General features: G+C 52.7%; 45 protein-coding genes, 1 tRNA gene and 1 riboswitch. Of the genes, 33 read left to right on the top strand and 13 right to left on the bottom strand.

Annotation, left to right across the window (positions count from 1 at the left end; translation table 11 throughout):
* The 11 genes from HMPREF1141_RS01440 to HMPREF1141_RS01390 form a co-directional block, all read left to right on the top strand.
* A partial coding sequence (locus HMPREF1141_RS01440; RefSeq protein WP_035316370.1) for a branched-chain amino acid ABC transporter permease occupies positions 1-663 on the top strand: 663 nt, incomplete at its 5' end.
* A 13-nt stretch (positions 664-676) separates the two neighbouring features.
* Positions 677-1,567, top strand: a complete 891-nt coding sequence (locus HMPREF1141_RS01435) for a branched-chain amino acid ABC transporter permease (RefSeq protein ID WP_009060215.1) — start codon at positions 677-679, stop codon at positions 1,565-1,567.
* A complete protein-coding gene (locus tag HMPREF1141_RS01430; RefSeq protein ID WP_009060196.1) occupies positions 1,554-2,318 on the top strand; it encodes an ABC transporter ATP-binding protein in 765 nt (254 codons plus the stop codon). The genes HMPREF1141_RS01435 and HMPREF1141_RS01430 overlap by 14 nt, the downstream gene beginning before the upstream one ends.
* Positions 2,319-2,327: 9 nt before the next feature.
* A complete protein-coding gene (locus HMPREF1141_RS01425; RefSeq protein ID WP_347475656.1) occupies positions 2,328-3,026 on the top strand; it encodes an ABC transporter ATP-binding protein in 699 nt (232 codons plus the stop codon).
* A gap of 40 nt (positions 3,027-3,066) precedes the next feature.
* Positions 3,067-4,728 carry a dihydroxy-acid dehydratase gene (ilvD, locus tag HMPREF1141_RS01420; protein ID WP_009060164.1) on the top strand — a complete coding sequence of 554 codons (1,662 nt, stop codon included), beginning with the start codon at positions 3,067-3,069 and terminating at the stop codon, positions 4,726-4,728.
* A gap of 68 nt (positions 4,729-4,796) precedes the next feature.
* Positions 4,797-5,804 (top strand): LacI family DNA-binding transcriptional regulator, encoded by a 1,008-nt coding sequence (locus HMPREF1141_RS01415; protein WP_009060166.1) that lies wholly within the window; start codon positions 4,797-4,799, stop codon positions 5,802-5,804.
* A gap of 13 nt (positions 5,805-5,817) precedes the next feature.
* Positions 5,818-6,666 (top strand): sugar phosphate isomerase/epimerase family protein, encoded by an 849-nt coding sequence (locus tag HMPREF1141_RS01410; RefSeq protein ID WP_009060190.1) that lies wholly within the window; start codon positions 5,818-5,820, stop codon positions 6,664-6,666.
* A gap of 102 nt (positions 6,667-6,768) precedes the next feature.
* The gene (locus HMPREF1141_RS01405; RefSeq protein ID WP_009060179.1) at positions 6,769-8,145 is read left to right on the top strand and encodes an NADH:flavin oxidoreductase; all 1,377 of its coding nucleotides are present in this window, start codon (positions 6,769-6,771) and stop codon (positions 8,143-8,145) included.
* Between the two features lie 15 nt (positions 8,146-8,160).
* Positions 8,161-9,189, top strand: a complete 1,029-nt coding sequence (locus HMPREF1141_RS01400) for an alcohol dehydrogenase catalytic domain-containing protein (RefSeq protein WP_009060133.1) — start codon at positions 8,161-8,163, stop codon at positions 9,187-9,189.
* 36 nt (positions 9,190-9,225) lie between these two features.
* Entirely contained in the window at positions 9,226-9,993 is a 768-nt protein-coding gene (locus HMPREF1141_RS01395) for a 3-ketoacyl-ACP reductase (protein ID WP_009060139.1), read from the top strand.
* Between the two features lie 20 nt (positions 9,994-10,013).
* Positions 10,014-11,981, top strand: coding sequence for an FAD-binding protein (locus HMPREF1141_RS01390; protein ID WP_009060172.1), 1,968 nt, complete (start codon positions 10,014-10,016; stop codon positions 11,979-11,981).
* A gap of 334 nt (positions 11,982-12,315) precedes the next feature.
* On the opposite strand, the gene HMPREF1141_RS01385 is transcribed toward HMPREF1141_RS01390, so the two are convergent.
* Positions 12,316-13,059, bottom strand: a complete 744-nt coding sequence (locus HMPREF1141_RS01385; RefSeq protein WP_009060146.1) for a GntR family transcriptional regulator — start codon at positions 13,057-13,059, stop codon at positions 12,316-12,318.
* Positions 13,060-13,392: 333 nt separating this feature from the next.
* Between HMPREF1141_RS01385 and HMPREF1141_RS01380 the strand changes: the two genes are divergently transcribed.
* The 6 genes from HMPREF1141_RS01380 (at position 13,393) to uxuA (ending at position 20,405) form a co-directional block, all read left to right on the top strand.
* The gene (locus HMPREF1141_RS01380; protein WP_009060211.1) at positions 13,393-14,424 is read left to right on the top strand and encodes an alcohol dehydrogenase catalytic domain-containing protein; all 1,032 of its coding nucleotides are present in this window, start codon (positions 13,393-13,395) and stop codon (positions 14,422-14,424) included.
* A gap of 86 nt (positions 14,425-14,510) precedes the next feature.
* Positions 14,511-15,584 (top strand): TRAP transporter substrate-binding protein, encoded by a 1,074-nt coding sequence (locus HMPREF1141_RS01375; protein ID WP_009060157.1) that lies wholly within the window; start codon positions 14,511-14,513, stop codon positions 15,582-15,584.
* Between the two features lie 69 nt (positions 15,585-15,653).
* Positions 15,654-16,232, top strand: a complete 579-nt coding sequence (locus HMPREF1141_RS01370) for a TRAP transporter small permease (RefSeq protein WP_009060174.1) — start codon at positions 15,654-15,656, stop codon at positions 16,230-16,232.
* Entirely contained in the window at positions 16,229-17,527 is a 1,299-nt protein-coding gene (locus HMPREF1141_RS01365; protein WP_009060186.1) for a TRAP transporter large permease, read from the top strand. The genes HMPREF1141_RS01370 and HMPREF1141_RS01365 overlap by 4 nt, the downstream gene beginning before the upstream one ends.
* An 80-nt stretch (positions 17,528-17,607) precedes the next feature.
* Entirely contained in the window at positions 17,608-19,221 is a 1,614-nt protein-coding gene (locus HMPREF1141_RS01360) for a mannitol dehydrogenase family protein (RefSeq protein WP_009060200.1), read from the top strand.
* Positions 19,222-19,331: 110 nt separating this feature from the next.
* The gene (gene uxuA, locus HMPREF1141_RS01355) at positions 19,332-20,405 is read left to right on the top strand and encodes a mannonate dehydratase (protein WP_009060177.1); all 1,074 of its coding nucleotides are present in this window, start codon (positions 19,332-19,334) and stop codon (positions 20,403-20,405) included.
* A 400-nt stretch (positions 20,406-20,805) separates the two neighbouring features.
* Here uxuA and murC read toward each other — a convergent pair whose 3' ends face one another.
* Entirely contained in the window at positions 20,806-22,197 is a 1,392-nt protein-coding gene (gene murC, locus HMPREF1141_RS01350) for a UDP-N-acetylmuramate--L-alanine ligase (protein ID WP_009060198.1), read from the bottom strand.
* A gap of 237 nt (positions 22,198-22,434) precedes the next feature.
* Here murC and HMPREF1141_RS01345 point away from each other — a divergent pair, with 237 nt between their 5' ends.
* Both HMPREF1141_RS01345 and HMPREF1141_RS01340 read left to right on the top strand, forming a co-directional pair.
* Positions 22,435-23,292, top strand: coding sequence for a dipicolinate synthase subunit DpsA (locus tag HMPREF1141_RS01345; RefSeq protein ID WP_009060159.1), 858 nt, complete (start codon positions 22,435-22,437; stop codon positions 23,290-23,292).
* A 5-nt stretch (positions 23,293-23,297) separates the two neighbouring features.
* Positions 23,298-23,876 carry a dipicolinate synthase subunit B gene (locus tag HMPREF1141_RS01340; protein WP_009060153.1) on the top strand — a complete coding sequence of 193 codons (579 nt, stop codon included), beginning with the start codon at positions 23,298-23,300 and terminating at the stop codon, positions 23,874-23,876.
* A 679-nt stretch (positions 23,877-24,555) separates the two neighbouring features.
* Here the strand turns inward: HMPREF1141_RS01340 and HMPREF1141_RS01335 are convergent.
* Complete coding sequence (locus HMPREF1141_RS01335; protein ID WP_009060132.1) at positions 24,556-24,879, bottom strand: hypothetical protein; 324 nt, start codon at positions 24,877-24,879, stop codon at positions 24,556-24,558.
* A gap of 1 nt (position 24,880) precedes the next feature.
* Positions 24,881-25,180 carry a DUF2089 family protein gene (locus tag HMPREF1141_RS01330; RefSeq protein ID WP_009060155.1) on the bottom strand — a complete coding sequence of 100 codons (300 nt, stop codon included), beginning with the start codon at positions 25,178-25,180 and terminating at the stop codon, positions 24,881-24,883.
* 543 nt (positions 25,181-25,723) lie between these two features.
* Between HMPREF1141_RS01330 and HMPREF1141_RS01320 the strand changes: the two genes are divergently transcribed.
* A complete protein-coding gene (locus tag HMPREF1141_RS01320) occupies positions 25,724-26,407 on the top strand; it encodes a TetR/AcrR family transcriptional regulator (RefSeq protein WP_009060130.1) in 684 nt (227 codons plus the stop codon).
* Between the two features lie 82 nt (positions 26,408-26,489).
* Positions 26,490-27,581, top strand: a complete 1,092-nt coding sequence (locus HMPREF1141_RS01315) for a hypothetical protein (protein ID WP_009060217.1) — start codon at positions 26,490-26,492, stop codon at positions 27,579-27,581.
* 278 nt (positions 27,582-27,859) lie between these two features.
* Here the strand turns inward: HMPREF1141_RS01315 and HMPREF1141_RS01310 are convergent, their stop codons facing one another.
* Complete coding sequence (locus HMPREF1141_RS01310; RefSeq protein ID WP_009060214.1) at positions 27,860-29,137, bottom strand: peptidoglycan-binding protein; 1,278 nt, start codon at positions 29,135-29,137, stop codon at positions 27,860-27,862.
* Positions 29,138-29,229: 92 nt separating this feature from the next.
* Positions 29,230-30,471, bottom strand: coding sequence for an ATP-binding protein (locus HMPREF1141_RS01305; protein ID WP_242824540.1), 1,242 nt, complete (start codon positions 30,469-30,471; stop codon positions 29,230-29,232).
* Positions 30,472-30,984: 513 nt separating this feature from the next.
* Here HMPREF1141_RS01305 and HMPREF1141_RS01300 point away from each other — a divergent pair.
* The 7 genes from HMPREF1141_RS01300 to HMPREF1141_RS01270 all read left to right on the top strand — a co-directional run bounded on the left by HMPREF1141_RS01300 (position 30,985) and on the right by HMPREF1141_RS01270 (position 37,314).
* Positions 30,985-31,072 (top strand) — tRNA-Ser (locus HMPREF1141_RS01300).
* A 506-nt stretch (positions 31,073-31,578) separates the two neighbouring features.
* Positions 31,579-31,638, top strand: a riboswitch (Fluoride riboswitch).
* A gap of 245 nt (positions 31,639-31,883) precedes the next feature.
* Complete coding sequence (locus HMPREF1141_RS01295; RefSeq protein ID WP_009060216.1) at positions 31,884-32,498, top strand: cation-transporting P-type ATPase; 615 nt, start codon at positions 31,884-31,886, stop codon at positions 32,496-32,498.
* Positions 32,499-32,509: 11 nt separating this feature from the next.
* Entirely contained in the window at positions 32,510-33,568 is a 1,059-nt protein-coding gene (locus tag HMPREF1141_RS01290; RefSeq protein WP_009060141.1) for an HAD family hydrolase, read from the top strand.
* Positions 33,569-33,631: 63 nt separating this feature from the next.
* Positions 33,632-34,906, top strand: a complete 1,275-nt coding sequence (gene eno / locus HMPREF1141_RS01285; RefSeq protein ID WP_009060126.1) for a phosphopyruvate hydratase — start codon at positions 33,632-33,634, stop codon at positions 34,904-34,906.
* Between the two features lie 268 nt (positions 34,907-35,174).
* Positions 35,175-36,065, top strand: a complete 891-nt coding sequence (locus HMPREF1141_RS01280; protein ID WP_009060194.1) for a YafY family protein — start codon at positions 35,175-35,177, stop codon at positions 36,063-36,065.
* Positions 36,066-36,115: 50 nt separating this feature from the next.
* Positions 36,116-36,550, top strand: coding sequence for a DUF3788 domain-containing protein (locus HMPREF1141_RS01275; protein WP_009060180.1), 435 nt, complete (start codon positions 36,116-36,118; stop codon positions 36,548-36,550).
* Positions 36,551-36,552: 2 nt separating this feature from the next.
* A complete protein-coding gene (locus HMPREF1141_RS01270) occupies positions 36,553-37,314 on the top strand; it encodes an N-acetyltransferase (protein WP_009060128.1) in 762 nt (253 codons plus the stop codon).
* Positions 37,315-37,560: 246 nt separating this feature from the next.
* On the opposite strand, the gene HMPREF1141_RS01265 is transcribed toward HMPREF1141_RS01270, so the two are convergent.
* From HMPREF1141_RS01265 to HMPREF1141_RS01245, 5 genes are all read right to left on the bottom strand, one after another.
* A complete protein-coding gene (locus HMPREF1141_RS01265; RefSeq protein ID WP_009060170.1) occupies positions 37,561-37,749 on the bottom strand; it encodes a hypothetical protein in 189 nt (62 codons plus the stop codon).
* 22 nt (positions 37,750-37,771) lie between these two features.
* Positions 37,772-38,404, bottom strand: a complete 633-nt coding sequence (locus HMPREF1141_RS01260; RefSeq protein WP_009060191.1) for a GyrI-like domain-containing protein — start codon at positions 38,402-38,404, stop codon at positions 37,772-37,774.
* An 85-nt stretch (positions 38,405-38,489) separates the two neighbouring features.
* Positions 38,490-39,326: a prenyltransferase gene (locus tag HMPREF1141_RS01255; RefSeq protein ID WP_009060137.1), complete on the bottom strand. Its 837-nt coding sequence runs from the start codon at positions 39,324-39,326 to the stop codon at positions 38,490-38,492.
* Between the two features lie 414 nt (positions 39,327-39,740).
* A complete protein-coding gene (locus HMPREF1141_RS01250; protein ID WP_009060151.1) occupies positions 39,741-41,204 on the bottom strand; it encodes a M20 family metallopeptidase in 1,464 nt (487 codons plus the stop codon).
* 30 nt (positions 41,205-41,234) lie between these two features.
* The gene (locus HMPREF1141_RS01245; protein WP_009060144.1) at positions 41,235-42,647 is read right to left on the bottom strand and encodes a membrane protein; all 1,413 of its coding nucleotides are present in this window, start codon (positions 42,645-42,647) and stop codon (positions 41,235-41,237) included.
* A 560-nt stretch (positions 42,648-43,207) separates the two neighbouring features.
* On the opposite strand from HMPREF1141_RS01245, the gene HMPREF1141_RS01240 reads away from it, so the two are divergent.
* Positions 43,208-44,530: a hypothetical protein gene (locus HMPREF1141_RS01240; RefSeq protein ID WP_009060188.1), complete on the top strand. Its 1,323-nt coding sequence runs from the start codon at positions 43,208-43,210 to the stop codon at positions 44,528-44,530.
* A 119-nt stretch (positions 44,531-44,649) separates the two neighbouring features.
* Here HMPREF1141_RS01240 and HMPREF1141_RS01235 read toward each other — a convergent pair whose 3' ends face one another.
* Positions 44,650-45,255 (bottom strand): TetR-like C-terminal domain-containing protein, encoded by a 606-nt coding sequence (locus HMPREF1141_RS01235; protein ID WP_009060135.1) that lies wholly within the window; start codon positions 45,253-45,255, stop codon positions 44,650-44,652.
* A gap of 259 nt (positions 45,256-45,514) precedes the next feature.
* On the opposite strand from HMPREF1141_RS01235, the gene HMPREF1141_RS01230 reads away from it, so the two are divergent.
* From HMPREF1141_RS01230 to HMPREF1141_RS01215, 4 genes are all read left to right on the top strand, one after another.
* On the top strand, positions 45,515-46,216 hold the full coding sequence (locus HMPREF1141_RS01230; protein WP_009060168.1) for an ABC transporter ATP-binding protein: 702 nt from the start codon (positions 45,515-45,517) through the stop codon (positions 46,214-46,216).
* Complete coding sequence (locus HMPREF1141_RS01225) at positions 46,210-48,522, top strand: ABC transporter permease (protein WP_009060207.1); 2,313 nt, start codon at positions 46,210-46,212, stop codon at positions 48,520-48,522. The genes HMPREF1141_RS01230 and HMPREF1141_RS01225 overlap by 7 nt, the downstream gene beginning before the upstream one ends.
* Before the next feature lie 22 nt (positions 48,523-48,544).
* On the top strand, positions 48,545-49,732 hold the full coding sequence (locus HMPREF1141_RS01220; RefSeq protein ID WP_009060149.1) for an efflux RND transporter periplasmic adaptor subunit: 1,188 nt from the start codon (positions 48,545-48,547) through the stop codon (positions 49,730-49,732).
* Positions 49,733-49,909: 177 nt separating this feature from the next.
* On the top strand, positions 49,910-51,115 hold the full coding sequence (locus HMPREF1141_RS01215; protein WP_009060162.1) for a TolC family protein: 1,206 nt from the start codon (positions 49,910-49,912) through the stop codon (positions 51,113-51,115).
* A 248-nt stretch (positions 51,116-51,363) separates the two neighbouring features.
* Here the strand turns inward: HMPREF1141_RS01215 and tnpA are convergent, their stop codons facing one another.
* Positions 51,364-51,828, bottom strand: a complete 465-nt coding sequence (gene tnpA / locus HMPREF1141_RS01210) for an IS200/IS605 family transposase (RefSeq protein WP_035316352.1) — start codon at positions 51,826-51,828, stop codon at positions 51,364-51,366.
* Positions 51,829-51,969: the final 141 nt, after the last annotated feature.

The raw sequence follows: 51,969 nt of genomic DNA, 5'->3' as shown, positions 1-51,969 counted from the left end.
GCTTTGGTTGCATTGGCGGGTGAATTCATCGCATTCCGCCGAATCACCCTGAACAATACCTCTCCCGTTTATTTCTTCGTATCCTCTATCACACTGGGAACCATGTTTGAGGGTATCGTAACGGTAAAGGTAGGCGCAAACTTCTACAACTACCCGCAGTTTTTTCAAAATTCGACCATTAAGTTCGGGAGCGTGGTCATCTCCACATCGGACCTGCTGATGTTTTTTTGCAGTGTGGTCACGCTGTTGATACTTGCTTATATTCTTCAAAAGACACGTCAGGGACGCGGCCTTCGCAGCGTCAGCTTTGACCGGGATACCGCAAGCCTGATGGGCATCAACGTAACCCGCACCATTCAGTTCACCTTTATTGTTTCGGGTGCGCTGGCTGGGCTGGCAGGTGTGTTCCTCGGCATCAACTACACGCTGTATCCCACGCTCGGCAGCCTTGTTGTAAAAGGCTTTATCGCATCTGTCATCGGCGGCCTCGGCTCTTTGACCGGCGCAATCATCGGCGCGGTTCTGCTCGGCTTTGTGGAGACTATCCTCATCAGCCTGGTGGGCTCGGGGTATACGCCGGTATTTACATTCCTGCTCATGCTGGTATTCCTGCTGGTACGCCCCAGCGGCATTGCAGGCTCGAACGTTCAGGAAAAGGCATAAGGGGGGGGCCGGCATGACTTTATATCTTTCGATTCTGACTCAGATTTTGATTACGGTCGTTGCGGTCTGCGGTGTTTATGTACTCACCGGCCTGACCGGTATGTTCAGCCTTGGCCAGGCGGCCTTTATGGCGGTTGGCTCCTATGCCTCGGGTATTCTGGTGGTAAAATGCGGCTTTCCGTTCTGGCTGGCCTGTATTCTGGCGGTGCTGATCGCAGTGGTGATCGGCTACCTGGTAGGCTTTCCGACGGTTCGTCTGCGCCGCGACTATATTTCGCTCGTCACGCTCGGCTTTGGTGAAGCGATCACCGCCCTGCTCAACAGAGCGACCAAGCTTACAGGCGGTGCCTCCGGTTTTATCGGAATTCCCAGGAAAACGACCTTCCTGCTCGCTCTGGTTTCGGCCATTGCGGCAATCGCGATTGTCAGCTGGTTCAAGACCAGCAAATACGGCCGCCAGTGTATTGCGGTGCGCGGCGATGAACTGGCCGCAAAGGCCATGGGCATCAACGTGCCGAAAATCAAGATGAGCGCGTTCCTGCTCAGCGTGGCGGTTACGGCGTTCAGCGGCTGTCTGTATGCGTTTTTCATTACTTATGTGGACCCGACCATTTTCGGCTGGAAAAAGAGCGCGGACTGGGTCATCATGGTATTCTTCGGCGGCGTCAACAGCCTGACGGGTTCTGTTGTGGGTGCGTTCATCCTCAGCGGTCTTCCCGAGGTGCTTCGTTCGCTCGACCAGTACCGCAGCATCATTTACGCGATTCTGGTTCTGCTCATCATCAACTTTAAGCCCTCCGGTATTTTTGGAGAGTGGGAGCTTTCGCCCCGCAACCTGAAAGCGCTGGGAGAGAAGCTGGCAAAAAGATCCCGGAAGGAGGAAAAGACGGATGGCGCTGCTTGAGGTAAAAAACATCAGTAAGTCCTTCGGCGGACTCAAAGCGATCCAGGATTTTTCTCTGGAAGCGGAAGCGGGCGAGATTCACGGAATCATTGGCCCGAACGGAGCCGGTAAAACCACCATTTTCAACGTTATCTCCGGTGTGTATACGGCGGACGAGGGTTCGGTTACCCTCAAAGGCAAAGACATCACCAAAATGGAGCAATATCTCATCACCCGCGAGGGCATGGGGCGCACGTTCCAGAATATCCGCCTGTTTAAGGGTCTGACGGTGCTCGAAAACGTGTTGTGCGCGTTCGACCCGCAGTCGAAGTACGGCATTGTGGGAGGGTTGCTCCCTACGCCGAAGCGCCTTTCAGAAGAAAAGCGCGGCCGCGAGATTTGCGAGCAGTATCTCGAGCTGGTCGGCATGGCCGATTATAAAAATGAACGTCCCGAAAACCTGGCTTACGGCAAGCAGCGCCGCGTGGAAATCGCACGCGCACTCACCTGCCACCCCAAGGTGCTTCTGCTCGATGAGCCCGCAGCGGGCCTGAACCCCACAGAGGTTTCGGAGCTGACCGATCTGATCCAGCGCCTGTCGGCAGATATCGGCTTTGCGATTCTGCTGATTGAGCATCGTCTGGAGCTGGTCATGAGCATCTCGCACAAAATCCATGTGCAGAACTTCGGCAAGACCATTGCCGTCGGCACGCCGGATGAGGTGCGCCAGAACCCCGAAGTCATCGAAGCCTATCTGGGAAAGGAGGAGTAAGCAATGGCAATGCTGGAAGTAATGGATCTGAGCGTGGACTACGGCCACGTAAAGGCATTAAAGCATGTCAGCGTCGAAGCCAACGAGGGCGAAATCGTCAGCATCATCGGCTCGAACGGCGCGGGAAAGACAACGCTGCTGCGTACGATCTCCGGTCTGAAAAAACCGCAGGGCGGCAAGGTTCACTTTTTGGGAGAAACCCTGCCGAGCCAGCCGCACAAGATTGTGGCCAAAGGGATCGTGCATGTGCCGGAAGGCCGCAAAACCTTCTCCGGCCTTACCATCCGCGACAACCTGCTGGTTGGCGGGTACCTCTTTAAGGGCAGAGAGCTGGAAAATGATTTGCAGGAGCAGTACTGCCTGTTCCCCATCCTGAGAGAACGTCAGGACCAGTTTGCCGGAACCCTGTCCGGCGGCGAGCAGCAGATGCTTGCGATCAGCCGCGGGCTGATGGCCCGGCCCAAGATCATCCTGCTGGATGAACCCAGCCTTGGTCTGGCTCCCCTGATCGTCAATCAGGTATACGATTTGATTAAAAAAATCCGCGATTCCGGAATTACCGTGCTGCTGGTAGAGCAGAACGCCCGCAAGGCGCTTTCCATCTGCGACAAGGCGTATGTTCTGGAAAACGGTATGATCAATATCAGTGGTACCGGCGACGAGCTGCTGCACAGCGATACCGTGCGCAAGGCGTATCTGGGCGGCTGATGAAGGTACTTTGGAAACATAGATTGAGAGGCGAACAATCATGATCCGTGAATGGAATGAAGAATCTCTGGACCACCGCAACGCACTGCTGTATGCGATGGGGGTTTCAGAGGAGGACGCAAAGCGCCCTGTGATCGGACTGGTCAATTCCTGGAATGAAATGAACCCCGGACATTTTCCGTTTAAGGATGTCGTTGCGGAAATGAAGGAAGAGATCTACAAGGCTGGCGGCCTTGCGCTGGAACTTCCCGTTACCGGCATCTGCGACGGCATCTGTTCCAACACCCCCGGCGACCGCTATACGCTGCCCGCGCGCGACCTGGTTTCGAGCGAGGTGGAAATGGTCGCCGAGCTGAACATGCTCGAGGGCATGGTCATTATGTCCACCTGCGACAAGGTGGTGCCCGGCATGATCATGGGCGCTCTGCGGGTGAATATCCCCACCGTGATGCTCACCGGCGGTTTTATGGCGGCCGGACATACCGAGGAAGGCAAGATGCTGACCCTCACACACACCAAACAGGCTTACGCCGCTTACATTGCGGGTGACATCGACCGCGATCATTACAAGATGGTTGTCCGCAACGCGTGTCCCACCCCGGGCGCCTGCCCGTTTATGGGAACCGCGAACACCATGTGCGCTCTGGCCGAAATTCTGGGCCTGTCGCCGCACGGCAACGCCAGCGTGCGCAGCCAGACGTCCGAGTGGCACGAAATGGCCCGCAGCGCGGCGCGCAGATTGGTGCAGGCTGTCCGCGACAACATCCGTCCGCAGAGCTTTATCACGCAGGAGAGCTTTGAGAACGCGGTTCGCTACATGATGGCGACCGGCGGCTCTACCAACAGCCTGCTGCACATCCCGGCGATCGCGCGCCAGATCGGCTGCGAGATTTCGCCCGAAACCTTTGACCGCATCAGCCGCGAGGTTCCAGTTATCAGCGCGATTTACCCGAATCACCCGACCTATACCATGGAGGAATTCTCTGCGGCAGGCGGCCTGGGCGCCGTTGTGAAGGAGCTGGCGAAAGCCGGTAAGATCAACACGAAATGCGGCGGCATGTTCGGCACCATCGGCGAAAAGGCCGAGCTTGCGCATAACAGCAACACGGATGTGATCCGTCCGGTCGAAGAGCCGATTCACGAGCAGGGCGGCCTTGCGGTGCTGCACGGCAATATCGGCAGCGAGAGCGCCATCGTCAAGTTCAGCGCCGTAGACCCCGAGGCGTGGAAGTTCAGCGGCCCCGCCAAGTGCTACGATTCGCAGGACGACGCGTGGAACGCGATTCTCCGCGATGAGATCGTACCGGGCGACGTGGTGGTCATCCGCTACGAAGGCCCGAAGGGAAGCCCCGGAATGCCCCATATGGAAACCTTCATGGCTGCCGTTTTGGGCAAGGGAATGGGCAAAGAGATCGCGCTTGTTTCCGACGGACGCTTTTCCGGCGCAACGGGCGGTCTGGCCATCGGCCATGTCAGCCCCGAAGCCTATGAGGGCGGCAATCTGGCCCTGATCGAAAACGGGGATGTCATCCATATCGACATTGAGGGACGCACCCTCACCATCGATGTCAGCGACGAAGAGTTCGACCGCCGCCGCGCATCGTGGAAGCCGGTGGAGAAACCCGCGATCGGCTGGCTGGATCTGTACCGCAGAAACTGTACCTCCGCACATAAGGGAGCTACGGTTTACTGGAAGAAATGAGCATATCGATCTGAAAACGGTTGCAGGTGCAGGGAAAGAATGCTATGATTCATTTGAGGTGATTGACTTTGACCAACATCAAGGATGTCGCAGCGGTGGCCGGGGTTTCGGCCAGCACTGTTTCCAGAGTGCTCAGCGGCAAGAGCTATGTGAATGAGCAAACCCGCCAGCGCGTGCTGGAGGCCGTGAAGAAAATGGATTACAGCCCGAACGTGCTTGCAAAAGGGCTGAAAATGGGGCGCAGCAATACCATTGCGCTGATGGTTCCCAGCATTCAGAACCTAATTTTCCCAGACATTACCCGCGGTGTGGAGGACACCGCCCGTAAAAACGGTTTTACGGTGGTTCTCTGCAATACCGACGAGGATGTCGAGGTGGAAAAATCCTATATCAATAAGCTGAAAAAGCGCTGGATCGACGGCTTTATCGTCTGCTCCATGCTGCCCGGCTCCGACCACATCCGCGCTCTGCGCGACGAGGGCTTTCCTCTGGTGCTGGTCAACCGGTGCGCGAAAGAGGAGCATCTGGACGCGGTGATCGTCGACAACTACAAGGCGTCGTACGACGCGGTCAACTATCTGGTGCGCACAGGGCACAGCCGCATTGCGCTGGCGCTCGGGCGCGAAGAGGTGATTCTGTACCGCGACCGTCTGGAGGGCTATCTGGCCGCTCTGCGCGACAATCAGCTTCCCGTGGATGAACGGCTGATCCTGCGGGAAACGAACGGCAGCAACAGCTTTTATTATCTGACGCGGAACATGCTTTCGGTACAGCCCTGGCCCGACTCGATTTTTGCAACGAGTGACCCCAAGGCGATCGTGATCCTGCATGCGCTGCACGATATGGGCGTGCGCATCCCGCAGGATATTTCCGTGCTGGGCTTCGATAACGTCGGCCTGTCCGCGCTGGTGGAGCCTCCGCTTTCCACCGTGTCGCAGCCGCTGTACGAAATGGGCGTCGTTGCGGCCACAAAGCTGATCAACCAGATTCGATATAAGGATAAAACCGGCGGCCTGCCGGAGCCTGCGGTCGATATACTGAATACCGATCTTGTGATCAGAAAATCGACCCGATGAAAGGGTGAACCAAATGAACCCACTGGGCATTAATCTTTGGAACTGGACCAATGCGCTGGGCCCCGATTGTCTGGGCCTGCCGACGAAGATCGCCGAAATGGGCTTCGACGCTGTGGAAATCCCGATGACCCAGCCGGAGCTTTCGGAGCCTCTCGCCGAGGAGATCCGCAAAACCGGCCTTCGCGTTTCGCTCTGTGCGGCGATGTCGCCGGGGCGTGATCTTTCGAACTTTGACCCGCAGGTTCGGGCCAATACGATGGAGTACCTGACGAAATGTCTTGAAACCGGGGCAAAGCTCGGGGCCGATGTGTTCGCCGGCCCGCTGTATGCGGGCGGCGGAAAGAGCCATCTGCTGCCGCCGGACGAAGCCGAGCGCGAGTGGGAGCTCGCGGTGCAGGGACTGCGCGCCCTTAGTGCCCGTGCGCGGGAATACGGGGTGCGCCTTGCGATCGAGCCGCTCAACCGCTACCGCAGCAGTGTGGTCAATACGGCGGAGCAGGCGCTGCGCATGGTAAACGATGTGGACGACGATTTTCTTGGAATCCACTTTGATACCTTCCACGCAGGCATTGAAGAAGAGGATCTGTGCGGCGCGGTCGAGCGCGTGCTGGCCGCCGGGAAAATGTTTCACTTTCACGCCTGCGCCAATCACCGCGGCGCACCCGGGCAGGGATTTTTTCCGTGGGAGCAGATTTTCGGTCTGCTGCGCAGCCACGGCTATCAGGGCCATGTCACGATGGAGACCTTCAAGCCCGGCGGGCTTGACAGCGGCTGGGTGCAGCTCGGGGAGTCCCCCGATGCGCTGGCACTGGCTGGGTTTCGCTGCCTGATCGGCGCGTTCCGTGAAAAACAGGCAATCTAAAAATAGTACGCCGGTTCATTTTTGAATGGGCCAGTGCGGCCTTATATTGCAAACGATTGCATAAAATCATTCGCTTACAGAATGAAAGAAAGGATGGATCAAATGGCTTCGCATGAAAAGTTTCATTTTCAGTCGATCGAAGAGTTGAAAGAGAAAATCGCCGAGCTAGGGGCGAATATTCATCTGAGTGAGGACTTGTCTCCGCTCGCACATCCGGTGAAGGTCGGCAGCAAAACCTCGCCGAACGCAATTGCAGTGCTCCCTATGGAGGGCTGCGATTCTGAGCCGGACGGTTCGCCGAGCGAGCTGGTAGAGCGCCGGTATACCCGTTTTGCCGAGGGTGGAGCCGGGCTGCTGTGGTGGGAGGCCTGCGCTGTTGTGCAGGAGGGCCGTGCAAACCCGCTGCAGATGATGCTCACCAAAGAGAATGTAGGCAAATTTGCCGAGCTGCTGAAAAGAACCAACGCGGCCGCCGCGGCTGCAAACGGAGCGGATCACCGTCCGCTGAACATCGTTCAGCTGACGCATTCCGGCCGTTATTCCAGACCGGAGGGCCACAAGGGCGCTCCGCTCGTGCCGCAGCATGATCCTCTGCTCGACCCCCGCGTGGGCCTTGATCCCGACGCGCCCGTTATCACCGATGAATACCTCGACGCACTCACCGGAAAGTATGTGCAGTCCGCGCTTCTGGCCAAAGAGGCCGGCTTTGACGGCGTAGACATCAAGAGCTGTCATCGGTATCTGCTCAGTGAGCTGCTGGCCTCCCACACCAGAGAGGGAAAATACGGCGGAAGCTTTGAGAACAGAACGCGCTTCCTGCGCCAGACCATCCGCGCCGTGCGCGAGGCCGTGGGCGACGATTTCCTGATCGCCTGTCGGTTCAACGTGTTCGACGCGCATCCCTATCCCTACGGTTTCGGCGTGGATCAGGAAGACGCGTGGAAGTTTGACCCCACCGAGCCGATGATGCTCGTGAAGATGCTGGTGGAAGAGGGCGTAGACCTGCTGAGCAATTCCGCGGGCAACCCGTACTATATTTATCCGCAGGTGACGCGTCCGTTCGATCAGTCGAGCATGGGCATTCCCGTGCCGGATGAGCATCCGCTCGAGAGCGTTTCCCGCCTGTTTGACTTTACCCGCCGCATTCAGGAGGCCGCCGGAGACGTTCCTGTCATCGGCAACGGCTACACCTGGCTGCGCCAGTATGCACCCTACGCAGGCGCCGCGAACATCGCGGATCACAGCTGCAGCTTTATGGGCCTTGGCCGTTCCAGCTTCGCTTACCCCGAGGCTCCGCGCGATATTCTCACCAAAGGTGAGATGGACCCGAAGCAGTGCTGCATTACCTGTTCCAAGTGTACGCAGATCATGCGCGACCACGGCCGCACGGGCTGCGTCATCAAAGACAGCAAGCTGTATGCCCCGCTGTACCGCGAGGCCAGAGAGGAAGCGCAGCAGCGCGAACACAGCTTTCAGTAAAAGGGGGAACCTCACTTGAAAGAATGGAACAGCAGAGTCGGCCGTGTGGCCGAACCGATGAAAACAGATTTTATGCAGAGAACTTTTTCCGAGCCCGCAGAGGGCCAGGTGCTGATCCGCGTGGTATCCAGCGCGATCTGCGGCAGCGATCTGCATATTTTTAAAGGCCGTCACCCGGCAGTTCCGCTGCCGGTGACGATCGGCCATGAATTTTCCGGCGACATCGTCGCGGTAGGCCCCGGAGTTACCGGGCTTTCCGAGGGCGACCGGGTCACGCTCGAGCCCTGCATCGTCTGCGGCACGTGCGAAGCCTGCCGCCACGGCAATTACGGGTACTGCGAGAACATCAGCTTCTCTTACCGCAAGGGCGACGGCGCGATGGCGGATTATGTGATGGCACAGGCCGGGCATGTGTTCCGCCTGCCGGATGATCTGAGCTACCACGCGGGCGCGCTGATCGAGCCGCTTTCCGTTGCGACGCATGCCGTTCGCCGGGCAGACATCAGGCTGGGCGAAACTGTGCTGGTCATCGGCGCGGGCGCGATCGGTCTTCTGATCGCGGCAGTATGCCGCAAGAGCGGCGCTTCGCAGGTCATCATTGCCGACCATTCCGATGCCCGCCTCAAGCTGGCGCTGGAGCTCGGCGCAACGGCGGCGGTCAATTCCGGCAAAGAGCCGCTGGAAGATGCCCTTCACCGCCTGACCGGCGGCAAAGGTGTGGATAAGAGCTTTGAGTGCGTCGGCCTTGAAGCGACCTTCGTGCAGGCCATTTCGTCCATCCGTCAGAACGGCCTTGCAACGATCGTGGGTATTTTTGAAAACCCGAAGATCAATATCCCGGCAGATCTTTTTGTCTCCCGTGAAATCCGGGTGCAGGGAGCGCAGGGCTATTGCTGGGATTTCCCCGTGGCCATTGAGCTTTCCCGCGAGCTGAATCTGGAAAAGCTGGTGACCCATGTGTTCCCGCTGGATGATTTGCAGAAGGCGCTGGAAACCTGCCTCGACAGAAGTGCCGGCAGCGTAAAGGTGCTGCTGGAGCCGTAACCGGCGTCTGATCAAATTAGAACAGGAGAGAACAGTATGAAAAAGACCGCAATTGTGACTGGCGGAAGCCGGGGAATCGGTTTTGCGATTGCCCGCCGGCTTGGGCTGGACGGCTTTTCCGTTATGATATTCGCGACCACTCCCAAAGAGGCGAATCAGGAAAGGCTCGATCAGCTTTCCGCTGAAGGAATCGAATACCATTATGTTCAGGGCAACCTCGGTTCTTCGGAGGATCGCCAGAGACTTGTGCAGGAGGCGGTGGATCGCTTCGGCGGAATCCATGTGCTCGTCAATAATGCGGGCGTGGCTCCCAAGGTGCGCGCCGATCTGCTCGAAATGAGCGAAGAAAGCTTCGATTTCGTGGTGGGCGTCAATACCAAGGGCAACATGTTCCTCACCCAGGCCGTGGCAAAGCAGATGCTTCGCCAGCCGATCGAGGGCAAAAAGCGCGGAACCATCGTGAACGTTTCGTCCTGCTCGGCTGAGGTATCTTCCACCAATCGTGGGGAATACTGCGTTTCCAAAGCGGGTGTGTCGATGCTGACCACTTTATACGCAGACCGCCTGGCCGCCGAGGGGATTCTGGTGAATGAGGTGCGCCCAGGCGTGATTTTCACCGACATGACCTCCAGCGTGCAGGAAAAGTATGAGTCGCTCATCGAGCAGGGGATTTTCCCGATTGCCCGCTGGGGGACCCCGGAAGACGTCGCCAACGCTGTCGGCGTGTTCTGCGGCGACGAGTTCCTGTATACTACCGGGAATTATATCGACATCGACGGCGGATTCCACATCAAACGACTGTAATCATAATAAGGGAGGCGGCCATGAACACATCTTCATTGCAAACCCCGCAGGGGACTTACCGGCAGATCACGGTGAACACCGTGGTTGTGGGTTCCGGAGCGGCCGGCTTTAATGCCGCCGACCGCCTCTGGATGCTGGGGCAGCACGACGTTGCCATTGTGACCGAGCACGTTAAGGCGGGCACCTCCAGAAATACCGGTTCAGACAAACAAACCTATTATAAGCTCACGCTCTCCGGCGGGGACCCGGACAGTGTGCGGGAAATGGCGGAAACGCTCTTCTCCGGCGAGTGTGTGGACGGCGACATCGCATTGTGCGAGGCGGCGCTGTCCGCGCAGGGCTTCCTGCGCCTTGCGGAGCTGGGCGTTCCGTTCCCGAAAAATCGATATGGGGAATATGTGGGCTACAAAACAGACCACGATCCGCGCCGCAGAGCAACCAGCGTCGGCCCGTACACCTCCAAGAGGATGACGGAGGCGCTGGAGAAATCGGTCAATGAAAAGCAGATTCCGATTTTTGACCGCATGCAGGTCATCCGGATTCTCTCTGACCGCAGCCGGGTATATGGCCTGCTCTGCCTCGACACCTCCGCGCCGGAGGATGCGGACAGCCGCTTTGTGGTGTTCCGCTGCAAGAATGTGATTTACGCCACCGGCGGCCCCGCGGGCATTTATGCGGACAGCGTGTATCCCTTTGGCCATTTCGGCGCGACGGGCATTGCGTTCGAGGCCGGCGTGCGCGGCAAAAACCTGACGGAATGGCAGTATGGCCTTGCCTCCACCCGGCCCCGCTGGAATGTGTCGGGCACTTATATGCAGGTCATGCCGCGGTTTCTCTCCACAAATCCCGACGGCTCGGATGAGCGCGAATTCTTATTTGACTTCTTTACCGATACGGGCGACATGCTCACCAAGGTGTTCCTCAAGGGCTATCAGTGGCCGTTTGATGTGCGCAAGGTGAAAAACGGAAGCTCGATCATCGATATTCTCGTCTATCTGGAAAGCTGCAAGGGCCGCAAGGTGTTCCTTGATTTCCGCTCGAATCCGGGCGGCGGCGAGCTGGATTTCTCCGCTCTGGGAGCGGAAGCACGCGACTATATGGAAAAAGCGGGCGCCTGCTTCGGCACGCCGTATGATCGCCTGCTGCATATGAACACCCCCGCGGTGGAGTTTTACCGCGGACGCGGCGTAGACCTTGCGAAAGAGCCGCTGGAGATCGCCCTTTGTGCCCAGCACAATAACGGCGGTCTTGCGATCAACGCATGGTGGCACACGAATCTGGAGGGCTTTTTTGCCGCCGGAGAGGTCAGTGCCAGCCATGGCGTGTACCGTCCGGGCGGCAGCGCGCTGAATGCCGGTCAGGTGGGTTCTTCCCGCGCGGCCGAGTATATCGCGGCCCGCAGAACCGGCGAGCCGGAGGAGGAGCAGGCGTTTTTGGCCTGCGCTCTGGAAGCTGCCGGGCAGATGAACGCCCTTGCGGACGAAGCGGTGCACAATACTGCCGGTACGCCCGTGCAGCAGCTGTGGGATACCGCCGCCGTGCGGATGAGCCGCTTTGGCGCAGCCATTCGCAGCGGCGAAGGAATTGACGCCGCCTTAGAAGAAACGCGCCGGGAGCTTTCCGAATTTTCCGGCCTGGTTTTCGTTGCTTCCCCCGCGGAGCTTTCAAAGCTGTTCCGCCTGCGCGATGTTCTGATCTGCCAGCAGGTGTATCTTTCCGCCATGCGCGATTATCTCGAGCGGGGCGGCAAAAGCAGGGGAAGCGCCCTGTACACCGACCCGGACGGAGAAAAACCATATGCCGTTCTGCCGGATACCTTTACCTTCCGGCTCGATAACGGAGCGGGGGGCGGCGTGATTCAGGAGGCCGTTTATCAAAACGGCGCCTGCGAGATCAGCTGGCGGCCCGTACGCCCGATTCCGGAGGACGACGACTTTTTTGAAAACGTCTGGCGTTCCTACCGCGAAAACGGAAACATTGACGAATAAGTAAATTTCGCACCCAGTTTGGAATAAGCCGCAGCCTCGCGCGGCCGGTGCATTTGTGCAGCCCAAAGCGGGTCCACCCTCCCGCTTTGGAACTGCGTTTGATTTATCCCCTTGAATATGACTTTGCCGGGTGTACGCTCCACCGTACATCCAAATAGGCTTCCTGTGGAAAAGCAAGAGAAAAGCCGAAAGTCTCCATGTGTAACGCGCGCATGGAGGCTTTCGGCTTTTTATACTGATTTTTCACTGAACAGCAGAAACAAGGTTTCGGTTTCCCCCTCACCGTTGGAGGGGGAGAAACGTCCCTTTTCGCCTGTTTCGTGAAGGCTTTGTGTTATACTGTCATCAGAAAATCTTCTTCCCAGATTTTGCCCTTGAGCTGGTCAGATTCCTCAATCGCGGTGAACAGCTCCGGGTATTTGCGCTTCATGCGGGTTTCTTCATCCTGCTTATCCACAATGTGAAGATCAATCAGCGTTCGGATTTTTGAAACGTCCCTCTCCTGGATCAGCCGCAGGATTTCTTCGTGCTGCTCATAGGTTTGCTGACGGATGTCCGTCTCCGAAAGGGACAGCAAACGGATCCGGTAATAATGGCTCGACATGTTCAGAACGTTTTCCAGACAGAACGGGTGGTTGGTCGCCTGAAAGAAAACCGTGTGAAAGGCGTCGTCCGTACGCAGAAAATCGCGGGCATCCTTGTTTTCCAGCGCCTTCTTCTGCTGCAGCAGCAGATCCTTTAAAGCTTTAATGTCAGATTCCTGGTAGCTTTCTAAAAACTCCCCCAGAACCCTTTCTTCGATGCAGGACCGCATAAAACGTTCGTCTCTCACTCGCTGGATGTCGATTTTAGAAACGATCGTGCCCTTTTGCGGCGTGGTCGTCACCAGACCGTCCTTTGCAAGCTGTATCAGAGCGTCCCGGATGGGAGAGCGGCTCACCTTTAAAAAGTCACTCAATTCGTTGATGTTGATGGTCTGGCCGGGTTTCACCTGCAGCCCAATGATGCTGCTGCGAAGGTACTGATATACATTTTCTCCCGCTGTCTGAGAGTCCTTGGGTTGCTTCTGATTGGTCACAAATGCCCCTCCTAAAATGAAAGTGGACGACGGAATAGGAAGAAATAATCTCTAACATATTGATCTAATATATTGTAGTGCAATACTGACTGTAATACAAGAGGAAATGAAAAATATTGTGCGGCTTCGCGCTATATCTATGTTAAAAAAATGACTTTTTGACCAAATTCATAAACGGTTGACTGGCATTTTGTAGAATATACTCATAGACTGATGCGTTTTACTATGCTATATTTAACATGGCAGACAGTTATATTAGGTTAATATATTAACGTAATATTTAACATAGTATATATCAGATGGAAATGTGCATTTTGAAGGGTGGTCACAATCTTGAAAGAAGTAGTCATTACCGGGCCCCGACAGTTTGAAGTACGACAGGCTCCTGTGCCGAAACCCGGTGACGGAGAAGTGTTGATTCAAATGAAAGCGGCCGGCGTGTGCGGTTCCGATTTTCATTTGTTTTTAGGAGAAAACCCCAATGCGGTATATCCCCGCATTCCCGGCCATGAGAATGCCGGTGTGGTGGTAGAGGTAGGCAAAGACGTAACCTCTGTTCAGCCCGGCGATGCCGTGGTGGTCGATCTGGTGGTTGCCTGCGGTCACTGCCCACAGTGCCTGAGCGGACGAAGGAACATCTGCCGAACGGTAAAGGCGCGCGGCGCCGCGATCGACGGCGGCTGGCGGGAATACCTTGCGGTACCGGAGCATGAGGTTTATATTTTGCCCAAGGGAATTACATATCGTGAGGCGGCACTGATCGAGCCCTTTGCCATCGGCGGCCACTGCACCAGGCGGGCCGGGATTCAGGGCGGCGAATCGGTGCTGGTGCTGGGCAGCGGAACCATCGGCGCGGTGATTCTGCAGACCTTAAAACAGAAGGGCTGCCGGGTGATTTGTGCCGATATCAATGAAAGCTCTTTGGAGCGTGCGAAAGAATACGGCGCCGATTCTGTTGTCAATACGAAGATACAGAATCTGAAGGAATGCGTACAGGCGTTTACAAATGGAGCCGGGGTCGATGTGATTTTCGATTCCGCGTGCTATCCGGGCTCGCTCACCGCGGTGCTGGAACAGGGTATTCCCACAAATGGGGCGACCATTGTCCCTCTGGGCTTCTGCACAGAGCCAGAAGGGATCACGCAGGCGATGATCAACGCGCGGGAGCTTTCCATCATCGGCACCAGAATGTCCAGCGGTCAGTTCGAGCCCACCATCCAGAACTTTGCACAGGGGAAATTCCAGCTCGACGGCATGGTCAGTCATTACATCCCCTTCGATCAGGTGGATCAGGTATTTGAGAATATGCTGCGCCCGGTGAAGGACATGAAGAAGATGGTCATCGTGTTTGGGGAGCAGGAATAGGCTTTTTTCAGAACAGGAATTTAGCGGCGGGGAAATTTCGGAGCCGCTAAAGATAGAATGTGAGAAAAAACAGGAGGAGTTCAAGAATGAAAAAGTTTTTTGAGAATTCGGGAGGAAAACCGACAGTGAAGAAGGTGCTTTCCAGCATCCTGGCGGTCGCGATGATCGCTTCCGTTACGACGGCGTGCGGCGGCAGCACCGGAAGCACTGCAAGCACAGGCGGCAACGCCGAGGAAAAGGAGTTCAGCCTGAAAATCGGCGACAACTGGGGAGTCACACACCCCATGGCGGCGGCTCTTGACAACGTCTTTAAGAAACAGATCGAAGAAAAGTCCGGCGGCAAGATTAAGGTGGATGTCTATCATGACGGTCTGCTGGGCGACGAAGCCGCTCTTTGGCAGGCTGTCCGCGACGGTTCCGTAGACTTCACGGTGGTCGGCACCCCGATGAACCAGGAGTTCCCGATGATGCTGATTTCCGACTGGCCGTTCCTGTATCGTGACCTCGACCACGCGAAAAAGGTCTGGACGGGTCCGATCGCGGATGAAGTTAGCTCAAAGTTCCATGAAAAATTCCCCGAGGTGGAGCTGCTCGGCTGGGGCCCCAACTCCGCGCGTACCTTTACATCAAACAAGAAGCTGACGAGCGTTGAGGACTTTGCGGGTCAAAAATTCCGTATGCCCAACAACCCGATTCACGTCGGTATCACCCAGAACCTTGGGGCTTCCGCGACGGTCATCCCGCTCGGCGAGCTGTTCACCGCGCTGGAAACCGGCACCGTAGACGGACAGGACAACGGCATGGTGACAGTGCTTGCCCAGAACTTCCAGGAAGTTCAGAAATACCTGTATGAAACCAACCATATCGTCGCCACCCTCGAGATCGTTGCGAATACGGATAAGCTTGAGGAAATGTCCGAGAATCAGCGCCAGATCATCCGCGACGCGGCCAAGGCCACCGCTGCTCAGGCGTGGGAAGACTACATTGCCTCCGTTGATAAAGATCGCCAGACTCTGATAGACGCTGGCGTGACCGTAACTGCCTGCTCCGACGAAGACCGGGCGAAAATCATTGAGAAAATCCAGCCCACCATCGACAAGCTTCTTGCTGAAAATGACTGGGCAAAGGGTCTGACCGAAGAAATCAAGGCGGTTCAGTGATTTAATCTGAACAAGACCGTGCCCCTCTGGCTGGGGTACGGTCTTGTGTATCAAAGAGGAGGGGGATTTATGTCCGACAGCAGTCATAAGTCGCAAGGATTCAGAAAAGCTGTAGACAAATTGTTCAAGGTCATAGAGATTGTGATAGCAATCTTTCTGGGCGTCATGATTTTTTTCACCTTTTTAAATGTGATACTGCGTCAGTTTAATTTGGGCTTTGCGTGGAGCGAAGAAGTAGCGCGCATCTGCTTTATCTATTTGGTCTATTTGGGCTCGATCATAGCCGCACGCGAAAACCGTCATCTGATGATTGACACGATGATTCACAAGGTTCCTCCCAAAGCGCAGAAGATTCTGTACGTGGTCATTCAGGGCACGATCATTTGGCTGATGGGTGTGCTGGCGACGGGCGCGTTTCAAAACGCGTGGAAGAACCGCAACGACTTTTGGGTTGCGACACACTTCCCGGTCTTTATGGTGCATTTTGCCGGCGTCCTGCTGGGCGTTTCGGTTATCATTATCTCACTGGTAAACCTGTACCGTATGTTCTTCCTGAAAGAATCCGTATTGGAGCTGTTCGGGGATCATGGTGAGGACGATGTGCTGTCCGATGACGGAGAATTAGGGGAAGGAGCCGGTCTGCAATGATTATTGCTATCTTTATTGCTTCCATGCTCGTAGGGATCGTCATCGGACTGCCGATCGCCGTAGCATTGCTGCTGTGCGCTGTGGCGACAGCGCTGGCGCTCGGCGGCGGCGACGCAAACCCGACGATCATCGCGCGCACGCTGATGCAGGGCTCGGATTCCGTTACCATGATGGCGCTGCCGTTCTTCGTGCTGGCGGGCGAAATCATGAATCGCGGCGGACTGACGAAGCGCATCATTGCGTTCTGCAATATCTTTATCGGGCGTGTGCGCGGCGGATTGGGTTATGTTACGATCCTCGCGTGTCTGATGTTTGCTTCGCTTGTCGGCTCTGCTGTCGCGGCCTGTGCCGCGCTGGGCGCGATTCTGATTCCCATGATGGCGAACTCCGGCTATAATCGCGAGAAAGCCGCCGCGCTCACCGCAAGCGCGAATCTGGTCGCGCCGATCATGCCGCCGTCGGTGCCGATGATTGTGTACGGCATTGCGGCGGGCGTTTCAATCAAGTCCCTGTTCATGGGCGGCATTGCGCCGGCCGTTTACCTTACGATCATCGCCAGTGTGGTGTGGTTTTTTGTTTCCCGCAAAAAAGGTGTTGTGCCGGATACGGAAACCGTATCGAAACCGACGCCGAAAGAAGCGGTTAAAATTATTCTCGCCGGTTTGTGGGCGCTGCTGCTTCCGGTGATTATCCTCGTCGGTTTGCGCTCCGGTTATTTCACCGCGACGGAAGCGGGCGTGATCGCCTGCGTCTACGCGATCCTGATCGGTCTGTTCGTCTACCGCGAGATGAAGATCAAAGATTTGATGAAAGCGTTTGTCGCGTCGGCGAAGATGTCCGCTGTGGTGATGTTCCTCGCGGCAGCTGCCAACTGCGCCGCCTACTTTATGACGATCTCACGCATTCCGCAGATGATGACATCCGGTCTTGAGGGCCTGGTGGAAAGACCGACGCTTCTGATGTTCGTACTGATGTGCATTGTCGTCGTTGTGGGTCTTGCTATGGACGTGGTGCCGAGTATTCTGATCCTTACGCCCATTATGCTCCCGCTGGTAAAGGCGGCAGGGATCGACCCGGTGTATTTCGGAATCGTGTTTGTACTGATGAACGTGCTGGGTCTGACGTCTCCTCCTGTCGGACCTGTTTTGAATGTGGCGTGCGCTACCGGCAAGGTGAAGATGGACAAAATCATCCTGCCGACCATGCCGTATTTTATAGCGCAGACGATCCTGTGTTTCCTGCTGGCGCTTGTGCCGGCACTCGTGGAAGTCCCCTTAAGATGGCTTGGGGGATGATCCTGTGAAAGCAGGGCTGATCGAAAAAACTGGCGAGCTGAAATTCGCAGGCTGTTATGAAGCCAAAAGGAGAGATTAGAATGAAGCTAAACAAAGAGGGAATTCGTCAGCAGGAACAGTGGGAGCAGGCCGGTATCCGCCTGCCCCGGTTTGACATCAACGCGATGCGCGCGCAGACTGAAGCCACGCCGCAGTGGGTGCATTTCGGTGCGGGCAATATTTTTCGCGGCTTTATTGCCGAGCTTCAGCAGCGCCTGCTGGAAAATGGCTCCGCCAGCACCGGGATCATCGCGGCGGAAACCTTTGATGACGAGATCATCGAGAAGATTTATCAGCCGTATGATAATCTGGCGCTTTTGGTGCTGATGAACCCCGACGGCTGCCTCGACAAGACCGTGGTGGGCAGCATTGCCTGCGGTCTTTCCGCCGCGCCGCACAAGGAGCAGGACTGGAACGAGCTCAAGCGGATTTTCCGCAGCCCGTCGCTGCAGATGGTGAGCTTTACCATCACGGAAAAAGGCTACAGCCTGCGCGACATGAAGGGGGAGCTTCTTCCGATCGTGCGCGAGGATTTGCAGGCAGGCCCCAAGGCCCCGCATCATGCGATGGCCATCGTGGCTGCTCTGGCCTATGAGCGCTACCAGGCGGGCGAGCTGCCGGTTGCTTTTGTCAGCATGGATAACTGCTCACACAACGGCGAAAAGCTTTCCTCCTCCGTATTGGAGATCGTTCGGTTCTGGCAGCAGAAAGGTCTGGTTCCGGCAGAGTTTGCCGCGTATATGGAAAATCCGGAAAAGGTGGGATTCCCATGGTCGATGATCGATAAGATCACCCCCCGTCCCTCCCCGGTAGTGCAGCAGGCTCTGGAGCAGGATGGGGTGGAGGAGATGGCCCCCGTCATTACGGAGAAAAAGACCTTTATCGCTCCGTTTGTCAACGCGGAGGTGCCGCAATATCTGGTGGTGGAGGATCAGTTCCCGAATGGGCGCCCCGCTTTGGAGAAAGCGGGAGTCTATTTCACAGACCGCACTACCGTGGAAAATACCGAGCGCATGAAGGTGACCACCTGTCTGAATCCCCTGCATACCGCTCTGGCGGTGTACGGCTGCCTGCTGGGCTATGATTCCATCGCGGCGGAAATGGCTGATCCGCAGCTCAAGAAACTGGTCGAGCGAATCGGCTACGACGAGGGAATGCCGGTCGTGGTAGACCCCGGCATCATTCATCCCATGGATTTTATCCACGAGGTGATCGATCAGCGCCTGCCGAACCGCTTTATTCCCGATATGCCTCAGCGAATCGCCACGGATACCTCCCAGAAGGTCGCGATCCGGTTCGGTGAAACCATCCGCGCGTATCAGAGCCGCGAGGGACTCAATCCCGGCGATCTGGTTTACATTCCGCTGGCGCTCGCCGGCTGGCTGCGCTACCTGCTGGCCCTTGACGACAACGGACAGCCGATGGAGGTCAGCGCCGACCCCATGCGCGAGCAGCTGCAGCAGTATTTACATGGAATCGAGCTGGGCAATCCCGCATCGTATCACGGCCAGCTGCGCCCGGTGCTGGAGAACGAAGCGGTGTTCGGTGTCAACCTGTACCAGGCGGGCCTTGGCGAAAAGGTAGAAGGCATGTTCCAGGAGCTGATTGCAGGGCCTCACGCGGTACGTGAGACTCTGAAACGTTATATTCTTTAAAAAGGGCGATTGATGTCTTTCCCCGCCGCAGGTGGGGAAAGACATGGTTGTACTTGCATCAGTTAATTGGAAAGTGAATCAATTCTGAAAAAAGAAGGAGAGAATAAGGCATGAAAATGACATTTCGCTGGTACGGCAGCGGCTTTGACCCGATTCCCCTGAAATACATCCGCCAGATTCCCGGTGTAACCGGTGTGGTCGGCACCCTGATGGACGTCCCCGCCGGGGAGCTCTGGCCGCTCGAAAAGATCAAGGCGCTCCAGAAAGAGGTCAACGATGCCGGCCTCGAGCTGGAAGTGATTGAGAGCGTTAATGTCCATGAGGACATCAAGCTGGGCCTGCCCACTCGTGATCGCTATATTGAGAATTACAAGCAGACTTTGCGCAACCTGAAAGAGATCGGCGTAAAGGTCGTCTGTTACAATTTTATGCCAGTGTTCGACTGGACCCGTTCCGATCTGGCCAAGGTGCTGCCCGATGGCTCCAACGTGCTGTCATACGATCAGTCCATCATCGACAAGATCACCGACCCGCAGAAGATGGCCGATGAAATCCAGAAGGATTCCGGCGAGTTCGAAATGCCTGGCTGGGAGCCGGAGCGCATGGCCAGCCTGAAGCAGCTGTTTGAGCAGTATAAGAATGTTTCTCACGAAGATCTGTTTGCAAACCTGAAATATTTTCTGGAGCAGATCATTCCTGTGTGTGAGGAATGCGATATCAAAATGGCGATTCATCCGGATGACCCGCCGTGGGATATTTTCGGACTGCCCCGCATTGCAACCAATGCGGAAAATCTGGAGAAGATTCTGGGTCTTGTCGACAGCAAATACAATGGCCTGACCCTCTGCTCCGGTTCGTTCGGCTCAAACCCGGATAACGACGTCCCCGCGGTAATCCGCCGCTTTGGCAATCGGATTCATTTCGCGCATGTGCGCAATATCAAGATTCACGAGCGCGGCAAGTTCGATGAAAGCTCACACCTGAGCTCCGACGGTTCTCTCGATCTGTTCGAGATCATGAAAGCCTATTACGATGTCGGCTTTGAGGGTTACGTACGTCCCGACCACGGCAGAATGATCTGGGATGAGAAGGGCCGCGCCGGTTATGGCTTGTATGACAGGGCGCTCGGCATCACATACCTGAACGGCTTATGGGAAGCCATTGACAAAATGAGTGCAAAGTAATATTCGAGCATATGGAACAGCGGATGGGCCATGCTTCCCAATTGGGAAAGCGGCCCATCCGCTGTTTTTACAGGCTGAGCCTGCACACACGTCGCGAATCAACTCGGCAAGGGAAAGTGTTTTTTCCGTCGCGGAGGGAAACTTTTATGAAACCTTCTAAAACTTATTATTTTTAATAGTTTCCCCTGTATAGGGTTTCTGCTGGTGCAGGGCCTGCCCCGGCACGAGGGGCAAACCCTGCTCCAGCAGGCAGATCATGTTTGCACTCACATTGTGAGGAAACCGGCAGAAAAACAATCGATTCCCCGCAAAAAAGTTTGATCAAATATAAAAAAGCCTGCCCCAGCTTGAAGGGCAGGCATCAATAAAATTGCGTCTGTAGAAAACTCTCTAAAAGCTATTACGCTTTCAATAGAGAATCTTTCTTCTGGCACTTTTCCACAATCAAATTTGCACACTTGTAAATATCGCCGCCGCCCAGCGTCAGGATCAAGTCCCCTGGCTGTGCGTGCGACATGGCGTAGTCCGCCATCTCTTCAAAAGAAGAAAGACAGACGCTGCCGGGAACCTTTTCCGCAAGGTCCTTGGAGTAAATATGGTAGGTGTTGGTTTCGCGCACCGCCAGAATGGGAGAGAGCACCACGTGCTCCGGGATAGACAGCGCCTTTGCAAAGTCGTCAAGCAGAAGATAGGTGCGCGAATAGGTGTGCGGCTGGAACAGTGCCCATACCGCGTGGAACCCCATGCGGGAGGCTGCCGTCAGCGTGGCGGTCAGCTCAGTGGGGTGGTGGGCAAAATCATCCGCGACTGTTACGCCGTCGAATTTGCCCAGTATCTCAAAACGGCGGTGGACGCCGGTAAAGCGGCCGAGGCTTTCCGCCGCTGTTTTCGGGTCGATCCCAAGGTAATCCGACACCGCGGCTGCGGCCAGCGCGTTCATAATATTGTGCTTGCCCGGAACAGACAGCGTAACGTCGGAAAGCTTTTCGCCGTGCTTGTAAACCGAGAAGCTCTCGCAGGCCTTCGGCAGATCAGAAATTCCGCCCGCGGCATAGTCGTTGTCGGGGTTCATGCCAAACGTGATGATCCGCGCGTTCTGGATTCCCTCCACCGCCTTGCGGCAGTTCGGGTCGTCGCCGTTGATCACCAGCAGACGGCTGGTCTGCGAAGAGAACTGATGAAAGGATTTGATAATGTTTTCCAGCGTGCCGAAGTAATCCAGATGATCGGCGTCGATGTTCAGGATCACAGAGATCGCCGGGGTCAGCTGAAGAAAGGTGTCCACATATTCGCAGGCTTCGCAGATGATCGTCTGGCTTTTGCCGACACGTCCGTTCCCGCCGATGGCAGGCAGCTTCCCGCCAATGATTGCAGACGGGTCCACGCCGCCGTCAATACACACCTGGGTGATCATCGCGGTGGTGGTCGTTTTGCCGTGCGTGCCCGAAACGGCGATGGAGTTCTCGTACCGGCAGGTGACGATTCCCAGCATCACGGAGCGTTCTACCACGGGGATGCCGCGCTCTTCGGCGGCCATCAGTTCGGGATTGTCGTGCTTGACCGCTGCGGTGTATACCAAGAGCTGTGCGTCGCCGATGTTTTCGGCCTTGTGTCCCATCGAAACGGGGATTCCGTAAGAGCGGATTCTATCAAGCGTATCGGATTCGTTCACATCGGACCCGGTCAGCTTAAATCCTTCATGGTGAAGAATCTCTGCCAGAGGGCACATGCCCGACCCGCCGATACCGACAAAATGGATGCGTTTGACCTGATCTAAAATATCCTGCTTCATAAAATAAGGACTCCTTTTATCCTGAAATCGCCGTACAAACGGCGCGAAAAATTGAAACTTCATTGCTTTTAGCGTCCAGAAGGCTTACCTATCTATTATATTGCTTTCGTCACATAAAATAAACAACTTTTTTCATTTTCCGGCGGAAAAAACCAGCCGGATATTCTTTTGCGCAATCACAACCACAAGCAAAAATCCATACTATATTTTAGCAGACGAAATAGGAGGTTATGAAGCTTGGAATGGAACAGCTTTGGAGTGATCGGCGGCGATCAAAGGCAGATAGCGCTGGCAGAATCCATGGCAGCTGACGGATATACGGTATATGCCTACGGTTTTGATAAAGCGGCAGAGCTCAAGGGAGTTCGGCCGGCAGAACTGAGAGATCTGGCACTGGTTTGCGACACGATTGTGCTGCCCTTGCCGGTAACGCGGGACGGGCAGCATTTGAATACGCCGTTGGGCAGCGAGCTGATCCCGCTTGACGAGGAGTTTGCCCAACTGATGCGGAACAGGAGAGTGTTTGGAGGCATGATGGATCGGCTGTATCAAACCAGCGAGCTGTGGCAGGAGATAGACACCCGTGATTACTTTGCCAGAGAAGAGCTGGCTGTGCGCAACGCAGCACTGACAGCAGAGGGAAGTATTGAAATCGCCATGAAAGAATACCCCGGCGCAATCGGGAAATCCCGCTGTCTGGTGGCGGGGTTTGGGCGTATCGGCAAAGCGTTGGCACATATGCTGCGGGGGCTGGGGGCCAGAGTGTCCGTCAGCGCGCGCCGTCCCGAAGATTTTGCCTGGATCGAGGTTTACGGCTACGAGCCGGTGCACACCGGCAGTATCTGTCAGAAAGAACAATACGATATTATCTTTAATACCATCCCGGCCCGGGTGTTTACCAGGCGGGTTCTGTCCGCCATACCCACGGATACGATTTTGATCGATTTGGCGTCTGCTCCGGGCGGTGTGGATACAGAAGCGGCAGAAAAGCTGGGCATTCACGTGATTCCAGCGCTTTCTCTTCCGGGGAAGGCTGCCCCAAAAGCGGCGGGAGAGGTCATTAAGGGGACTATTTACAACATGATGGAGGAGTGAGAGCCTTGAGCGGATTGACCATAGGCTATGCATTGACAGGCTCGTTCTGTACCTTTGAAAAATCGGTGGAGCAAATGCGCCGTTTGATAGACGAAGGACACCGGCTGATTCCGATCATGTCGGAAACTGCCTTTTCGACAGATACGAGGTTTGGCCGTGCGCAGGATTGGAATCAAAAAATTGAGGAACTTTGCGATCACGAAATCTGGCATACGATCGTTCAGGTAGAGCCGATCGGGCCGAAGCGCCTGGTCGATTTGATTTTGATTGCTCCCTGCACGGGGAATACCCTGGCCAAGATGGCCCACGGAGTAACGGACACCGCCGTAACAATGGCGGCAAAATCTCATTTGAGGGTAGGAGGACCGGTGCTTCTGGCCATTTCCACAAACGATGCGCTGAGTGCGGCAGCCCAGAATGTAGGCCGCCTGATGAACACGAAGCACATTTATTTTGTTCCCATGGCGCAGGACGACCCGGAGAATAAGCCGAATTCCGTTGTGTCGGATTTCAGCCTGCTGCCTGCCGCAGTGCTCAGTGCGGTACAGGGCAAACAAATGCAGCCGGTATTGCTGCAAAAATAAAAGGAGGGCGTTTCCGATTGGAAAACGCCCTTTTTTGCGGGCATGAAAAAACAGAAGCTGGTTTTTGTTTTAAATGAAATAAAATCAGCGGTTGAGTTAAAAGGATGATACATACTTCTTACGGATGATTCTATAAAGAAATCGTAAGGTAAATGGATACTTTTGAATCTGAATTTGATATACTGCAGGTTGTTTTTTCTTTCCGGATGAAACCGGAAAGCTTCTATCACGACGCAACGCATTTTGAAAGGATCATTCCATGAACCGTTAGGATCAAATTGCAGAAATGACGGCAAGTAAAAAGAGCTCCTCATTCTGCGGGCGCTGTTCCATTCCTGTTTGCTGATGAACTCGGTGAAGATCACAGGGCCAAGAGGATTGATCTTACCGCGATTCTGTTTTTCTGATCGTGGAACTTTCCTTAGCCCAGAATATCACAGATCATAGATATCCGCAAATCGAAAAATCACCGTAAAGGAGCGGCTATAGCATTTTCTGAAGGCTGAAACGAAAAACATACAGTCAAAAGGAACACATCGAGTCAATCGGTGTGTCCCTTTGCTGTTGGTTTGATTCGCGGTTTCATGGTGAGCTGCTGCAATACGGTATAATTTCTTAAAAAGTAAACCCATGGGGTTCTGTAAATACCCGGATTTCTCATCCTGCCTTTTACAGAAAGCTACTTTAAGTCCTGTATACTCATTTTTTCAAGCTCCGCACGAAGCTTCATTTTTTCGCGGCAGCCAAAATAAATGCCAAGCAAAACGATCGTCGGAATATTGCTGAGCAGGAATGTGGATGCAATGAGAATGAATATTTCCCTGCCGTCCATTCCATCATATACAGCCAACCCTAAAACCATCAGTAAAGAATACAGAAACGTAATTGCCGGGAGGATCAGTCCAAACCATTTGCTGTTCTTTTTCGATAAGAATATCTGAAGAAAAACGCCCCCCACCAATAAAACCAATACCAAAAATAATGCGACTGTTGCATTGGCCACGTTATTCGCCTCCTTTTAGTTTTTTATATTCCGAAATCAGAACCTTAGCTGTGTCAAAATCGATCTTATCATTGACAGCCAGTCGCTTGATCAGTGAAATGTATGGTTCATTTGAAATATCTTCGTTTATTTGAATCTTCTGGATTAATTTATCCAGCCGAAGTCTTACGGTTGGATAAGTGACGCCGTATTGATTGGCGATTTCTTTCAGTGAGCCCGACGCTAACAAAAAGTTCTTCATAAAAGACACATCTTCTTGATCAAGACCGACCATCCATTCAGGAACAATGTCTATTGCCATAAAGCACCTACCTTTCTTTAACTATATTTAGTATATTCTTTAATTTTATTTAAGTCAATATGAAAAATGTTTTATATATAATAAAGCCATCTCCAACAAAGCGCCGGCTTTTTGTATCGTTTTATTAGAAAATAAGGGAAATGGAAAATCCGCCCCAAATCTATTTTCTCTTTTTTTCGCGTCCGAAAAGTCCAGCTTGGTGATCACGTCCGGGTTAGCAATGCTGGTTACGTCCATTGTGCTCAGATACTGGAAGTCCTTATGGCCTGCTCCATGCCTGCGTTGTATTCGCCGCTGATTGCGGGAAACAGATCCCTCCAGCTGATCCAGACGAACTTTTAGAGTCTTGACCGCATCGCTCTTGTCACTCCGTTTGTAGGTGCCGGGGGGAACAGAGCCCGCCGACTGGCCCGACGAAGTCGGAGTCTTGCGCAGCAATCGCAGATAATAGATGCAAGCTATTGACAAATCATCGAGGAGGATTTATAGTTTAAGTAAACTATTAGTTTACTTAAATGCACTGTGATGAAACGGAGAAATGACATGGGACGAAAAGAACGCAGCCAAAAGGAAAAAGAGCTCAGGCGCGGCGATATCATCGACGCCGCCGAACGGGTTTTCTTTTCCAAAGGATATGAGAATGCCTCGATGGATGAAGTTGCAAAGGAAGCGGAATTCAGCAAGCGAACCGTTTATATGTATTTCAGCAGCAAAGAGCAGATTTATTACGAAATCATGATTCGGGGGTACCGGCTGCTGATCGATATGCTGGAAGCTGGTTTTGAAGAGAAAAAGCCTCAAAATGCGGTCGAAGAGCTGCGCTGTATCTTCTTCTCTTTCTTCCGGTTCAGCCAGGAACATGCTGCGTATTTTAAGGCGATCATGGAATATGAGACCAGGGATTCCGACCAATGCGCTGGTCTAAAGGACACACTGATCGAGGAATGCTACCAGTTGGGCGAGCAGATTTTTGACTATCTTTCGCGGGCACTGCAAAAAGGGATACAGGAGGGAAGCCTGCGCAAAGGACTTGACAGCGAAAAGGCCGCATTGATCTTGTGGGCGTGTACCGTTGGCGTTTTCAATACCAGAGAGAAGAAGAAAGAGTATTTAAGAAACTACCACAGCATCGATCCTGAGGAGTTCGTAACTGAGGCTTTCGATATGATGATGCATTTGATTGCAGACAAGGGAGAAACCGAAAATGAAAGGAAAAAAAATTTGTAAGTACGTGGTTAGAGGGCTTATCGGCATCGCCGGGGCGTGTCTTCTTTTATTAACTACTCTTTTTGTAATCAGCGGAGGTTTTATGAAACAGCATTATCTGGAACCGTGGTCGAAGGAGTACGCCGCACAATATGACGATGCAAGAATACGCCTTGCGGCTGGTGGAATTCTTGTCGCCAGCGGACACAACATGCAGCCGTGGATCATTCGGCTCGATCCTTCCGATCCCATGACATTCCATCTTTATGCTGACAGCAAGCGCATGACAAAGGAAGTGGATCCTTATGCGCGCCAGATGATGATTTCGCAGGGCACTTTTTTGGAATATGTCGCCGTAGCCGGTAAAAGAGAAGGATGGGATACCAGAATTGAGCTTTTCCCGGATGGGGAGTACGACGAGGGTGATCTTACCCACAGCATGGATACCCTGCCGGTGGCAAAGATCACGCTGGTAAAAGCGCAGCCGCAGGAGATTCCGCTCTATGGCGCCATATACCTGCCCGATACTAATCGGGAGCCATACCGGACCGAACGGCTTTCCGTTTCGCAGGTCACTGCCCTAGAATCACTTTCGGATGCCGCTGGAATCTCTATTCAGGTGTATCAGGAGCAGGCCGAGCTTTCGAAGATCGGCCAGTATGCCCTGAAGAGCGCGGAAATAGAAGCGGGCGTCTCCCGTGTCATGGAGGAGTCCAGTGCGATTTTCCGCGCCAGCGAATACCAGAAAAATCGATACCGTTACGGCTTCTCTGTAGAAGGCCAGGGCGCGTCCGGACTCAGGATGCATGTTTTGCAGGGAATGCTCACCGTTTTTCCGTCTTTGAATTCCGGTGAAGCTGCCTCCCGCAATTTTATCAGCTATGCCAGCGCGTCGGTTTACAGCACGCCGGCTTACGCAATGATCGTCACGCAGGACAACAGCAGAGCTTCTCAGGTAGAAAGCGGAATGCTCTACAGCAGGCTGGTGCTGACAGGGCATACGTTGGGCCTTGTTGTGCAGCCGCTCAGTCAGGTTCTGGAGGAATACCCTGAGATGGACGGCCCCTATACAGAATTCAAGCAGGCCTACGCGCCGGGCGGCGGCACAGTGCAGATGCTGTTTCGTATGGGATATCCGACCAAGGAAGTGCCGCTGAGCATGCGGCGGGACGTAATGGATTTTGTTGAGAAGTAATCGCGATGCGAGAACGCCGTCTCGGATTCGGGCCATGTTGGGTTAGCTGGCAAAAGAGACTTCTGATTGCAGAATTAGGATAAAAACAATAAAGGCAGGGCGGACGGCGGAAACGGATTAAGTTTTAATTATTTAGATGGTATATGAAAGCTGTCGCGGCAAATAAAAAGGCTTGCTGTCTGTGAATCACAGGCAGCAAGCCTTTCCGGTTGCTTGTAAAATATTATTTGGCTTTTGTATCGCTTTAATTGGAAAACGCTGTCTCCCTGTTTGCTGGCTCAGTTTTCTCTCTTCTTCGCGTCCGAAGAGTTCAGTTTGACGATCGTGTCCGTGTCGGCAATGCCGGTTACTTCCATTCCGTTCAGGTACTGAAAGTCCTTGACGGCCTGCTCCGTGCCGGCGGTGTATTCGCCATTGATGGCGGTAAACATATACCCCAGCTGATCCAGGCGGGTTTGCAAGGCCTTGACCGCGTCGCTCTTGTCACCCCGTTTGTAGGTACCGGAGGGAACAGAGCCAGCCGACTGGCCGGACGAAGCCGGCGCCTTGCTCGATGCAGCGGAGCTGCTGGAGGAAGATGAGGAGGACGAACTGCTGCCGGAGGAAGCGGGAGCTGACGAAGAGGATTCAGACGGCTTGGAAGAGGGGAGGTTCCCCTCCAGCAGCTCAGGGTATACGGTTCCCGCCATAAAGCTGACGGCCTGAATCATTCCGCGCCCCTGGCGCTCCATATAGGTCGGGTTCATTTCATACACTTGGTTTTTCTGAACAGCTTCCAGCTTTTTGTATTCGGCGGATTCCTGCAGCTGTTTTTTCACACCCTCAGCGCAGAAAATGTACTGCGGATTCGAGATGGTCAGCGCCTCGGTGGAGGCCTGTCCGCCGTTGCTGCCCGCAAACGCATTGACCAGACCGGCGCTTTCAATCAGCTTGCCGGCGAGCATGTCCCCGGTGGCTGCCTTACCCTTTGCGTCATACAGGTAGCAAACGGTTACAGGGGAGTCTTTCTCCGGAATAACGCGTGTAATATCGTCAAGCGTCAGGTAAATATTGTTCGCTGTTTTGATACCTTTTTGGTAGCCGGTGGAACCGCCCTTGATCGCCGCGCCCACTTCGGAGTACAGGCGTTCCAAATCGGAGCGGCTGGCAGCGGCGGGGAGGATCAGCGAAAGGATGCCTTCCTTCTGCAAAGCGGCGGTAACCTCATCACCGGGATTCGTTTCAAACAGCGCCAGTGTGGCGCCGGTTGCCTTTACCGCAGCGGGATTGGATGGATCCACATTCGGAAGAACGGATAAATCCTCCTGATCGCAGTCCTCCGATTTTGCTTTCAGAGAGATTTCGTACCCCATCGCAAGGATCACATCGGCAAGACTCGGCGAAAACACGGCAACCCCGGCCGGTTCGCTTTTCAAAGTCACAGTCCCGATTGTCACGGGGAAATCCTGTTCAGCAGCACCGGAACTGATGTCCCCTTTACCAGCGCATCCCGTAAACGCGGAAACAATCAGCACCGCCGATAGTAATCCGGCTATCATTCGTTTCAACTGTCCCATACAATCCTCCCTGATCTTTCGTTTTCAACCCTTTACAGAATGTTAACATAAAAATATAAATAAAATATGAAGCTGCCGTAAAGTCTGTCATTTTATAGGATGCTTTTTCCCTGACGGATTCTGGATTCGGCCAGACGGACATACTGCTGCGCGCAGCGGGGAGAACGCCCCGCGCGCTCAAGCGCAAAACGTTCCGCGCCGATCAGAAGCTGCGGCAGATGCTCCGAAAGGCCATGCTGATGGGCAAGCTTCTCCACAATGTCCAGATACTGCGCCTTGTCCGGTAGCATAAAGCGCACGGAAAGACCGAAGCGGTCTGCCAGAGAAAGGCTTTCCTGAATCGTGTCGACGCGATGAATTTCATCACCCTCGCGGTCTGAGAAGGTTTCCCGCAGCAGATGCCGCCGGTTGGAGGTGGCATAGATCAGCGTGTTTTCCGGTCGGGCAGCCAGACCGCCTTCCAGTACCGCTTTCAGGGCGGCATAAGTATCGTCCTGCCGGGAGAAAGAGAGATCGTCGATAAACACGATAAACTTCATCGGCAGCCCCGCCAAAATTTCTACCAGATCGGGGAAATGGGGGATTTCCGCTTTCGGCATTTCGATCAGGCGCAGCGACGGAAATTCATGCAGCAAGGCTTTTACGGTAGAAGATTTTCCCGTACCGCGGTCGCCGTACAGCAGGCAGTTGTTGGCCGGCAGACCCTGCACAAAGGAGCTCGTATTTTCCAATACCATTCCTCGCTGCAGTTCATAGCCTTTCAAATCCTTTAACAGGATCGGATCGGGGTGCTGAACGGGGGACAACATCCCATTTCTCCAGATGAACGCCCGGTTGCGCGCAAACCGGCCACAGCCGTTCTGTGCGTAAAAGGCTTTCAGCTGTGTCAGACAGGCCCGTGGCTCTTGCTGCAGTTGCGCGATAACCTGTCCGTTTTCCCAGCAGGGAAGGTCCAGCTCCGCAGCCTGCGGAAAGGCGCTTCCGGCCAGTATTTCCTGCGGAGTGATCGCAGACAGCTCCGTTAAAATTTTCAGATCACGCAGCGCCGCCGCTTCTATCAGAGAAGAAACCTCTTTTCCAGATGCCGCGGCAACTGAAAATGCGTTTTCATCGTACAAAACGGGCTCAGTCAAAGCCTGCGCAAAGTTTGTGTCGGCATTTTTTTGCCCGAGCAAAGCGATCAGATTTCCCCAGGCCGTTAAAAACGTCTCAGGCTGATTCGCCTGTGAAGCATTCAGCAGACGAAAAAACGCCTCCGGCACGCTTCTTTCCAAGATGCCTCTGTATACAGAAAGTGAGGCCATTTTCCATGCAGCCTCCTGAATTTGATTCACAATTGTTGCCCCTTTCCTGAGATTCAATGCTATTGTACCGTTCCTGTCACTTTAAGTCAATAAAAGTGCTTGACTTTTGCGGACATTCTCTATAAAATAAATAGGCATGGACAGCAAGTGCTTTTTTTGCTTGACGCCGGGCATCAATGGAAGCGTATCGAAGTGGTCATAACGGGCCTGACTCGAAACGGGCGAAGGCAAATCCGTGACCGAATTCCGGAAAAGCCCGTGTTTCCAAGGTTTCCGAGCCGCAAAACTCAGGAATCCATAGCTCTATTCTAACACGTTTCTAACGCCTGTGCCACCCTGAAAAACGGGGTAAAATTGAATATGGAGAGGTACCCAAGTGGTCGAAGGGTCCGCACTCGAAATCAAAACCGTTTTTCGAATGCCTCTGCTCGGAAAGCCTTGATATTACAGGGTTTTTCGGGGTTTCACAATTTCATTTTTTCTTCGTTCTCCCCATCCGTTCTCCCCATTTTCTGAGGTGAGTTGGATGTTGAGATAAATCTTGGAGAGTTGTCCGAGTGGTCGATGGTGCAGCACTCGAAATGCTGTGTCCCGCAAGGGACCTAGGGTTCGAATCCCTAACTCTCCGCCAAAGTAAAGGACTGGCAGATGCCGGTCCTTTTTTTCTGTGCGCCAGGGATTCGAACCCTGAAAAAGCAGCGAAAGAGTGACGAGGGAGGGAAACGGTGGAAAAATGGCTTTAGGCGGTCGGTTAAATTAGCTAATCATTTCAATAGAAGATCTACCATCATTTCTCTCAGCCAAACTGTTTATGGAATATCATAAGCTTTTTTGTCAGGATAATGTAACTGTCTTTTAAAATCTTTATTGCATTTTAGCCGTGATTGTATCGTAAGAGAACCAAGCTGGATTGAAGGAGCAGACCTGAGAGGAAAAGAATTCTTGCCCATAATTGGGGTACTTCGATCATTCCTGATTCTGTTTGATAAAAAGTAATCAGGAAATCTTGACAGTAAATTTAGAAGTGTTATACTGATGACACGATAGGGTTGCTTCCACTGCGAAAAACAAGAAAAATGTGATATGCTGCTCAACCCATTCAGCAATGTAGCGTAGAACAGAAGTACCGATCAATTGAATATTCAAAGTGATGAGGCTCACTTGAATTGCTGAAAAGCTGATGGCTTCTACCTTAAGGTAGAACCATCGGCTTTTTTATTTTTTTTTTTATGGAAACAAACAGGAGTGGAGATTTGATGAACATTATACAGGTGCTGATTTATGGAATTCCACAAGGGAATGACAGAATTTCTGCTGATTTCAAATGACGCGTACTTTTCGGCAAATACAGATTTCTTACAGAAGTGATTTGTGCGATTTGCAAAAAGGAAACCAATAACGATATAAGTAAGCGGCCACATAACGGAAGGGAAAGAGATGATATGAAGGGCAACCCTGTAACGATAATGAAAAATGGAAAATGGATCAATGTCGATGAAGACGATTTATGTCATGATGACATCGTGGCCGTTCAGGCCGGAGACATCGTTCCCGCCGATCTGCAGCTCATTGAAACAGCCGGATTAGAGGTCGATGAATTCGATTTGACCGGCGAGCTCTCTCCTGTTTTGAAAAAGGCGCAGGACAACACAATGCTCTACAGAGGCAGCAAAATCATAAAAGGTTCGGGCAGCGGTATTGTGGTTGCAACCGGAGAGCAAACAGAATATGGGCAGATTGCCAAACAATTGTGGGGGCAAAGTGAAACCTTTCAGATCCGCTTTTTTAAAAAGAAATACTTGATTCTGGTCATTTTGCTTCTGCCTGCGTTTGTTATTCAGGCAGCACGCGTGCCAAACCTGGCCGTCCTGACCGTGCTTTATCTGTTTTGGGCTGCTGTTATTGTTCTTTTGCAAAACGATGCGCTTTTCCGGCATTGGCTTATTTCTGATGAAATAGAGAAATGCGGGCGTTATCAAATCCAGATTCGAGACACGGCTTGTTTGAGTCACTCCATCATGTTGACGTTGTCTGCTTTGATAAAACAGGGGTTTTAACGACACGGCAAATGGATGTCAAAAACATCTACTGTGAAGGGGATCAGTCCATCGGCGCGGAGCGCTCCACCGGTGATAGGCTGCTGCATTTGATTGATATTGCATGTGCTTTATGCAATGACGTTCTGTTTCTTGAAAAGCTGGAACAGGCAAACGCAATTGACAAAGCATTGATTTCCTTTGCTGAGAAAAACGGTATGGATGTAAAGAACTTATTGCTGCAAAGCAAACGCATCTATGATAAACCGTTTGATTCTGAAAACCGATGGATGGCGTGCGGTTATAAACTGAAAGATTTAGGGGTGTGCTATTTTGCCAAAGGAGACCCGGATGTCATTCTCAATATGTGTGACACCCAATGGTTGCCGTCAGACGGAACAAGGGGCGCGGATTCTAATTTTCGGCTTCTGAATAACCGCATGATTCGTTCCATCAATCAATGGGGAAATACCTCGATCGCGCTCGCATATGCATCCGGCTCAGCCGATGTTCTTCCTCAAAAATATACTTTCCTCTGTCTGTTAGTGCTGGAAAATTCATTGGAGCATGGAACGATTGAAACCATCCGAAGAATCACTGACAAGGGAATCAGAAGCATCATGCTGACCGGTGACAGAGCCGAAACCGCCGTAAACATTGCAAGAGAATGTGGGATGACGGAAAATCCGGGCGATTACCTGACCGGAAATGCGATTGACAGAATGGCATTCGCAGAGATAGCGAGGCAATCCGATGGTTGCTCCGTATTTGCAAGATTGCTGCCTTCTCAAAAAGGGATTATTATCCGGCTGATTCAGCAGAAGGGCCATCACGTAGCCATGATCGGAGACGGCCCTAATGATGGAGTCGCATTGAAAGTTGCGGATGTCGGGATATCCTTTGCAAAGAACAGCTCCCCAATTGCGAGGAGGCTGTCTAAAATACTGATAAACGAATTACCCGATTTGCTGAGACTGATGGAAGAGGCCTGCAGGATCAAACGGACCAATCTGATTTTAAAATGGATTCGGATTCTGATGGTGATAATGATCCTGTTGGGCCTATACCTTCGGGCTGTCAGTTTGATATAAGCGAATATCTCTACATTACCACGCACCAAGGTGAAATACTAAATAGATAAAGGAGAGAGTAAAATGTCAAAAATCAATTCAGTAAAAGCAAGAGAGATATTGGATTCCCGCGGGAATCCGACGGTTGAGGTCGATATTGTGCTGGATAACGGCGTCACGGGGCGGGCAGCCGTGCCCTCCGGCGCCTCGACCGGCACAAGAGAAGCGGTGGAGCTTCGGGACAACGATAAAAGCCGCTTCCATGGGAAAGGGGTAAAAACGGTTGTTGAGAATGTAACGAAAATCATCGCACCGAAAATCGTCGGCGTTGATGTTCTGGAGCAGCGGAAAATAGACCAGCTGCTCATCGCGCTGGATGGAACGAAGAACAAATCAAGGCTTGGCGCAAATGCGATTTTGGGCGTTTCCATGGCGGCGGCGAGAGCAGCTTCCAACTTTCTGAACATTCCTTTGTTCAAGTATATCGGCGGCTCAAACGCGTATGAGCTTCCGGTTCCCATGATGAATATTTTAAACGGGGGAAAGCACGCAGACAATACGGTCGACGTTCAGGAATTTATGATTATGCCGATTGGCGCGGACAGCTTTGCGACCGCGTTGAGAATGTGCTCCGAAGTTTATCAGACTTTGAAAGTTGTGATAAAAGATCGGGGGATGAGCACCGCGGTGGGCGACGAAGGCGGCTTTGCCCCCAACCTTGCAACGAATGAAGATGCGCTGAAGCTGATCGTGGAGGCAATTGAAAAGACAGGCTACAGGCCCGGCGAAGATGTTTCGATCGCGTTGGACCCTGCTGCTTCTGAATTTTATATGGACGGCAAGTATGTATTCCAGGGGGAGAAGATAAGCCGCAGCAGTGAGGAGATGATTGCGCTTTATTCAGATTGGATCAATAAATACCCGATCGTTTCCCTCGAAGATGGATTGGCGGAGAACGACTGGGACGGCTGGGCAGCCTTAACGGCGAAGCTCGGCAATAAAGTGCAATTGGTGGGTGACGATATTTTTGTCACGAATCCGGAAATTTTACAAGAAGGCATCAGCAAACACATTGCCAATTCCATTTTAATTAAGCTGAATCAGATCGGCACGCTTTCGGAAACTCTCGATACCATCCAGATGGCGCATATGGCCGGGTATACGACCGTGGTATCCCATCGTTCCGGCGAGACGGAGGACACGACAATGGTCGATGTGGCTGTCGCGGTAAATGCCGGGCAAATCAAAAGCGGCGCTCCATGTAGAACCGAGAGGATCATGAAATATAATCAATTACTGCGGATTGAAGAGCTGCTGGGCGACAGCGCCCGATTCAACGGGATGGCGGTCAAAAGATAGGCATCGATAAAGGCTGGGAACCGGCGTGAGCCGGCTTCCAGCCTTTTCGTTTTTATATCAGCTTTGCTGCCTGCTTTGCAGAATAAGAACAGGGAGGAGTGTTCTTTTTTAAATTGATAGAGTGAAACTTGAGGGCATTGCGTGTTTGCCCGGGCAAAGAGCCTGTACACACAAGGGGCATAATGGCTGATACTTATTTTCCACAAAGACTTTACCAGCGCACGTTCCGCCGCTCTGTTTTTGTGGTATACTGCTGACAGGTGATGTTATGCAGATCGATCGACTTTTTCAAATTGTATACCTGCTGCTTGGCAGAAAAACCATGACGGCAAAAGAGCTTGCCGCACATTTTGAGGTTTCGGTACGAACCATTTTGCGGGATATCGATACCCTTTCATCGGCAAATATTCCGGTCTATACCATTCAGGGCAAGGGCGGCGGCATCTCGATCCTTGACGGCTATGTGCTCAATAAGGCTGCGCTGAACGAAGAGGAGCAGAAACAGATTCTGATCGCTCTGCAAAGTCTGGCTGCCACAGGCAACACGGATGCAAACCGTACACTCTCAAAGCTGAGCGCATTGTTTCAAAAGACCGATACGGATTGGCTTAAGGTGGATTTTTCCCGATGGGGGCAGGGCGCGCAGGACAATCGACGCTTTGAGCTGCTCAAAACGGCAATTCTGAGAAGACATGCCGTCTGCTTTGACTATGTGGGTTCCTACGGAAGCGAAAGCCGCCGAAAGGCATACCCGTTGAAGCTGGTCTTCAAGTCGAAAGCATGGTACCTGCAGGGCTATTGTCTGGAAAAACAGGCTTACCGCACCTTTAAAATCAACCGCATGCTGCATGTGCAGTTAACGGACGAGCGTTTTCCGGCGAGACAATACAGCCCGCCGTCCATTGAATCGACAGACGCTGCGTCTCTGTCTCTGATCGATTTAGAGCTGGAATTTTCGGCACAGGCGGCCCACCGCGTTTACGATGAATTTGACGAGGGCTGCATTGAACGCAATGCCGACGGCTCCTATCATGTTCTTGTCCGAATGCCGGAAGACGGCTGGCTCTACAGCTTTTTGCTTTCTCTGGGCAGGGATGTGAAGGTGCTTCATCCCGCGCGCGTTGCAGATTATCTGGAGGAAATACGAAACAAAACATGACGCACTGCTGTCATGTTATCTGATGTATTATAAATGCGGGAGGGATAAGGATGGAATGGGTAACACTTTACGGGCCGGACAGACGGCCAAGCGCCGCCGAAATCGCGGGGTATATCAACAGTCCCCTGTGGGACGAAATGAATCGCTTTCTGCAAGAAAATTATGACGTGCAGCCAAGCTTCAGTTACAGCAGTTGTTCCGCCCAGCCGGGCTGGAATGTGAAATATCAAAAAGCCGGGCGCTCCCTCTGTACCCTTTACCCGATGGCCGGGTACTTTATTGCGCTGGTCGTGATCGGCGCGAAAGAGGAGGCTGAAGCCGAGCTCACCATGCCACTGTGCGACAGGTATACGCAGGAGCTGTTTTCTAACACTGTCTTTAGTGCGGGCGGCAGGTGGCTGATGGTCGGTGTGACCAATGCGGCGATTTTAGAGGACGTAAAACACCTGATTCAAATCCGAAGAAAAATCAAAAAGAAGGTGTAGCGATGGAAAGCATCATTGCGATAACGGCAGACAATATCGATCGTGAACATATCTGCTGTGCTATCTCCGATAAAAAGGGCGATACCTGCGTATCCTCCAAAAAAGCGTGGATGAAAGATCGCTTTGCGGACGACCTTGTGTTCCGGAAGCTGGACGCGCGAGGCAAGGTGTTCATTGAGTACATTCCCGCAGAGAAGGCATGGTGTCCCATCGAGGCCCCGGGGTATATGCACATCAACTGCTTTTGGATTTCGGGGCAGTATAAGGGAAAAGGCTATGCCAACCGTCTGCTGGAGGAGTGCATTCAGGATGCCAAATCCAAGGGCTGCTGCGGTCTTACTGTTGCCGCCTCAGAGAAAAAGCGCCCGTTTCTGTCCGACCCGGATTACCTGAAATACAAAGGCTTTTCGGCAGTCGATACCGCAGCACCCTTTTTTGTGCTCTACTATCTGCCCTTTAGCGGGAATGCGCCGGTTCCAAGGTTCCAAGACTGCGCAAAGCGGGGCAAAATCGAGGAAAAGGATATGGTGCTGTACTACACCAACCAGTGTCCTCATACCGACAAATATGTGCCGGTTATCGTGAATCTTGCCAAGGAGCGCGGCGCAAAAATCAGCGTCCGCAAGATTGAGACGACCGGGCAGGCACAGTCCGCGCCCACGCCGTTTACTACCTACAGCTTTTTCTATGACGGTGAATTTGTGACCAATGAGATTTTAGGCCCGGCAAAATTTGAAAAGTTTCTGGATCAGCACGGGCTTTAATGTAGATAAAAACAAGGCCGCAGCGATATAAAATGCTGCGGCCCTGTTTTGTTGTACGTATCAGTTGAGATTCATAAACTGATTGCGTGAGAGCAAAGTCTCCGGAATCCGCTCGCAATCTTAGATTGCGCCAGCGGATGGGACTTGTTTTTTGTAGACAGAGATATAGCGAACATCATCTTCGCTTCTCTGGCCGCTGTCGATATACTGCGTGATATCGGGCGCACCGAATGGGCATCCTCAGCGTTATGGAATGCTCTCTAATTCTCTGGTGATCAGTGACGATGCGATGCGCAGCGCCTTGATCCTGCGTATGAGCAGCGTGTGCTGAGAAGTGCCTGGCTTTAATTTTGGCTGCACCTTTTCACATTTGCTGATTGTCGAAACGATCGCCCGGAGGGCTTCCTCCAGTTCTTCCTTGGTAAAATTCTCCACAAGCTTACTCCTTTCCGATGGCTTACACTTTTCGAACCGGATGCCGGATAACGGTTTTCAGTTTGGCGGCTTCCGTTTTGCGGGGATCGCTCAAATAAATCTCGTGATGATGCCGTTTATCGGTGATGTCAATGGCATACCCGTGTTCCTGCGCATAGGTTTCCATTTGACGGATGGTTGCCGGTTCATTGTCATAAGAACCCAGATGCATGCACTGCACGCACAGTCCTTCGTCATAAGGAAAAAATTCCACCTGGGAAAAGTCCATCTTCTTTTTTCTCGCCGCCTCTTCCAGTGCCCATTCAAAGTCGCTTTCCTTCACAAAATCCGGCAGCCGGATCAGAGAAATCCACTGGAAAAGATCTTTGCGGGAGTAGTCAACGCCGCGGATACCCTCCTGCCACCAAAGCCCTTCCAGCGGCGGTACAACATATTCAAAAAAGCCTTCGATGACATGCTCGCCCTTGCAGCTCATTTTGATTGTATACGCTATGCCGTAGAGCAGCTCCATGGCCCTTTTGTATTCCCCGTTTTCTTCATTGGGGTCGCCTTTGCCCCGAACCGCGAGAAAATTCATTTTCGGTATTTCCACAATACCGGGTTGTTTGGGTGGTAAATAAAATTCCTTGTACTCTTTTTTATAGTCGAATGCCATAAAGTTCACCTGCTTCCATTTGTAATATTTTCTCCTAGGAATCTGTTTTTAAAATAATGACCAATCTCTTTTGAGAAATTGGATTTCAGTTATTATCAAGGTTTGCCAGAATCTCTTGATAACGCATGGTTGCAAGCTCGCTGGGCTTGCCCTTTTGGCAGAAGGATAGCTTTGCCAGCTTGGGAACAACACGCTCAATTACAACCTCTGCGTTCACCAGCTTTGCCTGTAAGGCAGCCAATGCCTCCAGAAATCTTTTATCTTTTTTCGCGCGGTTGTAAAAGGACAGTACATAAACGTACTGGAACAAATTATAATCTCTGAACGGATATTCTACCTGCATGAACAATGTGCCGATTCCATAGTGGCAGGGGCCAATGGGCTTTTTGATCACCCAGTGCTCCAGCAAGAAATCGACCGCTCTGTCGAGAGCCGGTTCACGATTCAGAGCATCCGTGAACCGAAAGGCGTTCAAAACAGTGAGCGTAGGCCCGGGGTTGGAAGATTCCGTTTCGGGGCCGCGCCCAAAAGAAAACTTGTTGCACCGTAAGCCTCCATCATCGGACTGAATTTCTAAAAGATGGCGAAGCGTTTTTCGGATTCTTTCATCTTGCGCATACCCCATACGGCAAAGCAAATAGGCGGCATGAGCAGTGTGACACGGTAAGATACCGCCCTGGGGATACAGCTTGAAACGCCCGTCTTCCTGCCATGTGCTGAAAAACAGTTCCGCTACTTCTTCCAGTACCGCATCTGTTGGTTCCACCCCCAGCTCCATAAGCATGAGCGCGCTGTTATAGGCTGAAAACGGCGACCCCTTGAGCAAACGCTTGTCCGGGGTTGTCCAAAAATCGGCACCGTTGTCATGCCGATGCGATAATATTGCCTCAATATCCGATAAGTATTTCGCATGAACTGCCATTGTGTTCACCTCAAATCAATTTCACATAGAGAAATCTTTAGTATTTATTATTGTACCGAATCAATATGCGATTGTAAATAAAGAGCAGGGCGAAACATACTTTTCCCACAAAAATCATTTCGAGAGTCGTCGTATCCATCGCGCCTTACCTGAAATGCTTATGAGGATAATGGCTTCAGTAGTGCCAGTTAACTATAATATACTGCAAAATAGGTGGGAGGCCGATGCAAGCAATCCGATTGCTTTATCCGTGGAATTTTGCAGGTTTTTAAGATGAAGAAGCCATACTCCCATAACAAAATGCGCCGCGCTTCCGTTTTGGAGAGCGCTGCGCATTTTGTTTGGAGAATAGTTTATGTCACATGTTTGGCAGAATCGATAGAAAAGTAAGTGGGAAAAACAAAAGGAAGAGCGTCATACCAACAGACGGATCGGCTTTGGAACCACATCATTGGGAATCGCACAGTGGTAAGTCTGACCACCCAGCCGGTTTGTGAATTCCTGCTGCGCTTTTTCCACCAGCTCCGGTTTTTCCAGCAGATCCACAGCAGCTCCGGAAAGCGTCTTTGCCGCAAGAAGCATCCCCTTATGCCCGATCGAGGTCTTATCCTGAGACACCAGCTGCCAGGAATGCTCCGGTGTGCCCAGAGCGTAGCAGGCGGTTACGATCTGCGCTGTGGGTACATTCCAGCTGACGTCGCCTACATCGGACGACATGGTGAGACGCGAGCTTTGGCCCTCCTCGTGAAACGGCAGGATAATGTCGCACAAATCCTTCCCGTGCAGCTGCCTGGCGCACTGCTGAATTTCCTCGTCTGAAAGCGAACCCTTGAACCGGCTCAGGGAGGCCAGAGCACGATCCTCTGAGGGAGGTGTGGTTTTTGCGATTTCCTGCGCAAAACTCAGTTCCTCTGGAGTGTATTCCGGCAGCTTTTGCTGTTTGAGGTTCTCATACAATATGTTAGACAAAAAACGGTTGGGCACCACTTCGGCGCAGGCCTTGATAAAATCGATCTGCACGTCGGTTTCTGTCATCATTGACGCGCCCCGTGCGATCCGGTTAATCCTTTGGTAGATTTCCTCTACCTGAGAGGTTTTCGGCGCCCGGATTAAATACAGAACAGATGCGGAGGACTGAACCACATTGGGGGAGAATCCACCGGAATTGGTAATGGCGTAATGGATGCGGGCGTCTGAAATCACATGCTCCCGCAAGTAGTTTGCGCCCACGTCCATCAGCTCGACGGCATCCAGAGCACTGCGCCCCAAATACGGAGCCGCCGCCGCATGTGCAGCCTTGCCTTTAAAAGTGTACAACACCTGATAGTTGGCCAGGAATTCAATATCAAAGATGGCGTTGACCTCCATTGGGTGCCAGGCAAGGGCGACGTCAATACCCTGAAACACCCCTTCCCGTGCCATAAAGGCTTTTCCGGAGCCCCCTTCCTCGCCAGGGCAACCGAATAATTTGATGGTTCCGGGCAGATGATTGGCCTCCAGATATGCCTTTACCGCTAGAGCCGCGCCCACGGAGCCGCCCGCAAACAGGTTGTGTCCGCAGCCATGGCCGTTCCCGCTATGCACCAGTGGCTGCTGAACGACGCTGTGGGCCTTCTGGCTCAGACCGTTCAGCGCGTCGAATTCCGCCAGGATTCCGATGACCGGGCGGCCGCTGCCATAGGTGCCGCAGAACGCGGTTTTGATCTTCCCGATCGGCGCTTCCACCGTAAAATCGTGATTTCTCAAAACATCCTGAATCAGCGCGGCAGACTGGAATTCTTCGAATGCGGTTTCTGCGTATTCCCAAATCCGGTCAGATAGGTTCGTTAAAACCGGTTTCTTCTCTTCCAGATATTCGTACATTTGCTGTTTATCCATAGTAGTCTCCTTTTGGTTCTAAAAATGATATCACGCTCCCTCTGCGGCGTTATCCTTCCTTTCTGAGGATTTGTAAAGCCGGTCTGCGAAAATGAGCACGATAAAAGCAATGACAAGCAGAATAAACTGGAACAGCATATTCACTCCGAAGCCATAGCTCAGCATCATGTTTACGGTGATGGGCAGAAGAATAAAGGAAGAAACGGAACAGAACGAGAAACCGATCGAATAGTCGTTTAATACAGGGGATTTGAAATCGGGATCGCAGATTTTCAGCAGCATCAGGCCGGTCAGGAAAACGCCGCAGCTGGTTCCCAGCACCGTCATCGAACGCTCGAACCAATAATCCTTGAAGAAGACCTTGCTCAGGCCAATGCAAATTGCGTATGTAACGACATAACCGCCCACAATCAGCACGAGCAGGGGGACGATATACTGTAGAACTGCATGTACAGGCAGGCTGGCGATTGAGGCGACAATGGCGTAGTCGGAAAAAGCGCCGGAAATTCTGGATTTCGTCTGATCGTCTACCAAATTGCCAAGACCAAGCTTTTGGATAACGAAATTGACCCCGAACATGACGATGATCGCATAAGCCCAGATCGGAATCTGGCTCAGACCGGGAACTCCCTTCACCCAGCTCATCACAACATAGGCCAGACCGCACCCGGTCAGGATGATTGCCAAATGAAAAGACAACGACTCCACAGAGGAGCTGAAGGTGGTTTCTTTGCCTGTGCTTTTTTGCTTTTCCAGGTCTTTTTGAAAGCCCTTGGATAGGTCGATCGGAATGTCGCTGGGCTTGCTCAATATCGCGGTCTGCCCGCGGCGCGCTGCGATATTGATCGAGATAATGCCCAAAACCATACCGCCGACAATTCCAAAGGTCGCTGTGGTGGAGGTGAGTCCCTGCGCCACCTGCCAATAGGGAAGGCCCAGACCCTTATAGAAGCTGCCGATGACACCTGCTGTGCCGGGGCCCCCGGTGTAGCCCTGCGGAAGCTCATACCCAAAGGTAGGGTATAAGTTCAGCTGAGGCTGAATGGTATCAAAAATCTGTTTTACCCCGATTCCCAAAATCGTCTGAGCAAAGAGCGCTATCATCATGATGGCGAATATTTTCATCACGTTGGTAGTGGCCTTCGTGGCTCCTTTGCCCTTCTTGCCGAATTTCATTCCCAGGGGAACGCTCGCGACCACCGGCACAATCAAGATGCCGGGCATAGCTGCCCACGCGCTGATCCATTCGTCGGGGAAGGGAATGCCGCCGCCCTTCCAGATAATCGGGCCTACCAGCAGGCCGAGAAATCCGCCAATGACGGAAGCAGGCAAAAACAGCTTGCGAAAAGCGGGAATCACACCCCGCAGGAAAGTTCCGGCCAGCAGCAATACGCTTAAAACACAAAAACAGTACAGCAGTTGTGTCATGGTTTTCGAATCCATAAAAAGATCCTCCTTAACAAATGAAGTTGAGTCCCCAAGTTAACTCGTTCCGCGGGCTGCCTGCGGCGGCTACGGGGGAACTCTTTGATTCGTTCGCCTGCCGGGTGTGTGCGAATGCCGCTTTTCCGGATGTAAATTCCGGCATTCGTGAAACCGCGCTGCCGCATCAAGAATTGGGCCGCGATTTTCACCGCTTTTTTCAGACAATAGAAGCTCCTCCTCTCTGTTATATTTGATTCATAAAAAACAGGTTTGGGTTCGCTGAAAGGCAATTTTCTGAATCCGGGCGGTGTTTTTCGAAAGGCCCGGCTCTTTCCCTGCATAGAAAATCTGCCGCCGGGATTTTGTTTTTCCTTTGCGAAAGACGGTGCTTAATTATCGACATTTGTGTCTTTTAATTAAAGATTTAAATATTTGTGTCCTTTAAACAATGCAAATGTTACTATTTTTAATTGACTTAGTCAATGTATTTTGATAGTATAATCAATAGATTTGATTTTTGGTTTGATATAAGGACTTAAATTTCGGGTTCTAAGACGATTTTGGAGCGAAGGAAAGGGGTGCTTTTATTGATTACGGTCAGCATTATCAGCCCGCGGGTATCGATGGCGGCGATTGATGACGTTATTGAAAAACGGGATTTTGGATGTATCTTCCTCAAATATGTTTATGACCGGCAGGAAGATATTCAGGAAATCTATCAGCAGTGCAAGGATAAGTGCGACGCCATCTGTTTCAGCGGTGAAATCGGGTACCATTACGCCATTAATCACATCCATGATCTGACGATTCCCTGTACATTTGCGTTCTATAATGAAACGCATATCCTTTCTCTTTTGCTGAATTTTTTGATACAGCATCCAAACATTCCGCTCAACCGGGTCTATGTGGATTTTTTGACTCCCGGCAATCAATACATGAATCTTAGAAGGTATCTTCCGGCAGAGCAAATGCCTTATTGCTACGACCAGGTAGAGTATAACTATGCTAGAATGCTCCAGCAGCCAAAGGAACTTTATGAGCAGGGGAAGATCGATTACATTCTGACCCGATGTACCAATAACCTGAATGCCATCCGGGCGCTCGGGATTCCGTACCAGCATTTTCTGCCTACGGAGGAGATGATCTCGGATGCGATTCGTGACGCGATTAATCAGCAGAAGCTGTCTTTGGGGGAAGAGGCTTACCAGATCATCATTTTGATCAAGGTGATTTTACCGGAGGGGGCCACGGAGCACGACAAAGAGTATTACAATGTTACCCTGTATAAGCAGCTCGTGGATTTTCGACGCTGCAATGAATTCGATTTTTCCATTGAGTCGACCCTGGAGCGGTTTAAGCTTCACACGCAAAGAACGCTGGAGAGGGATAAGCTGCACCTGTCGAAAGACCTGGTCACTTATCTGATTCACAACAGCGCGTTCCATTTCCGGCTTGGGGTCGGGATCGGGGATTCGATGGATTCTGCCAGATATTCGGCGGAAGTTGCGCTGCATGAAGCGGTCAAGTTCGGAAAAAATGACGGCTTCCTGGTGGAGGACGGCGAAGACCCGATTCTGACAGGCCCCCTTTCTTCTCCCACAACTTTGAGCTACAGCTATTCCAATTACAGGGTTCAAAGTTATTCGCAGCAAAGCGGAATCGACGAACGGAACCTGCTGCGCATTATGGGGATTTTCGAGATGGATCCCGATTCCGTTATCACGTCCTCCAATTTGTCCAGCTGGCTGAATATCACGGTTCGCAGCTGTAACCGGATTCTTTCACAGCTTTTGGATTCCGGCCTGATCGAGGAGATCGATTCCGCCAAAAAGGAGGGCCGGGGCAGGCCGGTCCGTCAATACCGGTTTTGTACGGAAAACTGTCAAAAAACATTTTATTAAACAGAACGACAAAAGGCACGGCGATCGCCGTGCCTTTTGTCGCATATCTATGAGTAGTAATCAAGGGGGGTAAAAATGATCTGTTGGTCAGCGGGGAGAACGGCGGCTCGTACGGAGCTTCATAAGGTGTTTTTGTCCGTATTGCGCGGCATCGGCGCTTCCCCGATTTGGGCAGCCAGGGTGTAAATGATTTCGGCCATTTCTTTTGCCGACCGCTTGATGCCGTCCTTGAGCCAGTGCTGAATCAGGCCGATGCTCCCGTTCACAACAAAAATCAGGTAATCCTCTTTGCCGTACGGTTCCGTACCGGTTATCAGGGGCTTCGAGGAAGACAGGCCGCATTGCCGGTAGATGAGGGTGAATAGCTGCTTCTGAAAATCCAGATCCCCTTGTTCGCTGATTAAAATCTGAAGGTATCGATTGTTGTCGATGAAATCCTGGAAGATGCCCTCCAGAATTTTGATCATCTCGCTTCGCTCCGTCTGATGGATGAGACTATCCAGCGCTCCCTGCATCCAGGCAAGCGTTTCGTCCTCTATTTTATGCAGAAGATCATATTGATCCGCATAATGCGCGTAAAAGGTGGTGCGGTTGATGTCTGCGTTTTCACACAGCTCTTTGATCGTAATCTGCGAAATAGACTTTTCCTTCATCAGCTCAAACAGGCTGTCCTGCAGTGCCGTACGTGTATAGCGTGTTTTTCTGCTCTCTTTCATTTCCCGCATACAGGTTCCCCTTCCTTTCAATCCCAGCCATCATATCATCAATTTTTGTTTTAAAACCAACGTTTTCATGATGATGTGTTGTGAAAATGGCATCTTTAAAAACATCTGATGGTTGCAAAATAAACACAGTGTCATTATAATGAACTACATCGGAAAAGTCAAGAACTGCGCCAGGCGCAGGGTTCTCCCCGCTTTCGTTAGGGGAGGGAGCCAATATCATTTACTGTTGCATGGGGCACGGTATAAAGGAAGTGATCCAATGGAATTTATTACATTTGAGCAGGTGGAGCGGGAGTACCGCGTTGGGGATGCCGTAATCAAGGCGCTCAACGGCATCGATTTTCATTTTGGACGCGGCACGTTCAATGTGGTGCTGGGGCAGAGCGGCGCGGGGAAAACCACGCTGCTGAATCTTTTGGGCGGCATGGATTCGCCGACCGCCGGGAAGATCGTCGTCAACGGGCACGAAGTCTCTGGAATGTCTGAGCGCGAGCTGACCGACTACCGCCGCACACAGATCGGCTTTGTGTTTCAGTTTTACAATCTGGTACCGAATTTAACGGCGCTGGAAAACGTACAGCTTGCCGAAGAAATTTGCCCCGATCCCTTAAATGCCTGCGAAATGCTGCAGCGTGTCGGCCTGGGCGAGCGGATGAACAATTTCCCGAGCCAGATGTCCGGCGGTGAACAGCAGCGCGTATCGATCGCGCGTGCGCTTGCCAAAAACCCACAGATCGTTCTGTGCGACGAGCCGACCGGCGCTCTGGATTCTGAAACGGGCCGCAAGGTGCTGCGATTGATCCGAGACGTGGCGAACGATCTGGGCAAAACGGTCATCATCGTTACCCATAATGCACCGATCGCCGAAATGGCGCAGACAGTTCTACATATGCGCGACGGAGCGATCTCACAGATAGAGACCCACGAGCACCCCAAGGACGTGGAGGAGATCGAATGGTAAAGGGTGCGCTGTGGAAAAAAGCGTTTCAGGATATGCGAAAATCCAAGGCGCAGTTCATTTCGATTTTTGTCATGGCGGCGCTTGCCATCGGAATGCTGACGGGCCTGGACAGTCTGTACCGGACGGTCGATACCCATTCCAGCAATCTGTACAGTGCGACCAATCTTTCAGATTTGTGGGTCACTGTCTCGAATCCCTCCGAAAAAGACCTTTGGCGGATAGGACGGATCGCCGGGGTGGAGCAGGTGGAAAAACGCTTTTCCATCGACGCCGAAACAAATCTGCCCGGTGAACCGACTCTGCACGTCTACGCGCTGGAGAGCCGCAGCACGCTGGATCAGCCCGATTTGCAGGCGGGCTGGTTCGGCAAACGCAGCGGGGCTGTGCTGGATGCCACCTTTGCCAAAACGCATGGACTCGGGCTTGGCGATTCGGTTTCCGTCAAGCTGAACGGCAGGTGGCTGGAACTGCCGATTGAGGGTCTGGCGCTGAGCGGCGAGCAGATTTATTCGCTGAAGAATTCCACGACAATGACGCCCGACCCGAATACTTACGGATTTGTCGTGATCCGCGCGGACGCCCTCAGCGGTATTTACGGGCAGGCGGTGTTTAACCAGATCAGTGTCAAAACGGCTGCCAATGCGGATTTGAGTTCTGTTGTCCGGCAGGCGGACGAAGCGATCGGCGATCGGCTGATCGGGATTGTCGCGCGGGACGACAGCGTGAGCGCCAGCAATGTGATCTCACTGGCGCAGCAGTTCAAAACGCTTTCCAACGTGTTCCCGGCACTGTTTTTCCTCGTTGCCGCTTTGATCACGCAGAGCACGATGGTGCGTCTGGTGGAAAACCAGCGTTCTCAGATCGGCCTGCTCAAGGCCCTGGGGTACAGCAGGCGCACGATTCTGTGGCACTATACCTCCTACGGCGTTTTCGTTGGCCTGGCGGGAGCCGCCGCCGGGCTGCTGCTGGGGAAGGAGGGGTTTGCGCGGATTCTGCTGCCGCAGGTCAACCTGGTATTCCCCGATTATAAAATTTACGTGGACTGGGGACATTTTCTGGCGGCGTCCATCCTTCTGCTTTTGTGTACGGGCGGAATTTCGCTCTATTCCTGCCGCCGCCTGCTGGACGATACCCCCGCCGTTCTGCTGCGGGGCAAACCCTCAAAGTCGGGCAACCATATTTTTCTGGAACGCATGTCCGCCTTGTGGAACAAAATCAAATTCAGCAATAAATTGATTGCACGCAACACGCTGAAAAACAAATCCAGAATCATCATGAGCACCATCGGCGTGATGGGCTGCACCGGAGTCATTGTTGCGGCACTGTCGATCAACGACATGATTACCGGAATTTCCGGGCAGATTTATCAGGATACCTTCAGCTATGACCATAAGGTTCTGGTAGACACTTCCAAGACGGATTCCCGCTACTTGAGCAATCTGGTGCTGGACGGCGTGACACAGCAGGTTCAGGAAACCGCGGTAGAGGTGATTTGCCCGGACGGCCGGCAGAAAATGGAGCCGCTTACCATCACGCCCCGGGAAAGCCCGCTGATCCATCTGAAAACGGTGGACGGCGCCTCCGTTTCCATACCGGAAAACGGCATTCTGATGACCCGCAAGCTTTGTGAGACGCTCGGGGTACAGCCGGGGGACAGCATCCGGCTCAAGCGAAGCAATCAGGGGTATGTAACCGTGCCCGTCGTGCAGTCCGCTTACATGGCGTCCGGGCAGGGAATGTACATGACCGATACTTATTGGAAATCCCTGAACCAGGGATTTCAGCCGACGGCCCTGCTGATCAAATGGAACAGCGCGCCGGATGAGACCTTCCTATCCAGCGACACCGTGGAGGATTTCACGACAAGAGAAGAGCAGGAGGCCGGTTTTTCAGACAACACGCAGATCATGGCGCTGGCGATCTCGCTGCTGATCGCCATGGGAGCGGCTTTGGCGTTCGCTGTACTGTACAACTGCGGCATCCTGAATTATTCCGAACGGGTGCGCGATCTGGCGACCCTGCGGGTGCTCGGTTTTCATCAGGAAGAAATCCGCAACCTGGTGCTGCTGGAAAACTATTTTTCCGTTCTGTTCGGACTGATTTTCGGAGTGCCCACCGGCTGGCTGATTGCCCAGACGGTGGCAGTCGGGCTTGACAAGCAGATGGACCTGTCCGCCGGCATCTCGCCACAGGTGGTGCTGATCGCCGGTGCGGTAACGCTGTTGTTTGCGTGGATCACCAATCAGGCTGTCGCCAAAAAAATGAAGAATTTGGATATGCTGGAAGCGCTCAAAAGCGTTGAATGACGATATATGGAGGACTCCCCTTATGAAAGCATGGATTTTATCCCATAAAAAACCGGCGGCAGCGGGCGTATGCCTGATCGTAGTGCTCGCTGTCGTTCTGGGCATTTTGTTTTATCAGAAGAACTCCGCAGCCCCGCCGTCGGAAAATCCCGCTTCCTCCGCGCAGCAAAACGCGGAGATCGACGCGTGGGGCGAGGTGACATACAGCCGGATGGAGGACATCAGCATTGATTTCCCTTCGATTGTGACAAAGCTGGAGGTGCAGGAGGGGGACAGGGTCACGCAGGGGCAGCCCCTTGTAACGCTGGATCTTTCCGAATACAACGGAAATATGGAAAAGCTCAAACAGCAGCTTACCGTGAATCAGGCGGGGCTGCCCGCCGCAGAGCAGGACATTTCGGCCCTGCAGGCGGATATCGCTCAAACGCAAAGCCAGATTTCCCGCAAAACCAAGGAGTATAACAACGGAACGAGCGAAGATCTGGTTCAGCTGCAGAGTTCTTTCAAATTGGCGCAAACTCAGCTTGCATCTGCGAAAACGGATTTGCAGAACTATCAGAAGCTGTATGAGGCCGGAGCGATTTCCAAAGCAACTCTGAATCAATATAAGGATATTGCAGATCAGCGCCAAAAGGCTGTGGACGATATTCAGTCCAACCTGAACAAGACAAAGACCGCGCTGAAGGAGGAACTGGATCAGCTCAATGTATCGCTCAAATCCAAGCAGGCACAGCTTTCTCAGGCACAGGCGGGCAATACCGTGAACGTTGCCAAGCAGGAGGGCGGTGTTTCCGCGGCGCAGGTCGATCTGGACGCGATGACGGCAAAAACCGCAAAGCCCTACATCAAGGGCAGTCAGATCATCTCCAACATCAAAAATGGCATCGTGCGGAATATCGCGGTCAGCGAAGCGTCGTACCTTGGGGTACAGGGAGCGCCGACCAAGGTATTGCAGCTGATCGACGCGGATTCCATCACCATCAGCGCGGAAGTGGACGAAGAGTTTATCGGCAGCGTGCAGGTGGGCAAAACCGTGCGGATTGTGCCGACCAGCGCGCCGGGCACCTCGCTGACCGGCACCGTGACGCAAATCCCCGACCTTGCCGTGGAAAAGGACGGCCGGCGGGTCGTGCGGGTCATCGTCAAGCCAAACGACCCGGAGCGTCTGCTCAAGCCCGGCTACACGGCAGACGTTTACATTGAAAAATAAAGTTAGGCATCTTTTCCCCGTCTGCGGCGGGAAGAAGCTGTAAATATCACATAATGACATATCTTTCATTTTCTTGAAAAGTAACACGCTCAAAAACAGAAATGTTCTTCGCCTTTGGCGGTGAAGAATTCAGGGCTTATCAAACGAAATTGCAATCAAATCAGGGGAGGAATCCAGATGAAACTGCAAAAAATAACTGCGGGGCTTCTTTCGGTTCTGCTGCTGGGCAGTGCTTCGGTGGCGTTCGCGCAGACTGACGAGCCGCAAACGCTGCGGGTCACCTATGCGAATGTGGAATCGACCGTGCGCTCTTCCAATCAGACCATTCTGGCCAACCAGAAAACGCTGGACAGCCTGGAAAGCAACGACGAAGCGGAGAAAAAGCAGGATGAGATCGCCGCGGGCAGAAAGCAGCTGCAGGATCTGAGTGCCCAGCTGCAGACGACCTACCAGTCAGTCGCCGGTCTGCCGGGCCAGGAGGCAGTAGCCGCTTCGCTGCAGGGCAGCATCGCGTCGCTCAACGCCATCGTATCCATCCTGAAAGGGCAGGAGGAACAGCTGGAAATCAGCGACGATACGATTGAGCAGACAGAGCTGCAAATGGACGCCGCGGCAGATGAAATTGTTGTGGCGGCGCAGAAGCTTTACGTTACCTATCATTCGCTGGACGCCCAGCGCAAGCAGCTGAGCGGACAGAAAAAGCTGCTGGATGAAACGCTGAAAATCGCGCAGCTCAAAGCCGATCTGGGGTTGATGACGCAGGCGGAGCTACTCAGCGCAAAGCAGCAGTCGCTTACCTTGAACGACAGCATGACCGCGCTGCTCAACCAGATGCAGGCGGTGAAGAATCAGCTCCGCGTGCTGCTGGGCTATTCGGATTCCTACAGCCTTTCCATCTCCTCCATGCCCGAACCGGACGCGAATTTTTCTTCTACAATAAGCGAAACGGAAGACAGGCAGACGGCGCAGGACGAAAACTGGACCTTAAAGCAGAAAAAGCTGGCCAGAGATATCGCCAAAGACAATAAGGACTCCGATCTGGATTCAACGGTGGATGATTACCGTGCGGCGTCGCTGAATTACACCCTTGCCTTGAATACGTTTCAAAGCTCGTTCAGCCGGGTGTACGCGGATGTGGCGGAGAAACAGGGGAAGCTTTCTTCCGCACAGGCTGCCTATGATGCAAAAGCCAAGGCGCTCGAGAATGTAACGCTGCAAAATGCGGTGGGGGTGGCTTCGGATATTGATCTGAAAAGCGCGCAGACGGAGCTCAGCGGCGCACAGGCCGCGCTGGATCAGGCAAAGCTAACTCTGTTTTCTTCGCAGGAGCAGTACCGCTGGGCTCTGCGCGGGGTGATCAGCACAAGCGGTGCACAGAGCTGATCTAGTCAGTACCGTGTCAAAGCCCATGCCGTCCGCCAGAGGGTGGCAACAGTAGGATATCCGCAATAGATAGATGGTCAAATAAGCTTATACCATCAACCCTGTGTCCTTATGAGGCGAGAGTGTTTCTGCTCCAAGAATAATAGTTACCCCCCGGCAAAGCCGGGGGTTCTTCATATGCGGGCAAAGCCCTGTTTTTCTGGCGGCGCCTCAAGGCGCTGGTACGGTCTGCCACTTGCAAGGGTTTGTTACTTGCTACCCGTAAACGGGTCGACGTACTCTTTGAGCGTCATCTGATCTTCAATCTGGTCTTCTGCCAGCTGATTTTTGATATACTCGGCAATTGCTTTGTCATTCTTTCCTGCCGTGTCTACAAAATATCCTCTGCACCAGAATGTCCGGTTCCCATACTTGTATTTTAAATTTGCATGTCTCTCAAAGATCAACAGTGTGCTCTTTCCTTTGAGAAATCCCACGAATCCTGAAACACTTATCTTCGGTGGTATCTTTACCAGCATGTGGATATGATCCAGACACACCTCTGCTTGTATAATTTCTACTCCTTTCCAATTACACAACTCCCTCAATATTTTTCCTATTTCCACTCGCATATTTCCATATGCTACTTTCCTACGGTACTTGGGTGCAAATACGATATGGTATTTGCAATTCCAGCTCGTATGGTTTAAACTATCTATGTCGTTCGTCTTCATGCGAATGTCCTCCTTTTGATATGTCTTGCTGCAGTTGGCAGACCGCAGCTTCATTATATCAAAAGGAGTTTTTTTACTATACTCACCGCTAAAGCTTTTTTGAACTCCCCGGCATAGCCGGGGGTTTTCGTATTACAAAAA

This window comes from Clostridium sp. MSTE9 (assembly GCF_000277625.1).
Classification (GTDB): Bacteria; Bacillota; Clostridia; order Oscillospirales; family Acutalibacteraceae; genus Faecalispora; species Faecalispora jeddahensis.
This window is presented reverse-complemented; position numbering and strand designations above follow the sequence as displayed.

What these genes read in the sequence shown, in the direction of transcription:
- HMPREF1141_RS01435 (WP_009060215.1), top strand. Translation starts at nt 677, where the DNA reads ATGACTTTATATCTTTCGATTCTGACTCAGATTTTGATTACGGTCGTT.
- HMPREF1141_RS01430 (WP_009060196.1), top strand. Translation starts at nt 1,554, where the DNA reads ATGGCGCTGCTTGAGGTAAAAAACATCAGTAAGTCCTTCGGCGGACTC.
- HMPREF1141_RS01425 (WP_347475656.1), top strand. Translation starts at nt 2,328, where the DNA reads ATGCTGGAAGTAATGGATCTGAGCGTGGACTACGGCCACGTAAAGGCA.
- ilvD (WP_009060164.1), top strand. Translation starts at nt 3,067, where the DNA reads ATGATCCGTGAATGGAATGAAGAATCTCTGGACCACCGCAACGCACTG.
- HMPREF1141_RS01410 (WP_009060190.1), top strand. Translation starts at nt 5,818, where the DNA reads ATGAACCCACTGGGCATTAATCTTTGGAACTGGACCAATGCGCTGGGC.
- HMPREF1141_RS01405 (WP_009060179.1), top strand. Translation starts at nt 6,769, where the DNA reads ATGGCTTCGCATGAAAAGTTTCATTTTCAGTCGATCGAAGAGTTGAAA.
- HMPREF1141_RS01395 (WP_009060139.1), top strand. Translation starts at nt 9,226, where the DNA reads ATGAAAAAGACCGCAATTGTGACTGGCGGAAGCCGGGGAATCGGTTTT.
- HMPREF1141_RS01390 (WP_009060172.1), top strand. Translation starts at nt 10,014, where the DNA reads ATGAACACATCTTCATTGCAAACCCCGCAGGGGACTTACCGGCAGATC.
- HMPREF1141_RS01375 (WP_009060157.1), top strand. Translation starts at nt 14,511, where the DNA reads ATGAAAAAGTTTTTTGAGAATTCGGGAGGAAAACCGACAGTGAAGAAG.
- HMPREF1141_RS01370 (WP_009060174.1), top strand. Translation starts at nt 15,654, where the DNA reads ATGTCCGACAGCAGTCATAAGTCGCAAGGATTCAGAAAAGCTGTAGAC.
- HMPREF1141_RS01365 (WP_009060186.1), top strand. Translation starts at nt 16,229, where the DNA reads ATGATTATTGCTATCTTTATTGCTTCCATGCTCGTAGGGATCGTCATC.
- HMPREF1141_RS01360 (WP_009060200.1), top strand. Translation starts at nt 17,608, where the DNA reads ATGAAGCTAAACAAAGAGGGAATTCGTCAGCAGGAACAGTGGGAGCAG.
- uxuA (WP_009060177.1), top strand. Translation starts at nt 19,332, where the DNA reads ATGAAAATGACATTTCGCTGGTACGGCAGCGGCTTTGACCCGATTCCC.
- murC (WP_009060198.1), bottom strand. Translation starts at nt 22,197, where the DNA reads ATGAAGCAGGATATTTTAGATCAGGTCAAACGCATCCATTTTGTCGGT.
- HMPREF1141_RS01330 (WP_009060155.1), bottom strand. Translation starts at nt 25,180, where the DNA reads ATGGCAATAGACATTGTTCCTGAATGGATGGTCGGTCTTGATCAAGAA.
- HMPREF1141_RS01320 (WP_009060130.1), top strand. Translation starts at nt 25,724, where the DNA reads ATGGGACGAAAAGAACGCAGCCAAAAGGAAAAAGAGCTCAGGCGCGGC.
- HMPREF1141_RS01315 (WP_009060217.1), top strand. Translation starts at nt 26,490, where the DNA reads ATGAAACAGCATTATCTGGAACCGTGGTCGAAGGAGTACGCCGCACAA.
- HMPREF1141_RS01310 (WP_009060214.1), bottom strand. Translation starts at nt 29,137, where the DNA reads ATGGGACAGTTGAAACGAATGATAGCCGGATTACTATCGGCGGTGCTG.
- HMPREF1141_RS01295 (WP_009060216.1), top strand. Translation starts at nt 31,884, where the DNA reads ATGAAGGGCAACCCTGTAACGATAATGAAAAATGGAAAATGGATCAAT.
- HMPREF1141_RS01290 (WP_009060141.1), top strand. Translation starts at nt 32,510, where the DNA reads ATGGATGTCAAAAACATCTACTGTGAAGGGGATCAGTCCATCGGCGCG.
- eno (WP_009060126.1), top strand. Translation starts at nt 33,632, where the DNA reads ATGTCAAAAATCAATTCAGTAAAAGCAAGAGAGATATTGGATTCCCGC.
- HMPREF1141_RS01280 (WP_009060194.1), top strand. Translation starts at nt 35,175, where the DNA reads ATGCAGATCGATCGACTTTTTCAAATTGTATACCTGCTGCTTGGCAGA.
- HMPREF1141_RS01275 (WP_009060180.1), top strand. Translation starts at nt 36,116, where the DNA reads ATGGAATGGGTAACACTTTACGGGCCGGACAGACGGCCAAGCGCCGCC.
- HMPREF1141_RS01270 (WP_009060128.1), top strand. Translation starts at nt 36,553, where the DNA reads ATGGAAAGCATCATTGCGATAACGGCAGACAATATCGATCGTGAACAT.
- HMPREF1141_RS01260 (WP_009060191.1), bottom strand. Translation starts at nt 38,404, where the DNA reads ATGGCATTCGACTATAAAAAAGAGTACAAGGAATTTTATTTACCACCC.
- HMPREF1141_RS01255 (WP_009060137.1), bottom strand. Translation starts at nt 39,326, where the DNA reads ATGGCAGTTCATGCGAAATACTTATCGGATATTGAGGCAATATTATCG.
- HMPREF1141_RS01250 (WP_009060151.1), bottom strand. Translation starts at nt 41,204, where the DNA reads ATGGATAAACAGCAAATGTACGAATATCTGGAAGAGAAGAAACCGGTT.
- HMPREF1141_RS01245 (WP_009060144.1), bottom strand. Translation starts at nt 42,647, where the DNA reads ATGGATTCGAAAACCATGACACAACTGCTGTACTGTTTTTGTGTTTTA.
- HMPREF1141_RS01235 (WP_009060135.1), bottom strand. Translation starts at nt 45,255, where the DNA reads ATGCGGGAAATGAAAGAGAGCAGAAAAACACGCTATACACGTACGGCA.
- HMPREF1141_RS01230 (WP_009060168.1), top strand. Translation starts at nt 45,515, where the DNA reads ATGGAATTTATTACATTTGAGCAGGTGGAGCGGGAGTACCGCGTTGGG.
- HMPREF1141_RS01225 (WP_009060207.1), top strand. Translation starts at nt 46,210, where the DNA reads ATGGTAAAGGGTGCGCTGTGGAAAAAAGCGTTTCAGGATATGCGAAAA.
- HMPREF1141_RS01220 (WP_009060149.1), top strand. Translation starts at nt 48,545, where the DNA reads ATGAAAGCATGGATTTTATCCCATAAAAAACCGGCGGCAGCGGGCGTA.
- HMPREF1141_RS01215 (WP_009060162.1), top strand. Translation starts at nt 49,910, where the DNA reads ATGAAACTGCAAAAAATAACTGCGGGGCTTCTTTCGGTTCTGCTGCTG.
- tnpA (WP_035316352.1), bottom strand. Translation starts at nt 51,828, where the DNA reads ATGAAGACGAACGACATAGATAGTTTAAACCATACGAGCTGGAATTGC.